At 50.8% G+C, this 57,671-nt stretch carries 57 protein-coding genes and 2 pseudogenes (1 of these 59 running past the window's edge); 15 read left to right on the forward strand and 44 right to left on the reverse strand.

Annotated features, from left to right (window positions below; translation table 11 throughout):
- A pseudogene (locus tag NR121_RS18635) lies at positions 1–299 on the forward strand (hypothetical protein); the annotation flags it as partial.
- 137 nt (positions 300–436) lie between these two features.
- Here the strand turns inward: NR121_RS18635 and sufB are convergent.
- From sufB to NR121_RS18665, 6 genes are all read right to left on the reverse strand, one after another.
- Positions 437–1,834 carry a Fe-S cluster assembly protein SufB gene (gene sufB / locus NR121_RS18640; RefSeq protein ID WP_062406913.1) on the reverse strand — a complete coding sequence of 466 codons (1,398 nt, stop codon included), beginning with the start codon at positions 1,832–1,834 and terminating at the stop codon, positions 437–439.
- A gap of 14 nt (positions 1,835–1,848) precedes the next feature.
- The gene (gene sufU, locus NR121_RS18645; protein WP_062406911.1) at positions 1,849–2,274 is read right to left on the reverse strand and encodes a Fe-S cluster assembly sulfur transfer protein SufU; all 426 of its coding nucleotides are present in this window, start codon (positions 2,272–2,274) and stop codon (positions 1,849–1,851) included.
- On the reverse strand, positions 2,261–3,487 hold the full coding sequence (locus tag NR121_RS18650; protein WP_062406909.1) for a cysteine desulfurase: 1,227 nt from the start codon (positions 3,485–3,487) through the stop codon (positions 2,261–2,263). The genes sufU and NR121_RS18650 overlap by 14 nt, the downstream gene beginning before the upstream one ends.
- Positions 3,484–4,797, reverse strand: coding sequence for a Fe-S cluster assembly protein SufD (gene sufD / locus NR121_RS18655; RefSeq protein WP_074727258.1), 1,314 nt, complete (start codon positions 4,795–4,797; stop codon positions 3,484–3,486). The genes NR121_RS18650 and sufD overlap by 4 nt, the downstream gene beginning before the upstream one ends.
- Positions 4,798–4,829: 32 nt before the next feature.
- Complete coding sequence (gene sufC, locus NR121_RS18660; protein WP_054817165.1) at positions 4,830–5,660, reverse strand: Fe-S cluster assembly ATPase SufC; 831 nt, start codon at positions 5,658–5,660, stop codon at positions 4,830–4,832.
- 114 nt (positions 5,661–5,774) lie between these two features.
- A complete protein-coding gene (locus tag NR121_RS18665) occupies positions 5,775–6,359 on the reverse strand; it encodes a DUF1802 family protein (RefSeq protein WP_256831727.1) in 585 nt (194 codons plus the stop codon).
- Between the two features lie 158 nt (positions 6,360–6,517).
- Between NR121_RS18665 and NR121_RS18670 the strand changes: the two genes are divergently transcribed.
- Positions 6,518–6,685 (forward strand): hypothetical protein, encoded by a 168-nt coding sequence (locus NR121_RS18670; RefSeq protein ID WP_054817164.1) that lies wholly within the window; start codon positions 6,518–6,520, stop codon positions 6,683–6,685.
- A 70-nt stretch (positions 6,686–6,755) separates the two neighbouring features.
- Here the strand turns inward: NR121_RS18670 and NR121_RS18675 are convergent, their stop codons facing one another.
- Positions 6,756–6,935 (reverse strand): hypothetical protein, encoded by a 180-nt coding sequence (locus tag NR121_RS18675; protein WP_054817163.1) that lies wholly within the window; start codon positions 6,933–6,935, stop codon positions 6,756–6,758.
- A gap of 208 nt (positions 6,936–7,143) precedes the next feature.
- Between NR121_RS18675 and mtnK the strand changes: the two genes are divergently transcribed.
- On the forward strand, positions 7,144–8,349 hold the full coding sequence (gene mtnK / locus NR121_RS18680; protein ID WP_054817162.1) for an S-methyl-5-thioribose kinase: 1,206 nt from the start codon (positions 7,144–7,146) through the stop codon (positions 8,347–8,349).
- Positions 8,350–8,374: 25 nt separating this feature from the next.
- On the forward strand, positions 8,375–9,466 hold the full coding sequence (mtnA, locus tag NR121_RS18685) for an S-methyl-5-thioribose-1-phosphate isomerase (RefSeq protein ID WP_373864963.1): 1,092 nt from the start codon (positions 8,375–8,377) through the stop codon (positions 9,464–9,466).
- Between the two features lie 156 nt (positions 9,467–9,622).
- Here mtnA and NR121_RS18690 read toward each other — a convergent pair whose 3' ends face one another.
- Positions 9,623–12,475, reverse strand: a complete 2,853-nt coding sequence (locus tag NR121_RS18690; protein WP_256831733.1) for a cadherin-like beta sandwich domain-containing protein — start codon at positions 12,473–12,475, stop codon at positions 9,623–9,625.
- Positions 12,476–12,710: 235 nt separating this feature from the next.
- Between NR121_RS18690 and nagB the strand changes: the two genes are divergently transcribed.
- Both nagB and nagA read left to right on the forward strand, forming a co-directional pair.
- A complete protein-coding gene (gene nagB, locus NR121_RS18695; protein WP_256831734.1) occupies positions 12,711–13,439 on the forward strand; it encodes a glucosamine-6-phosphate deaminase in 729 nt (242 codons plus the stop codon).
- Positions 13,436–14,620 carry an N-acetylglucosamine-6-phosphate deacetylase gene (nagA, locus tag NR121_RS18700; RefSeq protein WP_256831735.1) on the forward strand — a complete coding sequence of 395 codons (1,185 nt, stop codon included), beginning with the start codon at positions 13,436–13,438 and terminating at the stop codon, positions 14,618–14,620. The genes nagB and nagA overlap by 4 nt, the downstream gene beginning before the upstream one ends.
- Positions 14,621–14,971: 351 nt before the next feature.
- Here nagA and NR121_RS18705 read toward each other — a convergent pair whose 3' ends face one another.
- The 8 genes from NR121_RS18705 to NR121_RS18740 all read right to left on the reverse strand — a co-directional run bounded on the left by NR121_RS18705 (position 14,972) and on the right by NR121_RS18740 (position 22,025).
- The gene (locus NR121_RS18705; RefSeq protein ID WP_054817156.1) at positions 14,972–15,883 is read right to left on the reverse strand and encodes a fumarylacetoacetate hydrolase family protein; all 912 of its coding nucleotides are present in this window, start codon (positions 15,881–15,883) and stop codon (positions 14,972–14,974) included.
- Between the two features lie 32 nt (positions 15,884–15,915).
- The gene (locus NR121_RS18710) at positions 15,916–16,689 is read right to left on the reverse strand and encodes an SDR family NAD(P)-dependent oxidoreductase (RefSeq protein WP_074727265.1); all 774 of its coding nucleotides are present in this window, start codon (positions 16,687–16,689) and stop codon (positions 15,916–15,918) included.
- Between the two features lie 29 nt (positions 16,690–16,718).
- Positions 16,719–17,474: an IclR family transcriptional regulator gene (locus NR121_RS18715; protein WP_137669881.1), complete on the reverse strand. Its 756-nt coding sequence runs from the start codon at positions 17,472–17,474 to the stop codon at positions 16,719–16,721.
- Positions 17,475–17,673: 199 nt separating this feature from the next.
- Positions 17,674–18,459 (reverse strand): LutC/YkgG family protein, encoded by a 786-nt coding sequence (locus tag NR121_RS18720; RefSeq protein ID WP_054817155.1) that lies wholly within the window; start codon positions 18,457–18,459, stop codon positions 17,674–17,676.
- Positions 18,452–19,957 (reverse strand): LutB/LldF family L-lactate oxidation iron-sulfur protein, encoded by a 1,506-nt coding sequence (locus NR121_RS18725; protein ID WP_256831742.1) that lies wholly within the window; start codon positions 19,955–19,957, stop codon positions 18,452–18,454. Before NR121_RS18725 ends, NR121_RS18720 begins: the two co-directional genes overlap by 8 nt.
- On the reverse strand, positions 19,935–20,684 hold the full coding sequence (locus NR121_RS18730) for a (Fe-S)-binding protein (RefSeq protein WP_256831744.1): 750 nt from the start codon (positions 20,682–20,684) through the stop codon (positions 19,935–19,937). The genes NR121_RS18725 and NR121_RS18730 overlap by 23 nt, the downstream gene beginning before the upstream one ends.
- 123 nt (positions 20,685–20,807) lie before the next feature.
- Positions 20,808–21,521, reverse strand: coding sequence for a FadR/GntR family transcriptional regulator (locus NR121_RS18735; protein ID WP_054817154.1), 714 nt, complete (start codon positions 21,519–21,521; stop codon positions 20,808–20,810).
- A 201-nt stretch (positions 21,522–21,722) separates the two neighbouring features.
- The gene (locus NR121_RS18740) at positions 21,723–22,025 is read right to left on the reverse strand and encodes a YunC family protein (RefSeq protein ID WP_054817153.1); all 303 of its coding nucleotides are present in this window, start codon (positions 22,023–22,025) and stop codon (positions 21,723–21,725) included.
- Between the two features lie 156 nt (positions 22,026–22,181).
- Between NR121_RS18740 and NR121_RS18745 the strand changes: the two genes are divergently transcribed.
- Positions 22,182–22,682: a hypothetical protein gene (locus NR121_RS18745; RefSeq protein WP_137669878.1), complete on the forward strand. Its 501-nt coding sequence runs from the start codon at positions 22,182–22,184 to the stop codon at positions 22,680–22,682.
- 285 nt (positions 22,683–22,967) lie between these two features.
- On the opposite strand, the gene NR121_RS18750 is transcribed toward NR121_RS18745, so the two are convergent.
- Both NR121_RS18750 and NR121_RS18755 read right to left on the reverse strand, forming a co-directional pair.
- Entirely contained in the window at positions 22,968–23,351 is a 384-nt protein-coding gene (locus tag NR121_RS18750) for a DUF423 domain-containing protein (RefSeq protein ID WP_054817151.1), read from the reverse strand.
- Positions 23,352–23,383: 32 nt separating this feature from the next.
- Positions 23,384–23,686 (reverse strand): hypothetical protein, encoded by a 303-nt coding sequence (locus NR121_RS18755; RefSeq protein WP_054817150.1) that lies wholly within the window; start codon positions 23,684–23,686, stop codon positions 23,384–23,386.
- A gap of 220 nt (positions 23,687–23,906) precedes the next feature.
- Between NR121_RS18755 and NR121_RS18760 the strand changes: the two genes are divergently transcribed.
- The 3 genes from NR121_RS18760 to NR121_RS18770 all read left to right on the forward strand — a co-directional run bounded on the left by NR121_RS18760 (position 23,907) and on the right by NR121_RS18770 (position 25,840).
- Positions 23,907–24,122, forward strand: a complete 216-nt coding sequence (locus NR121_RS18760; protein WP_054817149.1) for a hypothetical protein — start codon at positions 23,907–23,909, stop codon at positions 24,120–24,122.
- Positions 24,123–24,290: 168 nt separating this feature from the next.
- On the forward strand, positions 24,291–25,001 hold the full coding sequence (locus NR121_RS18765; RefSeq protein ID WP_256831748.1) for a futalosine hydrolase: 711 nt from the start codon (positions 24,291–24,293) through the stop codon (positions 24,999–25,001).
- Positions 24,998–25,840, forward strand: coding sequence for a 1,4-dihydroxy-6-naphtoate synthase (locus tag NR121_RS18770; RefSeq protein WP_062406876.1), 843 nt, complete (start codon positions 24,998–25,000; stop codon positions 25,838–25,840). The genes NR121_RS18765 and NR121_RS18770 overlap by 4 nt, the downstream gene beginning before the upstream one ends.
- Before the next feature lie 108 nt (positions 25,841–25,948).
- On the opposite strand, the gene NR121_RS18775 is transcribed toward NR121_RS18770, so the two are convergent.
- From NR121_RS18775 to NR121_RS18795, 5 genes are all read right to left on the reverse strand, one after another.
- Complete coding sequence (locus tag NR121_RS18775) at positions 25,949–27,292, reverse strand: MmgE/PrpD family protein (protein ID WP_062406874.1); 1,344 nt, start codon at positions 27,290–27,292, stop codon at positions 25,949–25,951.
- A gap of 48 nt (positions 27,293–27,340) precedes the next feature.
- Positions 27,341–28,012: a GntR family transcriptional regulator gene (locus NR121_RS18780; RefSeq protein WP_062406872.1), complete on the reverse strand. Its 672-nt coding sequence runs from the start codon at positions 28,010–28,012 to the stop codon at positions 27,341–27,343.
- Between the two features lie 127 nt (positions 28,013–28,139).
- Positions 28,140–29,669: a tripartite tricarboxylate transporter permease gene (locus tag NR121_RS18785; RefSeq protein WP_062406870.1), complete on the reverse strand. Its 1,530-nt coding sequence runs from the start codon at positions 29,667–29,669 to the stop codon at positions 28,140–28,142.
- Between the two features lie 12 nt (positions 29,670–29,681).
- A complete protein-coding gene (locus NR121_RS18790) occupies positions 29,682–30,146 on the reverse strand; it encodes a tripartite tricarboxylate transporter TctB family protein (protein WP_054817145.1) in 465 nt (154 codons plus the stop codon).
- Positions 30,147–30,164: 18 nt separating this feature from the next.
- A complete protein-coding gene (locus NR121_RS18795; protein WP_074727274.1) occupies positions 30,165–31,190 on the reverse strand; it encodes a tripartite tricarboxylate transporter substrate binding protein in 1,026 nt (341 codons plus the stop codon).
- 485 nt (positions 31,191–31,675) lie between these two features.
- Here NR121_RS18795 and NR121_RS18800 point away from each other — a divergent pair, with 485 nt between their 5' ends.
- The 3 genes from NR121_RS18800 (at position 31,676) to NR121_RS18810 (ending at position 35,099) form a co-directional block, all read left to right on the forward strand.
- On the forward strand, positions 31,676–32,341 hold the full coding sequence (locus NR121_RS18800; protein ID WP_054817143.1) for a 3'-5' exonuclease: 666 nt from the start codon (positions 31,676–31,678) through the stop codon (positions 32,339–32,341).
- Between the two features lie 319 nt (positions 32,342–32,660).
- Positions 32,661–34,037 carry an MFS transporter gene (locus NR121_RS18805; protein WP_062406864.1) on the forward strand — a complete coding sequence of 459 codons (1,377 nt, stop codon included), beginning with the start codon at positions 32,661–32,663 and terminating at the stop codon, positions 34,035–34,037.
- 255 nt (positions 34,038–34,292) lie between these two features.
- A complete protein-coding gene (locus NR121_RS18810) occupies positions 34,293–35,099 on the forward strand; it encodes a DUF444 family protein (RefSeq protein ID WP_256380584.1) in 807 nt (268 codons plus the stop codon).
- Here NR121_RS18810 and NR121_RS18815 read toward each other — a convergent pair.
- The 14 genes from NR121_RS18815 to NR121_RS18880 all read right to left on the reverse strand — a co-directional run bounded on the left by NR121_RS18815 (position 35,021) and on the right by NR121_RS18880 (position 49,077).
- On the reverse strand, positions 35,021–36,766 hold the full coding sequence (locus NR121_RS18815) for a sensor histidine kinase (RefSeq protein WP_054817142.1): 1,746 nt from the start codon (positions 36,764–36,766) through the stop codon (positions 35,021–35,023). The genes NR121_RS18810 and NR121_RS18815 overlap by 79 nt on opposite strands.
- Positions 36,767–36,971: 205 nt before the next feature.
- On the reverse strand, positions 36,972–38,507 hold the full coding sequence (locus NR121_RS18820; RefSeq protein ID WP_256831751.1) for a recombinase family protein: 1,536 nt from the start codon (positions 38,505–38,507) through the stop codon (positions 36,972–36,974).
- Positions 38,489–38,695 (reverse strand): hypothetical protein, encoded by a 207-nt coding sequence (locus NR121_RS18825; protein WP_062406860.1) that lies wholly within the window; start codon positions 38,693–38,695, stop codon positions 38,489–38,491. The genes NR121_RS18820 and NR121_RS18825 overlap by 19 nt, the downstream gene beginning before the upstream one ends.
- Before the next feature lie 162 nt (positions 38,696–38,857).
- The gene (locus NR121_RS18830) at positions 38,858–39,619 is read right to left on the reverse strand and encodes an SDR family oxidoreductase (RefSeq protein ID WP_062406858.1); all 762 of its coding nucleotides are present in this window, start codon (positions 39,617–39,619) and stop codon (positions 38,858–38,860) included.
- Between the two features lie 19 nt (positions 39,620–39,638).
- Positions 39,639–40,649: a zinc-dependent alcohol dehydrogenase gene (locus NR121_RS18835; RefSeq protein ID WP_256831754.1), complete on the reverse strand. Its 1,011-nt coding sequence runs from the start codon at positions 40,647–40,649 to the stop codon at positions 39,639–39,641.
- Between the two features lie 48 nt (positions 40,650–40,697).
- Entirely contained in the window at positions 40,698–41,387 is a 690-nt protein-coding gene (locus NR121_RS18840) for a GntR family transcriptional regulator (protein WP_062406855.1), read from the reverse strand.
- A 147-nt stretch (positions 41,388–41,534) separates the two neighbouring features.
- On the reverse strand, positions 41,535–42,824 hold the full coding sequence (locus NR121_RS18845; RefSeq protein WP_145862486.1) for an MFS transporter: 1,290 nt from the start codon (positions 42,822–42,824) through the stop codon (positions 41,535–41,537).
- A gap of 100 nt (positions 42,825–42,924) precedes the next feature.
- Positions 42,925–43,704, reverse strand: coding sequence for a carbohydrate ABC transporter permease (locus NR121_RS18850; protein WP_306274524.1), 780 nt, complete (start codon positions 43,702–43,704; stop codon positions 42,925–42,927).
- 14 nt (positions 43,705–43,718) lie between these two features.
- Positions 43,719–44,615, reverse strand: coding sequence for a carbohydrate ABC transporter permease (locus NR121_RS18855; RefSeq protein ID WP_137669874.1), 897 nt, complete (start codon positions 44,613–44,615; stop codon positions 43,719–43,721).
- Between the two features lie 69 nt (positions 44,616–44,684).
- Entirely contained in the window at positions 44,685–45,992 is a 1,308-nt protein-coding gene (locus tag NR121_RS18860; RefSeq protein ID WP_054817136.1) for an ABC transporter substrate-binding protein, read from the reverse strand.
- 25 nt (positions 45,993–46,017) lie between these two features.
- A complete protein-coding gene (gene rbsK / locus NR121_RS18865) occupies positions 46,018–46,935 on the reverse strand; it encodes a ribokinase (RefSeq protein WP_256831758.1) in 918 nt (305 codons plus the stop codon).
- A 29-nt stretch (positions 46,936–46,964) separates the two neighbouring features.
- Positions 46,965–47,438 (reverse strand): RpiB/LacA/LacB family sugar-phosphate isomerase, encoded by a 474-nt coding sequence (locus NR121_RS18870; RefSeq protein WP_062406845.1) that lies wholly within the window; start codon positions 47,436–47,438, stop codon positions 46,965–46,967.
- Between the two features lie 164 nt (positions 47,439–47,602).
- Positions 47,603–48,664: a LacI family DNA-binding transcriptional regulator gene (locus tag NR121_RS18875; RefSeq protein WP_137669872.1), complete on the reverse strand. Its 1,062-nt coding sequence runs from the start codon at positions 48,662–48,664 to the stop codon at positions 47,603–47,605.
- A 125-nt stretch (positions 48,665–48,789) separates the two neighbouring features.
- Positions 48,790–49,077 (reverse strand): hypothetical protein, encoded by a 288-nt coding sequence (locus NR121_RS18880; protein WP_256831760.1) that lies wholly within the window; start codon positions 49,075–49,077, stop codon positions 48,790–48,792.
- A 106-nt stretch (positions 49,078–49,183) separates the two neighbouring features.
- Between NR121_RS18880 and NR121_RS18885 the strand changes: the two are divergent.
- Positions 49,184–49,687: pseudogene (locus NR121_RS18885) on the forward strand (DUF444 family protein); the annotation flags it as partial.
- The gene (locus NR121_RS18890) at positions 49,684–51,111 is read left to right on the forward strand and encodes a SpoVR family protein (protein WP_054817132.1); all 1,428 of its coding nucleotides are present in this window, start codon (positions 49,684–49,686) and stop codon (positions 51,109–51,111) included. The pseudogene NR121_RS18885 and the gene NR121_RS18890, both read left to right, overlap by 4 nt.
- Before the next feature lie 50 nt (positions 51,112–51,161).
- Here the strand turns inward: NR121_RS18890 and NR121_RS18895 are convergent, their stop codons facing one another.
- The 7 genes from NR121_RS18895 to NR121_RS18925 all read right to left on the reverse strand — a co-directional run.
- Positions 51,162–51,839, reverse strand: a complete 678-nt coding sequence (locus tag NR121_RS18895) for an RraA family protein (RefSeq protein WP_054817131.1) — start codon at positions 51,837–51,839, stop codon at positions 51,162–51,164.
- 79 nt (positions 51,840–51,918) lie between these two features.
- Positions 51,919–53,388: an aldehyde dehydrogenase family protein gene (locus NR121_RS18900; RefSeq protein ID WP_054817130.1), complete on the reverse strand. Its 1,470-nt coding sequence runs from the start codon at positions 53,386–53,388 to the stop codon at positions 51,919–51,921.
- Positions 53,389–53,410: 22 nt separating this feature from the next.
- On the reverse strand, positions 53,411–54,574 hold the full coding sequence (locus NR121_RS18905; protein ID WP_137669869.1) for an iron-containing alcohol dehydrogenase: 1,164 nt from the start codon (positions 54,572–54,574) through the stop codon (positions 53,411–53,413).
- A 5-nt stretch (positions 54,575–54,579) separates the two neighbouring features.
- Entirely contained in the window at positions 54,580–55,644 is a 1,065-nt protein-coding gene (locus NR121_RS18910; RefSeq protein WP_256831761.1) for an Ldh family oxidoreductase, read from the reverse strand.
- Positions 55,645–55,669: 25 nt separating this feature from the next.
- Positions 55,670–56,950, reverse strand: coding sequence for a TRAP transporter large permease subunit (locus tag NR121_RS18915; protein ID WP_062406835.1), 1,281 nt, complete (start codon positions 56,948–56,950; stop codon positions 55,670–55,672).
- Positions 56,951–57,508 carry a TRAP transporter small permease gene (locus NR121_RS18920; RefSeq protein ID WP_256831768.1) on the reverse strand — a complete coding sequence of 186 codons (558 nt, stop codon included), beginning with the start codon at positions 57,506–57,508 and terminating at the stop codon, positions 56,951–56,953.
- A 95-nt stretch (positions 57,509–57,603) separates the two neighbouring features.
- Positions 57,604–57,671, reverse strand: the 3' portion of a protein-coding gene (locus NR121_RS18925) for a TRAP transporter substrate-binding protein (protein WP_256831763.1). It continues 979 nt past the right edge of the window; the window shows 68 of its 1,047 coding nt (coding positions 980–1,047); the start codon falls outside the window, past its right edge — the gene reads right to left on this strand; its stop codon occupies positions 57,604–57,606.

Below are 57,671 nucleotides of genomic sequence, written 5' to 3' on the forward strand. Positions count from 1 at the left end.
TTTTTTTGCGCCTGCAGGTCACAAATTCTGGTTACACAAACTATTGTACATCATCCAGATATGACTGGTTAATCATGAAAAAGTATTCCAAGAAGTTCCCAAAATCAAAAAAATATAAACGAAAATTGTACAAACTAAAAAAATTATTCAAGAAAAATGGGGTCATTCCATATGAAATTATGAGACGCCGTACCGGTAAACCCAATTTTCAAAACTTACGGCTGAACAAAAAAGGAAAAATCATCGTTATTGATTATGGAAATTTTAAATTTATCCGTAATAACCGTTTATCAAGCTGAAGCATGAAACCACAAAAAGAGGAAGAACCCTCCCGGATCTCCGCTTCCTTGAACCGGCATAAAATAAAATACGTGTCCGAGCGACTGGCACGCAAGCGTGAAAGTCACAGCGGACACGTATTTGCTTCGAAAAGGAATTATCCTATACTTCCCTCCATCTCAAACTTGATCAAACGGTTCATTTCGACCGCATATTCCATCGGCAGCTCTTTGGTGAACGGCTCAATGAAGCCCATAACGATCATCTGGGTCGCTTCCGCTTCCGTCAATCCGCGGCTCATCAGATAGAAGAGCTGATCCTCGGATACTTTGGAGACCGTCGCTTCATGCTCCAGCGTGATGTTATCATTCATGATCTCGTTATACGGGATCGTATCGGACGTCGACTGATTATCCATAATCAGCGTATCGCATTTGATGTTGGCTTTCGAGCCCTGGGAGTTGCGCCCAAAGGAGGCCAGACCGCGATAAGTGACCTTACCGCCGTGCTTGCTGATCGATTTCGAGACAATCGTCGAAGTCGTATCCGGAGCCAGATGTATCATTTTGGCGCCTGCATCCTGATGCTGTCCTTTGCCGGCAACAGCGATAGACAATACCATGCCTTTAGCGCCGCGGCCTTTAAGAACAACGGCAGGATACTTCATGGTCAATTTCGAACCAATGTTGCCGTCGACCCATTCCATTGTAGCATTCTCTTCAGCTACGGCCCGTTTGGTAACGAGGTTGTAGATATTTGGAGCCCAGTTCTGGATCGTCGTATAACGTACGCGGGAGTCCTTCAAGCAAATAATTTCAACGACGGCGCTGTGCAGCGAGTTGGTGCTGTAAACCGGCGCCGTACAGCCTTCGACATAGTGCACGAAGCTGCCTTCATCGGCGATGATCAGCGTCCGCTCGAACTGCCCCATGTTCTCGGAGTTGATCCGGAAGTAAGCCTGCAGCGGTATTTCCACCTTTACGCCCTTCGGTACATAGATGAAGCTGCCGCCGGACCATACGGCGCTGTTCAGTGCAGCGAACTTGTTATCGCTGGGAGGAACAATCGTTCCGAAATATTTTTTGAAAATTTCCGGATGCTCTTTAAGAGCCGTGTCCGTATCCATAAACAGAACGCCCTGATCTTCCAGGTCCTTCTGCATGCTATGATAAACAACTTCCGATTCATATTGGGCAGAGACGCCGGCCAAAAACTTCTGTTCCGCTTCCGGAATTCCCAGCTTGTCGAACGTTTCTTTAATTTCGGTAGGAACTTCCTCCCAAGTTTTACCTTGTTTTTCGGAAGGTTTTACATAATATTGGATATCGTTAAAATCGAGATCATCCATATTTCCGCCCCAACGCGGCAATGGCATCTTCATAAACTGCTCCAGGGATTTCAAACGGAATTCCAGCATCCATTCCGGTTCGCCCTTCATTCTGGAAATTTCCGTTACGATTTCCGGGGTCAGCCCTTTACCGCTTTGAAATACGGCTTTGTGCTCGTCACGAAAACCATATTTATACTCTCCGAGTTCCGGCATTTTTTTTGCCATCGTTCTCAGCCTCCTTATTTCGCATTGGATTGTTCAATACCTTTTCGCAAGGCATTCCAAGCAAGTGTGGCGCATTTGATCCGGGCCGGAAATTTATTCACGCCGGACAATGCTTCCAAATCCTCATATTCGAATTCAACGTTTTCGCCCTTCATCAGCCCGGAAAATTTCTCAGCCATCTCAAGCGCTTCTTCCAGCGTTTTGCCCTTAACGGCATCTGTCATCATGGATGCGGAAGAGAGACTGATCGAGCATCCTTCGCCCAAAAACCTGGCTGCTTTGACCTTACCGTCTTCCACCTGCATTTGGAGCTGGATTTTATCTCCGCAGGTTGGATTGTTGAGATTGATGCTGACCGCTTCGCCTTCAAAGGTGCCGCGGTTACGCGGATTTTTATAATGATCCATAATGACTCTGCGGTACAAATCATCCAATTGCATGACCGAAATACTCCTTTGCTTTGATTAGAGAAGCGATCAAACGGTCTACATCGGTTTCGTTATTATAAAGATAAAAGCTTGCGCGCGCGGTAGCCGTTACATTAAGCCAACGCATCAGCGGCTGGCAGCAATGGTGTCCCGCACGGACGGCGACACCGTTAGCGTCAAGAACGGTTGCGACATCGTGAGGATGCACATCATCCAAGTTAAAGGTGATCAGCCCCGCCCGGTCTTTCTGCGGACCGTAGACGGTCAGCCCTTCAATTTCAAGCATCCGCTCTAGAGCGTATGCCGTAAGCTCCTTCTCATGCTTGTCGATAACATCCATTCCAATGCTCTCGAGAAAATCGATGGCTGCGCCGAGGCCGACAGCCCCTGCAATAATCGGCGTTCCCCCTTCGAACTTCCACGGCAGGTCCTTCCATGTAGATTCGAACAGTCCGACATGATCAATCATTTCGCCGCCGAACTCGATCGGTTCCATTTCCTGAAGAAGTTCCTTCTTGCCGTACAGCGCGCCAATTCCAGTGGGGCCGCACATTTTGTGACCGGACAAAGCGTAGAAATCGCAATCCAACGCCTGAACGTCAACCTTCAAATGGGGTGTGCTTTGCGCGCCGTCTACGACGATTTTGGCTCCGTTCCGATGGGCAATCTCGGCAATTTCCTTTACCGGATTCACTACTCCAAGCACGTTAGAAACATAAGTCACGGATACGATCTTGGTATTGCCGGTAATCGTTTTTTCTACATCCGCCAAGCTAATGGTCCCGTCTTTTTGGAGCGGAATATATTTTAAGACAGCTCCGGTCGCCTTGGCCACCTGCTGCCATGGTATGAGATTGCTGTGATGCTCCATCGGAGTAATCACGATCTCGTCTCCCTTTTGGCATACGGCTCTCGCATAGCTGGAAGCTACCAGATTGAGGGCTGTCGTCGTACCGCGGGTAAAAATAACTTCTTCCGTGAATTTTGCATTAATGAAGCGGCGCAGCTTTTCGCGCGCCCCTTCATAAGCATCCGTTGCCCTTGAACCAAGAGTATGCACACCGCGGTGCACATTAGAATTATCCCACTCATAATAATGTTTAACCGCCTCGATGACGGACACCGGTTTCTGGGATGTAGCCGCCGAGTCCAGATATACCAGAGGATGACCATTCACTTCCTGATGAAGAATGGGAAACAGCTCCCGGAGTTCTGCCGTATTCATTGTCCCAGCTTCCTTTCGACCAGCTGACGCAGCTGCGATCCGATTTGCTCTAATGGAATCTTGGATACCACCGGATCCAAAAACCCGTAGATGATCAAGCGCTCAGCCTCTTGTTTTGAAATACCCCTGGACATGAGATAATAAACTTGTTCCGGATTAACCTGGCCTACAGATGCGGCATGGCCCGCTTTCACATCGTCTTCGTCGATAAGCAGAATCGGGTTTGCATCGCCTCGCGCTTTCGGGCTCAGCATCAGTACCTTTTCGGTTTGCTCACCATTGGCTTTGGTCGCGCCTTTTTCAATTTTTGTCACACCGTTAAAAATCGCTGTCGCCGTATCGCGCATGACCGCACGGGTAATCATATTGCTCTCGGAATGCTTGCCAAAGTGTACCGCACGGGTCGTTACGTTCAGTTTTTGATCCTCGGTACCAACGCAAATGACTTTGGCATCCGAATTCGATCCTTTGCCCTTCAGGAGGGTCGTCGTATCGGACATCGCGTTGCCGTAATGCATCTCTCCGATAATCCATTCCACGCTGGCGTCGTTTTCTACCACGGCGCGGCGGTAAGTCAAATTTGTTACGCTCTCGTCCAGGTTATGAACGGAAGCGAAAGTAACCTTGGCTTCGGGTTTAACAACGACCTCTGCCACGCCGTTATAGACCAAACCGTTGAGCTTGCCTTGAGAGATGAAATTGTCAACGTAAGTAACCGAGGCATGCTGTTCGGCTACGATCAGAACATGCGGGGAGAAGACGGCTTCTCCGTCATCGGTTATGAACAACGCTTGGACAGGCACTTCCACCTGAACGTTCTTGGGCACGTACAAGAATACGCCGCCGCTCCATAATGCCGTGTGCAGCGCGGTCAAGCGGTTCTCGCTTTTGTCCACGACGCTCATGAAATACGGCTTCACCAGATCTCCGTGAAGGTTCAATGCTTCTTCCAGACTGGTAAAAATCACGCCTTGCCGCTTCAGCGATTCGGATATGCTGCTGTAGATCACGCCTGAATTATGCTGCACCAGCAAATTATCCGGCTGTCCCTGACCTTCGTTTTGAAGCAAGCTCTTGGCTTCGGCCGGCAGCTCGTCGAGAGAACGGGCGGCCTTTACCGGTTTATAGTTTCCGAAGGATTGAAGATTCCAACGGTCGATTCTTGTTTTTTCCAATTTGGGCAATTCCAGCGATCCTGCCAGCTCCAGCGCCTCTTCGCGCAACGCGGTCATCCATTCCGGCTCCCGTCTTGCTTTGGACTGCTCCACCAAGCTCGCACGATCGATGGGAAGAACGGTTTGTGTACTCATTGATAATTCCTCCTGTTTTCCTGATCGGTCGCTTAAAATTTAGGAGCCGTAGTATTCATGGGCATCTTGAATTCTTCTTCATCTTGCCCTACTCTTTCGTCAACGATGCCGAGCTCTTCCTTGATCCAGTCATACCCTTCGTTTTCCAGACGCTCGGCCAGCTCCGGTCCGCCCGACTTCACGATGCGGCCCTGCATCATCACGTGAACAAAGTCCGGTTTGATGTAGTTCAAAAGGCGTTGGTAGTGCGTGATGATCAGGAAGCCGCGATCTTCAGAGCGCATCGCATTGACGCCTTCCGCCACAATGCGCAGCGCGTCGATATCCAGACCCGAATCGATTTCGTCGAGGATGACGATTTTCGGTTCCAGCATCATCATTTGCAATATTTCGTTGCGCTTCTTTTCACCGCCGGAGAAGCCTTCGTTCAAATAACGGTGCATGAACTCAGGGTTCATCTCCAGATCTTTCATTTTGGCTTCCATTTGACGAATGAACTTGATCAGCGATAATTCGTTGCCTTCGCCGCGGCGGGCATTGATGGCGCTGCGCAGGAAGTCTGCGTTGGTGACGCCTGTAATTTCACTTGGATACTGCATGGCCAGGAACAGGCCGGCACGCGCTCTTTCGTCTGTCGCCATTTCCAGTACATCCTCGTCGTTAAGCGACACGGAACCGCCTGTGACTTCATACTTGGGATGTCCCATCAACGTGGAAGCCAACGTACTTTTGCCCGTTCCGTTCGGTCCCATGATGGCATGCACTTCGCCGCCATTGATGGACAAACTGAGTCCTTTCAAAATCTCTTTTCCTTCGACAGTTGCCTTCAAACCGTCTATAATCAATTGTGGTCTTTTCGTCATAACCATTGAGCCTCCAACTTTGAGTTATTCTTTATTAATAATTATTTTAAAGTGATTCTCACTGATTCTCAATTATATTATACCTTACATGTAAAAATCAATAAAGACCCGTTTTTAACCCAACGCGGCCTTTAATTCGGAAATTTGAGCGATCCATTCCTTATCCGCCAGAACCGGCCGGCGCGGAACTTTATTCAAAAGAGCCGGGGGCAGACTTATCCACGACTTGCACCCGTTATATTCGGAAAGCACCGGTATACGCACCGCCTGGTCCAGTTCATATACTCTGAGCAGCATGAGATGCAAGGGCTTGGTCCGTTTCCATTTGAGCCGCTCCTCGGCAAAAGAATCGGTCCAAATGTGAAATCGCGCGATACGGTCCAGTTCCTCTTGAGACGAGATGAGGATGTCCTCCGCAAGCTCTGCGCAGCAGTTGATGACCGCCTCCGTCTGCCTGCCGCTCCACCCGGCCTCTACTTCTTTCACTTCGCTTCGGTATTCGGGCTTGATCAATTCTTTTTTTTGATGCTCGTAGGTCGGATATAAATAAAAGCTCTCGCTTTCCACTTGAAAGTCCTTCGTTTCCTCCCGGATCCCGCCCTTTCGCATAATCAGAAGCTGACGGCCTGTCCGCAGCGCCTCAACCGCCACCGCCCACTCCTTCAAGCCGACAGCTTGTTCTTGCTCCAGTCCGCGCATGCTGTACCCCCCTTGTCCTATACTGCGCTAACCTTTTCCATTTACGATATTATAGTTCTTCATCCAAAACAATGCAATTCCGATGCGGCATAAAAACAATCGCTTATATCGATAATAAAAATGCTGCATCAAACCAAAAACGAGGAGGATGAAGAGCTATGCGCGAAGGACTGATTCCAACAGTTTTGGGGACAGCTGTCACTGCGTCCGGTGCCGCTCTGCGCAACAAATATCCGATGGCCGCCGCGGCGGTCGTGGGGTTTGGACTGGCACACGTCGTTTTGGGAGCTATCGATTTGGTGGAGCACCGCAACAAAATGTTTTAATCATCTTATTTTGCTGGGTGAACGAAAAAGGGAAGGCATCATAGCCTCCCTTTTTTCATATTATAAGATTTTATTTGCCGTCGTATACATACACAGCCGCTTCACGGATCCGTTCGAACTGCTCCCGGTTAACTTTCATAGGATTGGTCTGCAGGGCGCCGTCCGGATTTACCGCCGAAACCCATCCCAGGATAAGCAGCACTGCGACAGCGGCAGCGGTAAAAACGATGCGCTCGAAACCTTTCTTCATAAGTCAATCCCCTTCATCTTTTATGACCTCAGCCATCATTGTATAAGTCATATATGATGCAAATATAATCGGGATGTGAACTTTTTGTAAAAACCGCCGTCCCTGCAAGGCTTGAAAAGCCAAAAACTTTCAACTTCTATTCCCAACGCGGCGGTATTTGATTTATACTAGAGGTTACAAGTTATGTCATGTAGAAGGAGGATATTCCATGTCCGCATATCGCGCGCTTACGGAAGCCGAAGCGATTGATTACGCAAGACAAATACCCGACCTGTTTCAGAAGGACAGCGAGCTGACCAGCAGGGAAATCGGAGACGGCAACTTGAATCTGGTGTTTCACATTTCAGAACCTTCAACCGGCAAAAGCATTATTCTCAAACAGGCGCTCCCCTATGCGAAAGTCGTCGGGGAATCCTGGCCTTTGACGTTGGATCGCGCGCGCATCGAGAGCGAGGCCCTGATGATTCAGGAATCGCTGTGTCCTGACCTGGTGCCGCATGTCCATGCCTATGAACCGGAGCTTGCGCTGACCGTCATGCAGGATCTCAGCGACCATGTCATCATGCGGCGCGGCTTGATGGAACGGAATAAATACCCGCTGTTTGCAAGTCATATCGGAACGTTTCTGGCCCGGACCCTTTTTTACACTTCCGACCTGGGCATGAACCAGCAGGATAAAAAAGAACAGGTGAAGCGCTTCATCAATCCGGAGTTGTGCAAAATCACGGAGGATCTCATTTTTGACGACCCGTATACGGATTCGCCGAACAATAACGTCCCGCCCGCCATCCGCGATGCGGTGGAAGCGGTGTGGAAGGATACGGAGCTGCATCTGGAGGTCGCCATCCTCCGCGAAAAATTTCTGACGCAGGCGCAGGCACTGATTCACGGAGACCTGCATACCGGAAGTATTTTTATCAAGCCGGATTCGACCAAGGTCATCGATCCTGAGTTTGCTTATTACGGCCCTATGGGCTTTGACATCGGAGCTGTACTTGCTAACCTGCTGCTGAATTTTGCAGCTCAGGAAGGCTGGAGCCCGGACGCCGCATCCCGTCAGGATTACCGGAATTATCTTACCCAAACGATCCGGGATATTTGGAAGAAGTTTGACTCCGAGTTCAGGGCGCTCTGGGACGAACACGGTGTGGACCGGATGTCCAAGACCCCCGGATACCAGGATTTGTACATGAAACGGCTGCTGCAGGATACGTTCGGATATGCGGGCTGCAAAATCGTCCGCCGCGTCCATGGTCTCGCGCAGGTAGCCGATATCAATAAGCTGGAGGACGAAGCGGCCAAAGAACGCGCCCAACGGATTGCTTTGGCGATCGGCACAACGCTGATCAAGTCTCACCGCAAAGCGGAGTCGATTGAACAAATGATTGAGATTGCGGAGAAAAACGTCAGCTAAGGGTTGGAATCATACAAAAGGAGCAATGGCCGTCATGACGATAGAACAACAACATACGCAAGGTTGGCTGCAATCCGTCCGGTGGAACTCGCTGGAGGATCATCTGGACCTGCTCGATCAGCGGCGGCTGCCGGAAGACATCGTTTACCTTCAGCTGACCACCTCGGAGCAGGTATGGGACGCCATCAAGCAGCTTGCGGTCCGCGGCGCGCCGGCCATCGGCATCGCGGCGGCGTTCGGGGTATATCTTGGCGTACGGAAGTTCTCCGGCAGCCGTGAAGCGCTGCTGGCGGAAATAATCCGCCAATGCGATTACCTGGCGACGTCGCGTCCGACGGCGGTGAATTTGTTCTGGGCGCTCGACCGGATGAAAGCACGGGCGCAGGCGCTGCTTGGTGGAACTGCCGAGCCTGTCGGCGTGGATGCAGTGAAGCAGGCGCTTCTGGACGAAGCCCGCGCCATTCAGGCGGAAGACGAGGAAACTTGCCGCCTGATCGGCGAGCACGCCTTGTCTTTGTTTGAGGATGGCATGGGCGTCCTTACGCACTGCAATGCGGGCGGTCTCGCCACGGCCCGGTACGGCACGGCGACGGCGCCGATGTATCTGGCCAAGGAAAAAGGCATGTCGCTCAAGGTGTTTGCCGACGAGACCCGTCCTGTTCTGCAGGGAGCGCGGCTGACCGCATTCGAGCTTCAGCAGGCCGGGATCGACGTCACTTTGATTTGCGACAATATGGCAGGGGCCGTCATGTCCAAAGGCTGGATCCAAGCCGTAATCGTCGGTACGGACCGCGTAGCCGCCAACGGAGACGTAGCCAACAAAATCGGCACATACAGCGTGGCTGTCCTGGCCAAGGCCCACGGCATCCCGTTCTATGTGGCATGTCCGATGTCAACCATCGATCTGAATACGCCGACCGGCGCCGACATCCCGATTGAAGAACGGCACGAGGACGAAATTACACAGGGCTTCGGAAAGCGTACGGCGCCGCAAGGCGTAAAGGTGTATAATCCTGCCTTTGACGTCACGCCGAACGAATATGTCACAGCGATTATCACGGAAAAAGGCATTATCCGCGCACCCTACGCGGAAAATTTGAAAAAACTGTTTGCGTAGAAGCCGATGCTTCGGGGATATCCCCGCTTCAGCGTAACGGAAATCAGCGGCCTGTACTGCAGCCGATATTCCAGATACTGGACTTATTGGGCTCCGAATGCACAAGCGGCTTACTTAACCAAATGGACCCTGCTTCTGTAGCAGGGTCCATTTGATTTATCCGGCTGGAGGAGGAACAGGTACAACCTTTACGGGCTTAATCTTACTGAGCCAATATTCGACGTCCCTTGTGCCGAAGCCCCCGCCATAGACATCGGCACGATCATTGATTTTACTTAGTATATCGCTGATATCCCGCAAACCGGGATATTCAAGATCGGGTCCGGTGAGGACCAGCACAGGACTATTCCTCAGCCCCCATTTGACCCCGATCGCTTTTAAGGTTTGGCCTGGAAACAATCGCGGCTTATTCTCCGGATCATATAAAGCGCTTGACAACGTGGGATCGGTGCCGTCTACGGTATAATAAATGGCTGCGTCAGCCGGCAAGGTCGACAATGTGACTTCAAACCACATATTGCCGGCGGGTTGAAGAGAAGGCACAATGGCGCCGACCTCCCGTCTTTGGTCTCGGATCACATCAATCCCAAAGGTCTGTGTTATCCCGCTTTGCGCTTGTACAACGACGGTGACGGGATTCGATCCTTCTTGCAAAAAGGAAACCTCAATGGACTGAGTCGTCGGATCGAAACGGGCCCCGGTTACCTGAACAATAGACGCGTAATCGGAAATGATCGGATCAAGCGTCACATGGGACATCTCGTTGGGTACCGTCACGATAAAGCGATCCGGGGCCCGCTCTACTACAGCCGATGGCGATTGGGCGTAAAGATGTTTAAGCTCCGCATCGTTCGACGGCAGACCTATCCTAATGGTCCATCGGCTTGGAATGTGTTCGACAGAATGAACGGTTAACGCGAGTGAGTACTGTTGTCCGTAAGGCAAGGAATCGATATGGATACGATTCATGTCACGCGTTACGCCTTCAGACGGGAACAAGTCAAACGTCGCTGACGGATCGCTTAAAACCACGTCCAGATTGGCCTGGTATACGCTTGAGGTAACAGGCATATAGAATGTTTGCAGATGCTCGTAAGGAATGAGCGGAGTCCCGTTATATGTCACTCCGGTAACCGTTGCCTGATATGGAAGAGTTTTGATGATATCCAGCGTATACAGCTTCTTCGTAAGCTGGTCCGCCGCAGTCACTTCAATCTTCGCCGTATTGTTCACTTCGGGAAGAAAAATGTGAAACGGCTCATTTTCCGGAAGCAGTTTCCCGTTTACTCGAACCGTTTGGCCGGGTTTCCGATCTACCGTCCCTTGTATACGATTTACGTTCCCCGGTACGTTCCAGGTAAGATGAGTATCGTCCAGATATCCTTGGCCGGCGCCGCTTTCGTTAACTGCCACATAAGTCAGATCCGCGGGTTCAATACGGTTTAGCGCAGCCGGACCGAGCACTTTGGCTATATAACCTTTTCGGTGCAAATCTCCCCAGTTCTTAAAAAAACCTCCGGAAACCCAAATATCCCCGTTGACAAGCGGCAGAAGAGCCGATACGCCGATGATGTGCCCGGGGCCTCCCATCGTTTGTTTCCAATGCTCTTCAAGCGACGCTCCAAACTTGTATACGTATCCCTTGTGCACGTCAGGATTGCCTGACGATATCGCTATTCCCCCTACGACAAATCCGCCGTCCGGCGCGGCCGCCAAAGCTCCATTACCGTTTGGAACCCATAAATCCGGCAGCAGCCGGGCTTCATCCGCATAAGAACCGTCTTCTTTGACGACATGTAACTCGGCGTTACCGGCATGGGGGGGAAATGACTCCCGCGTCCCCAGAATGACATACCGGTCTTCACCTGCTTGCGCAGCCGACACATAGGCCATCGGAGCCAAACCGGATTTCACCAATCCGTCCGTTCCGAAATCGTTAACCGGAGAAAGCGTGTCCGCGTCGGCGTTATAATGAACTTTAGCCAGAAGACCGTGATTCGCTTGCGTTACCTGATCCCGGGCATAACCTACGACCAAATAATGATCCGAACCGCCGACTTTGACGATTTTGTTTGCAAAATAAGAATCCGCTCCTGAAATCGTAGTCTGAGACAGGATCTGCAAGACCGGATCCGCATTTATTTTTAAACGGAACAGTTGTATGGCCCAAGCGGAATTGATATTCCGGTTGACCGCAATGATATACTCATCTGCGGACTCCATACGTACGATGGAGACGGGATCTGATTTTTCATCGCCTAATCCCGGGGAAAGAGCGGTCAAAGGTTGAAAGAAACCTGCCGGCCCTGCTCCGGGTATGGCCTCATAAACAGCCACAAAGGGACGATGCGTCCCACCCGGCGTATCCGCACGCGTTCCAACGACCAGATACCGGTTCTTTTTGATCTCCAGCACGTCATTCAGCTTGATATTCAACAGCGTGCTCTTCGCCGTGACTTCACCCTGCCCGTTCATCTTGTATAACTGGCTTGTCCCATAACGGGTACCCAGAGCGATCAGTCCCCCGTCCTCCGTCGGTTTCACGGTGGATATGTTCTGTGACATTTCGAACTCGGCAAAATGCTCCTCCAAGTGAAGATCCGGAGATTTGGCGCCCCTGTGCACGGTTAAAGTGTAAGGAGTATCCCCTTCTCCCACCCCAATCGTAATCCGGTTCGAGCCCCACAGCAGCGGGACAGGGTTCGAGGGATAGATAGACACCGAATGCTCATTCTCCGCTTCGGCAGCAATGGTCAGACGAGTGACGCTGCCGGAAACATCGATATCATATGTCCTGGTATTTGGGGAGAATTGAAAATCCGGAATTGCGTTGCCGTTTTGATCTGCGAGCGTTAGGGTATGTAATTCATATTCGATCGGATGGGCCTGTGTACGGTTGGCATCCATTTGCAAGAACAAGAAGAATAGCAGACATATGGCGGCTGCAAACCGAACCCTCTTCCGCCCAAACAGGTGGAGGCCGCAATCCGCCTCCGGCTTGTGAATCATAAATTTAACTTCCTCTCTGTATAGATCTACCATCCCTATCATATCTTATTTTCGGCAGGAAACCGGATTTTTGATAGATTTTTAGAAAGAAAGAGATCATCCGAAGACAGATGGAAGCCAAAGCTATTTCTTTTTCATGCCAATCATTATGATAATATAATAAATAATAAGAAAATAACTGACATACTCTTGAATCAAAGGACGATTTCACGGCAAGAAAAAGGGAGATAACGCAATGAATATCCTTAAATTCCGCTCGCAAAAGGAATTGAACCAGGCCGGAGCCGGCATGATCATCGAAATACTGCAAACGAATCCGGGAGCCGTCCTCGGGCTTGCCACCGGAGGTACGCCGGTCGGCATCTATCAGGAACTGGCGGCAGCGCATCGTCAAGGGCTGGTCAGCTATGCGAAGGCCGCCGTATTTAATCTCGATGAATATGTGGGGCTTGAGCGCGGCCATCCTGAAAGCTATTACAGCTATATGCAGCGGCATTTACTGGGCAAAATAGACATTCCTCCGAAGCAGTGCCACATTCCCGACGGCATGGCGGCCGATTTGGAATCGGAGTGCAGGCGCTATGACCGCGTGCTGGAGGAAGCCGGGCCAATCGATCTGCAAATGCTTGGCATCGGTCACAACGGACATATCGGCTTTAACGAGCCGGATGAGGAACTGGAGCACGTAACGCACGTAGTCGAACTCCATGAGCAAACGCGCGAGGCGAATGCCCGTTTCTTCGGCATGCCCGAGAAAGTGCCTGCACAGGCGATCACGATGGGAGTCGGAACGATACTCAAGGCCAAAAGGATTCTTCTTGTCGTCCGCGGACCGGACAAAGCCGATATTGTAAAAAGGGCGCTGCAAGGGCCGGTCACGACGAAATGTCCGGCGTCTTTTCTGCAGACCCATCCAGATGTAACGGTGCTTTTGGATACGGATGCGGGGAGTGGGCTAGGATGAACTCAAGAATAAAAACAACGCTTATCCATCATGCGAACATCGTCACTTTAGACAGGGTCCTTGCACAAGGCTATGCTTTTCTGCAGGGGGACATCATTCAAGAGACGGGGCCTATGCAGGAGCTGGACCCGCAGCTCCTGCAGCTTGCAGAAGAAATCATCGATGCCGGCGGCTTCTGGCTGCTGCCCGGTTTTATCGATGTGCATGTGCACGGAGGGGACGGACATGACTTCATGGACGCGTCTGCCGAAGCGCTGGAAGGAATTACACGCTTCCATGGGAGCCACGGGACAACGACGATGCTGGCGACGACGACGACTGCTCCGCAAGAGGAGCTAGCAAAGGTACTGCAATCGGTTCATTCGTTCCGGAATAAACAAATGCCCTATGCACAGCTGGAAGGAGTACATTTGGAAGGACCGTTCATCAGTCCGGCATATCCCGGCGCCCAGAACCCCGCCTACATCGTTGCACCCCGGCAGCAATGGATAGACGATTGGACAAGGCAGTACCCGGGGCTGATCCGGTTGTTGACACTGGCTCCCGAAAGGGAGGGCGCGTTGCCTCTCATCGAGAAGCTGTCCGGTCAAGGGATCGTTGTCGCTTGCGGTCATACCGACGCTACTTACGCACAAATCAGAGAAGCCGTCCGGCACGGCCTGCGCCATGCGGTTCATACGTTTAATGCGATGAAAGGGCTGCATCACAGAGAGCCGGGCGTCGTCGGCGCCGTCTTGACCGAGGATGCCATCGGTGCGGAAATGATTGCAGACGGCCGCCATATCCACCCGGCATGCATCCGTCTTCTTATGCAGGTGAAACGCAGCGATAACCTGATGCTGGTTACGGACGCCATATCCGCCGCCGGGCTTGGCGACGGGGATTACCGGTTCGGCGGGCTCGAGGTGACAGTACGAAACGGAGCCGCCACATTAAAGGACGGCCGCACCTTGGCTGGCAGTACCCTGACGATGATCGATGCGTTTCGGTTCATGGTCAACACCATCGGCGCGTCAGTGCCCGAGGTCAGCAGGATGGCCAGCCATAACCCTGCCAAGGCTCTCGGCATTGCGGACAGGACCGGAAGTATTGCGCCCGGTAAACAGGCCGATCTGCTGCTGGTGTCTCCGGAGCTGTCGATCGACAAAGTATGGGTGAAGGGCAGCCTTGTTTTGTTCTAATATGGACAAACAAAATCCCGCCGATGTTCATTATAACGAATATCAGCGGGGAGCTTTGGAGCTTGATGAAGTCTGAGCCATGGATAGCAAATAAAAAAGCCTGTTTAGATGAACGGACTCAGGTCCGTTACTTTCCAAACAGGCTTGGTTGAATTGATGTTCCATATGAACGTCCGGCTGAGCCGCATGAACGGAGAAGCCTCGTCCAGCAGAGTCATTCCAACACTTCATGGGTATGCGATAATGCGCTGCCGCTGCAAGATCGCAAGCATCCGTCACAGGCGCATCAGCTTCCGCTGCAATATGTCCTGCCTCCATTATTTGGGTGACGGCCGTCCTCTTATGATGGCATTAAACCCGTTCATTCACCATACGGTTCGTCAACGAACCGAGCTTCTCGATCTCGATCGTCACGACATCGCCGTCTTTAAGGTAGACCTGCTTATCCTCCGGATATCCCATAACCACACCCTCCGGTGTTCCCGTTAGAATGATGTCCCCCGGTACCAGCGTCATATGTTGAGAAATGTAGCTAACAATTTCGTCGCAATGGAATATCATATCCGACGTATTGGAATTTTGCCGCACTTCACCGTTTACGATGCTGCGAATGCCGAGGTTGTTCGGGTTTCCGACTTCATCGGCCGTCACCAAGTACGGTCCAAGCGGACTGAAGCCATCGCAGGACTTACCGAGCAGCCACTGCTGCGTACGCATTTGCAGATCGCGGGCGGACAGATCGTTCACGTTGCAGTAGCCAAACACATAATCCAGCGCGTTTTCTTTCGCCACATATTTCGCCTGCTTGCCGATCACAATGCAGAGCTCGGCCTCATAGTCCACTTTGCTGCTGACGCTCACGGGCAGCGGCACATCATGTCCGTGGCCGGTTAACGTATTGTTGAACTTGTTAAACAATATCGGATATTTCGGAATCGGCGAATTCGTCTCCTCTGCATGCTTCCGGTAATTCAGTCCGACACAAATGATTTTGTTCGGATGGGTTACGCAAGGTCCAAAGGTCAGCTTGGATTCATCCAGCACATACGCTTCGCTGCCGCCCGCCGCCAAAGCCTGATCAACGAAATTCTGCAGCGCGCTGACCGCCGCCGGGCCGCCTTCGATCACTTCATGTACGGTTTGCGGAACCGTCTGTCCCGCATTTTGCAGCGTTTGAATCGCTTTTCCAATATGTATGACGCCCCGGTCTGTTTTCACGCCAAGCTGAGCGTTTCCATTCTCCAAAAATGTAAGCAGTTTCATAATTGCATATCCTCCTCAACAGTTTTGTTTTATCAGGCATTCTTCCCGAACGTGGCTCCGCCATCAATGTACAGCGGGGAGCCCATCATGAACCGGGATTCGTCCGATGCGAGGAACAATGCCGCATTCGCTACATCCTCCGGACGGCCTAGCTCGCCGCTCAGCTGACGCTTTTTGATCGACTCGATCGCTTCCTCCGGATTGTCGTAAGACTTTTTGAGGTAATCTTCGACAAACGGCGTAAAAATGGTCCCCGGCAGCAATGCATTGACGCGAATATTGTAAGACGCATAATCGACCTGCATTGATTTGGTCAAGGCCAGCACCGCTCCCTTGCTTGCGGAATAGGAAGCTCGCCGGGCGAGTCCGATTTCGGCAATGCACGAGGACATGTTGATGATCGAGCCTTCCCTGCGCTCCATCATATAGGGCAGCACGAATTTGCAAGGCAAATAAACGCCCCGGATATTGACGCTGATAACACGGTCCCAAGCCTCCGGCTCCACTTCGTGAATGGCGCCGACACCGCTGACGCCGGCATTGTTGAACAGAACGTCGATACGTCCGTACCGGCCAATCACGGTGTCTACCATCGCTTGCACCGATTCCGGGTTCGTCACATTCGCCTGCACGAATATGGCCTGGCCTCCGGCGGCTTGAATGTCCTCCACCGTTTCCTGCCCTTTGTCCTCATGCAGGTCGTTGACGATCACGGTCGCGCCTTCTCTTGCAAACAACAGCGCCGAGCTTCTGCCTATGCCCGATCCGGAACCGGTGATCAGCGTAATTTTGTTCTGCAATCTCACGGGAATCACATCCTTTGCTTTTTGCTCCGTTATTGCGGGTTTTGTGACAATCGTTTGGCCAAGGCGCAGATCTCCTCTTTGGCGAGTTCCCGCTTCTCCTCCCATTCGTGCTGGAACATGGAGCAGCTGATCGCCGCTATGACCTTGCCGTCCGCGTCTCGCACCGGCGCCGCCACACAGCTAAAGCCCATCACCGCCTCCTGCAAATCATATGCACACCCGTTTGCTCTGACCTCGGCTAACTGACGGTACAGCTCCTCGCGCGATTGAAGCGTATGAGGCGTAAGCCTCGGTTCCAGCTCCCCTGAAGTGTACAGAGCATCCAGCTCGGCCCGGTCTTGAAAAGCCAGCATCACTTTCCCCAGCGCCGTGGCATGGGCGGGAAACTTGATCCCGGGTTCCGAAGCAAGGCGTACGGGAGAGGGCATCTCTTCCTTGGCTAAATACAGCACCTCACGCCCCTCCAGCTTCGCCAGCTGGATCGTCTCCTTAATTATATGCTTCGTGATGGAAGCCTCCTTGCGGAAACGGTCGATCAAGCTGAACTGTTTGAAAAAAGCGTTTCCAATATAGCCTAGTCTGGAGCCCAGCGAATAGGTGCCGTCGCTCTCGCGCACAACCCATTCAAGCGCTTCCATCGTATTCAACAAGGAAAACATGGAGCTTTTATGGATGGCCAACCGCTTGGACAGATCGATCAGCTTCAGCCCGGATGGCTGCTGGGCGATCGCCTGCAGCACATCGTTCGCTTTTTCGAGTGCCGGTACCCAATACTTCTTTTCCATGCAACCTCCATGCTGTTACAACCTAGGTTTACTATAATAAACCGAGGTTTTGTATATTACATCTTCATAGTAGCACCCGGCTTCTTGATATGTCAATCGGAAATTATGCCGAATCGCGGCAGACTGCCCCCTTTCCCGTGAAATGACAAAACCCCGCATGCGCAGCCTTCTTGTGCGATCAGCGGGGAAAGTGAAAGGCTTATTTAATAATAACGGCATATACTTTGCCGGGGCCGTGAATTCCGATCGTCAGGTCGTTCTCGATATCCGCGCTTCGGCTCGGGCCGGTGATCAGATTGAGAGATGAAGCGTACTGCTCCGGCGACGATTTATCCCGGGTAATCCGCTCAAACGCTTCCCCCATCCGGTTCACCAGCTGGCCGGCGCGGAACACGGCAAACAAAATGTCCGTCAACAGGCTGACCGACCGGCCTCTCTGCGGAGAGCACTGAAGCACTAAGGTGCTTGTATTCGCTACGGCATAATCCGGCCATACGATCCCGAGCTGGCACCGCTCCGTACGCTTCAGCAGCTCGCTGCGCTTGGCCCAGTTAGATTCAGGCAGCTCCTCCACGCCCGCCTCAGGCTGAAATTCCAGCTCGCCCGGATTGACGGGCTCCACCCACGGTATAACCTCGATGCCTGCTTCCTTGAGCGCCTCATCCAATCCGAGCGCCTTCAGCTCCTCGTGTTCCCAACGGGAGACGTGCGTTACACCGAGCTCGGCAGCGATCTCCTTCAGCCATGCGCCGATCCGCTGCTTGGCCTCAGAAGCTTCCACAATGAGCACCTTGCCTGTCAAAGCCGTCCAATTCTCGGTAAACAGCGAGATTTTCTCTTCCACTGTGCGATCCAAGTCTTTATACCATTGCGGCGCGCCCCGAAAAGGATGAGCCGGAGCTGTACGAGGTACAGAGCTGCGTCCAAGCCGCGAAGACAAGCTGCCGATAAATGCATCTCTGCCTTGGATTGTACCCTTAGTCATAGCGCTGCTCCTCCCCGTTTCGATTTGTCAAAGCGCCTGCACGTCCGGCACTTTCCCGCTTTAGCTCCTGCTGCAGCTCCCGCCACCGCTCGCGGAACGACTGCTTCGGCTTCATTGGAAAATGGCGTGACTGCGTCCAGCCCGCTGCCGGTCCGGGCGCTTTTTTGATCACGCCTTTGCTCACAAACGGCTTCATCAGATAATAGGCGGACTTCGTCGCCATCCGATACAGCTTGACGCTGCCAAACGTTGTCTGGAACGTCTTGAAAGCCACGCGTTCGGCCAGCGGCGTCAACCCAAGCCGCACCTTACGCGCCCGAAGCTGCACAAGCATGTCATGCAGCGGTATCTTTACCGGACACGCTTCATAGCATGCCCCGCATAAGCTGGAGGCGTAGGCCAGCTGCCCCGCTTCCTTCATGTCCTGCTGCAGCAGCGGTGTCAGTACGGCTCCGATCGGGCCGCTGTATACGCTTCCGTAAGTGTGTCCGCCCACGTGACGGTACACAGGACAAACATTCAGACATGCCGCGCAGCGGATGCAGTGCAGCACCTCTTGAAATACCGGGTCTCCGAGCTGTGCCGACCGCCCGTTATCCAGTATGATCACATGAAGCTCCTCCGGTCCGTCGAGCTCCCCTTCGCGGCGCGGTCCCGTAATCATGGAGGTATACGTGGTCAGCTTCTGCCCCGTCGCACTCCTGGCAAGCAGGTTCAGCACGACCTCGAGGTCATCGTAGGTGGCCACCAGCCGCTCCATTCCCATGATTACGACATGGCATTCGGGGATCGTGCTCACCATCCGCCCGTTGCCTTCATTAGACACCAGCGTGATCGCACCCGATTCGGCTACGCCGAAATTGCAGCCGGTCAGTCCGATATCCGCTTGGAGGAAATAGTCGCGGAGCCGCTGTTTGGCATACCGGGCGAGCACCTTGGTTTCCGGCAGGAACGATTCCCCCGCCTCTGCCGAGAACAGGTCGGCGATTTGCTGCTTGTTTTTGTGAATGGCCGGGATGATCAGATGGGAAGGCGTTTCTTTGGCCAGCTGCAAAATATATTCACCCAGGTCCGTCTCAATGGCTTCTATGCCCCGTTCTTCGAGGTGACGATTCAGATGAATTTCCTCCGACACCATGGATTTGCCCTTGGCGACCAGCTTGGCGCAGCGCTTTTCGGCAATGCCCATGAACGTTTGGACCGCCTCATCCCCGGTGCGGCAGAAGTACACATGTCCGCCGGCCTTGGCAACATTGTCCGAGAATTGCGTCAGGTAGTAATCCAGGTTGTCCACAACGTGCTTTCGGATCTGCCGTCCGCGTTCCCGCCATTCCTCCCACTGGCCAAAATCATCCGTCGCCTTTTTCTTGCCGGTCTTCAGCTTATCGGTTGTAAACGCTACCGCTTTGCGAAGAAAATCATCCGCCAGCGCTTCCTCCGTCCGCTGCTTCAGCCCTGTCCCGATCAGTTCCTTTTCATTTGCGACCTGCCGACTCACCCCGCTTCACCCCTTCCTCCAGCAGCTGCGCCAAATGCATGACGCGTACCGGCTTATTTTCTTTATTTAAACGGCCGCCGATATTCATCAGACAGCCCATATCCGTACCGACAAGCACGCTGGCGTTGGTCGAGCAGACGTTGGCCGCTTTCTCGCACACCATGGCCTCCGACATGTTCGCCATTTTAACCGCGAACGTGCCGCCGAAGCCGCAGCAGTCCTCTTTATACGGTAGATCGATCAGCTCCAGCCCTTTCACATGGGCCAGCAGCGTGCCGGGCTCCTCCCTGACGCCAAGAAGACGCATGGCATGACAGGACGGATGATAAGTGACTTTTTCCGGAAACTCCGCAGCCAAATCCTTTATCCCCAGCACATTGACCATAAATTGGGAAAACTCGTACGTTTTTTCAATCAGCCGTTCCGCTTTTGCCTTCCATTCCGGTTCGTTCTCAAACAATGACGGATAGTAATGATGCACCATTCCCGTACAGGAGCCCGACGGCGATACCACATAATCGCTGTGCTCGAATGCGCGAATCCAATTGCGCGCCACTTCACGGGCTTCATCTTGATAGCCGCTGTTGTATGCAGGCTGACCGCAGCAGGTTTGCAGCTCCGGGAAATCCACCTCGCAGCCGTACCGGTGCAAAAGCCGGACGACGCTCTCGCCGACCTCCGGGTACAACTGATCGGCCAGGCAGGTAATAAATAAGGAAACTCTCATGGGAATCCATCCTTTTCATTATGAGTTCACTCACTTATCAGGTTATCAGATAAGTTACGTTTTGAAAAGGGGGTCGGGTCCATTTCGGGGCGTTCCTCCAATCTCGCTTCCATGCCGACGGCACTACTTTTTCAGAAATTTCAGCAGGATCTGCTCGACGTGGGCCAGATGGCGCCCCATTTGTTCTTGTGCCGCCGCCGCATTTTGGCCGCGAATGGCTTCATATACCGCTTGATGCTCCTGCCAAAGCCGTATGGATACCTGGCGGTTGGCGTACATCTCCAGCCTGCGGGTCTCACGGATCGCCGTCTGCATCTGGGACGAGATCGAATCGATCAGCCGGACCATGATTGAATTATGTGTGGCTTCGGACAAGATCAAGTGAAATTCGATGTCCGACCGTTCTCCTTCTTCCTCATCGCCGAGGTATGCCTCCATCCGCTTCAGCACCGCCTCAAATTTACGAAGATCCTCGTCCGTCCGCTTCTCGGCCGCCATACCTGCCCCGGCAATCTCCAGCGCCTTCCGCGCCTCGATCAGCTCCAGCACCGTCTCCTTGCTCATCAGCAGCGAATTGAACTCCGGCAGCCCCACATCCCGCGATTCGATACTTCGCACATAGCTGCCCTCGCCCTGATGAATCTCTACCAGCCCCATGGCCTTCAGGGCGCTGAGCGCTTCCCTGACAGTTGAGCGGCCTACCTGAAAGCGTTCGGACAGCTCTTTCGTTGAAGGGAGCTTCTCTCCGGGCTTCAATCCGCCAGACACAATCTGCTCCTTGATTTGCTCCGCTATGGCTTCATAGATTTTGTGCGTTCTGATCTTTTGGATTTCCAACCATGACTCCCCCTGTCTGTCGTTGCCTCCGATATTAACATTATACCCGGATTCTCAAGGAGCACAACCAGACGGGATCGCGTCCCCGGGCCTTCCCATACCCAAACCGTCCATTCAACGCCGCCCGGCGCCTTCCAAGCCCCCGGATTATCTATGTGCTAAAAATAAACCGCCGAACAACGCCCGGCGGCTTTCCTTTGGTTAAAACATCCGTGCAACCGCATCTTTTCCGATCATCCCCGGCACGATGCCGAGCTCCACCGCACCATAGGTTACAGATTCCAAGGGGGCTTCCAGCAGCTCCTCAATCGTCCTGACCCCCGTTGCCCGACCGGCGATAATCCCTCTTTCTTTCAGCCGCTCGTTCAATAGTCCGACGTCTAAGGCCCCGCACATGATATAGCCTCTATCCGTAGTCACGGCGAGCAGCGTTGTTTTGGGCAGCTTCACTTCGACCGCGAGAGCGATGCGTCCTCCCATATCAATCGGTTCCAATCGCATCATGATAAGCACTCCTCTTAATGACCTTGTGCTGTCAGTATATGTATGCTCTGCCCCATGCGTGCCATTGACGTTATGCATCTATAAGGTCCCTGCTGCTTTTCATGATAAAATAGTGGTATAGTATAATATACCTAATTCAATTAAGAGGAGACGCCTATGGAGAAAGTCAATCCGCGCAAGCGCAAATTTTTGTTCAACGTAGACATCATGATAGAGGATGAAACCAACGGGCGTGCCTTGGAAACACTGCTGCACTTGTTGAATACCAACGATGTCGAGGATTATCAAATCAAGCAAGGGGTGGAATTAGGTAAAAAAATCAAAAAGGCTCTGAATGAAACGGTGATCAAAAAAAGTACTGTGCGGGCAGAGTCGACGACATTTTCGCCCGAAGACAAGAGAGACGGCAAGGCCAATGAGCCTTCCCTTCAGGAGAACGATCCTCACAAGCTGATCTGGGAAAAAATGATGACGTTCCAGCAGAACAATACCCTGCTCCGGCTGTCCGTCGTCAAGGGCAAGGGCATCAAGCTCAGCATGCCCTGTCGGATCATCAGCGTAGACTCGGCAAGCGGGAACGTGACGGTCTATCATGTAGACGAGAAAAAAGTCTATCTGTTTAAAATCAACGAAATCGACGATTATGAAATTCACTAATGGGTAAGTACGAAGAGAAGAATAGCCTTGAACTTCATTGCACAGATGACTCCGCAGGAATTCAAGCTCTTCTTCCGTTTCACCCCTTTCGGCGCTCACACGCAGACTCCGATGTGCTGTCATCGGCATCATGGACGGCTGCAATGTTCGCATCGCCGCCATGGGTGACGCCCTTCCCCGATGAAGGAGATGCCGATCCTCAACTTATTCGGTCGGCAGCCATTACGGCTGCTCCGAAAGCATAAAAAAACGCCCGGTGCACCACCGGACGATCTCTGTGTTGAATTATGATTCGGACGGGCTTTTCCAAGCTGCAAGCGCCAGAAACAGCCACCCCAACAAAAAGGCAATGCCCCCGATCGGCGTAATCGCTCCGAGTGCCGTAATGCCCGTTATACTCAAAACATAAAGACTTCCCGAGAACAAGATGATGCCGATCAGCATAAACCACCCTGCACGGCGCAGATGTCCGCCGGCCGGAAGAATCGATGCGCACAGTCCTATGGCGATCAGCCCCAGCGAATGCATCATTTGGTACTGCACGCCGGTCTGGTAGTTTGCCAGCATGTTCGGCGTCAACACCTCTTTCAATCCATGCGCACCGAACGCGCCGAGCGCAACGGACAAAAGCGCGCAGATGCTGCCGATGGCGACAAACGTACTGTTCATTCTCTGCTCACCCCCCATCTCTTCGGACCCGCTTAAACCATCTGTCCGACATCATGCTGACCGATGATCAAAGTGACCGGTTCAAGAAAGACACGGGTAGACGTCGGTTGAGCGATCAAATCGAATTCGACATCAATCACCCTGAAGCGCTCCCGTCTGCCTTCTCTTTTATCATGCACCACTTCAAATTCTTTAAGTCCCAACGGATATGAAACCACGGTAGACCCTACGGACAGCATCGCCGCTTCATATTCTCCATGGTTGAACAAGACCTCAGACATGATCTCGTCATTCATATCTACAATTTTGACCATTTGGCAGATCATATACTTCATTGCCTTCCTCCTTCGGTTAAAGGGTACCGCCGTACGGCGGGCTTATGAATCCGTACCCCGAATACGTTTAGTGATTCAACACGGCATCCCTGCATTCCTCTTTTTTCAACAGGATTTGACATCATCATTTCGAGCTCAGCAAAAAAACGGTCTCCGGCTTTCCGCTCGGGTGGCAAAACGAAGCATTCCGTCATAATATGCAACATCCAAGCCTTAGGAGATGAAAACGGTGAGCAAAAACAAAAATTTCAAAAAGAAAACCCCCCCATCCTCCATTGATAAAAACCGGTTCAATATGAAGGTTGTCACCTCAGATGTCTGCGCACGCTGTCTCAAATGCGAAAGAGGACGGCGCTACCTGCAAAAAATGTCGCTGCCCGGTGCTGTGGGTAAAGGCGTACCCTGTATACTGACCAAAGGCAAAGCTTACGGCTGACTCTCCGTTAACCGGTGGGCAAGTATCCGGCATTTCAGAAGGTCATGGCTTGGCAGCATTTGTTCAAGTCCGGCTGAAGTACTATAATAATAATGTCTGATACGCGACCGGGAGTAAACTCCTTTACGCATTACGCTTTTTTGAAAGACGAAAAAGGGGATTATACCAATGGAAATCTATCACATCGAGGATGCGTCGCTTTTCCCTAACTCCGGGCCGGAGGAACGGAGAAAACGGATTCTTGTGATAACGGCCGTCGAAGCCGAGAAGGATGCAATATGCCGGGGGCTGAAGGGGGACGGCCGATTTGACGTCCTAGGAGCAGGCGTTGGTCCGATAGCCGCCGCAGTCGGCACTGCGGCGGTCCTGGCGTCGGCCAAGTCCGATTATGACCTGGTGATTAGCGCCGGAATCGGCGGCGGGTTCCCGGGACGGGCTCCCATCGGCTCTTTGGTTGTCGCCGAGGAGATGGTCGCCGCCGATCTGGGGGCCGAGACCCCCGAGGGCTTCGTCAGTCTGGACAAGCTGGGGTTCGGTACAGCCCGCGTACACGCCCACGGCAGTCTGGTTGAACGGGTGACGGAGGCACTCCGGAATGCCGGGCTGCCGGTACATACGGGTCCGGTCCTGACGGTGTCGACGGTAACGGGTACGGCCGCTACCGCTGCAGCACTGTCCGCCCGGATCCCGGGTGCCGCTGCAGAAGGAATGGAAGGTTATGGCGTGGCTGCGGCCGCCGTCAAATTTGGCATACCCGTTTTGGAAATCCGCGCGATTTCCAACCCGGTTGGCCCAAGGGACCGTGACGCGTGGCGAATCGGGGACGCCCTGAATGCGTTAGAAGCAGCAAGTACAATCCTGAGGGAGGTTCAACTATGAAAATCGCCTTTTCACCTTGTCCCAACGATACTTTTGTTTTTCATGCCTGGGTGCATGGGCTGCTGCCCGGTGCGCCGAAGCTGGACGTGCAGTATGCAGACATTGATATCACCAATAACCTGGCGGCCAATGGCAGCGGGCCGGAAGTGCTTAAAATCTCCTATGCGGCTCTACCTTGGGCGATGTCCGAATATGCCCTCTTACCGTGCGGCGGCGCGCTCGGCAGAGGCTGCGGGCCGCTGGTGCTGACGAAGGACGGCACGAATGACCCTTCGATATTGTCCGGCCGGCGGATTGCGGTGCCAAGCGAACGCTCGACCGCCTATCTGCTGTTTCGGCTGTGGGCGGCCCAGCAAGTACCGGGAGGCGTGGGCGAGATTGTGGTGATGCCATTTCACGAAATCATGCCGGCGGTACGAGACGGCTCGATCGACGCCGGATTGGTTATCCACGAAGCGCGCTTCACCTACCCGTCGTACGGGCTTTCTCTTCTGGTCGACCTGGGAAACTGGTGGGAGGGTGATACCGGCTTTCCCATTCCGCTGGGTGCGATCATAGCCCATCGTTCTCTGGACCTTGATGCCATTGCCCGGTGGACCCGTGCGTCTGTCGAATATGCCTGGGCTCATCCGGAAGCGTCACGGGATTACATCCTGAGTCACGCTCAGGAAATGGATCCCAAAGTCGCGCAAGCTCACATCGATTTATACGTTAACGAATTCACCGCGGACTTAGGCGAAGACGGATACGCCGCGGTTACGACTTTGCTCCGCAGGGCGTCTGAAGAAGGACTGATACCGGCGGTTGATTTTGCCGCTTTAAGAAACAAAAATCATTGAAACGTAAAAACCCTCCGGAACCATGCGATCTATGGTACAGAGGGTTTCTTTTGGTTGGGTTATAAGGGTTCTGTCCCCTTGAAGAAGGGGATTTAAAAGATCAAGTATTTACGCAGATACTTTGGATTGGGTGCAGTATGGAATAATCTCATTGATATCTTCTACCGAGTCCAGCTCATAGAGCTTCTGAATGATAGTCTCTGTATTCTCGCTGTCCAGGATTCCTTTCACCAAATTTCTGAATTTGCTGCAGAGCATCTCGTCTGTCATCGGATTTTCAATGCTGCCTGTAGCATGCTTCACCCGGTATTCAATCACATTCCCGTCTACTGTGGTGAGCTTCGCTGCACATTCGTCCTCTTCGAATGCTTCATTGACCACGGGTTTGATTTTATTTCTGAATTCGATCGTCCGCGGATCCAGCACTTTGGCATCCTGATACTGTTCTTCACTGGCATCGCCATCGAGAAAAGCAATAGCTCCTGTATGGTAGATACTGAATTTCCCTTCCAATCCGGTTTGCGGCTCAGGTTTTCCCGTCAACTCAAGCACGTATGGATTGACGGTAATTTCGATTTCTTTTACAAGAGCGGGATCGGCAACTTTTTTCCCCAAGGCAATGCACGCATCAATGGCCGGATGAAGAACGATACCGCAGGCATAAGGTTTAAATGCATTTTTAAGCGTTTCCCACTGGGTTCCCCAATTCACGTTGACCTTGTCGAGATCATGTTCCGGCGCCAATACATTGGCGAAGCCCCTTTTGGCTTCAAGAACTTGCTTGGAGCTGGTAAATCCTTTTTGTGCCAGCAATGCGGCAAGCAATCCGTTCTCGGCCGCTTTTCCGGGGTGGAAAGGCTTGGTCATCGTGCCGAACATTTCACGCAGCCCAAATGCTTGGGTTCCGGCTATACCTAAAGCATACAGCATTTGCTCTTCATTCAATTCCAGCAATATTCCTGCGGCAATGGCGGAGCCGAATACACCGGCCGTACTCGTAATATGCCATCCCAGATGATAATGACTTGGATAAACGGCATTGCTGATCCGCAGCTCCGCTTCTACTCCAAGAATAAAAGCACGCAGTACTTGTTTGCCGCTCAGGCCGTATTTTTCAGCAAGCGCAAAGCAAACAGGGGCCACGGGTCCGCTGGGATGATGGATCGTATCCAGATGGGTGTCATCATAATCGAAAATGTGAGAGCTCATGCCGTTAATCAAGCTGGAGAACAATATATCGGCCTTCTCTTTTCTCCCAAAAATAGACACCTGTTCGGTAGACTGTAGGTCTTCCTTCAAGCTCAACAGCATGTCTACCGAAGGATGATAAGCCGCACCGACGGCAACGCCCATCCAATTTAAAATACTTTTCTTTGCATGCTGAATGACTTCCTGCGGAATATCTTCCCACTTTGTATTTAGGCAATTGTGTACCAGCGTTTGTGTAATCATCTTGTTCTCTCCCTATTCATCCTATTTTTTATGAATTCCCCCTGCCAGTTAGGGGGCATCGTTATCTTCATTGCGGCGATCGAGTTGTTTTATGGCATTGGAATATGCATTCCGAATATGGAATTTGGCCGTCACCTCTGCCAATTCCGGGTCTCTGCTCTCAATGGCATTGAGTATCAGCCAATGCTCCTTCAGGTTTTCCACGGGTCTGCCGCTTTGCGAAAGAGACTTGGCCATAATAATGGTGATATGGGACTGCAGCGTTTGCAAGGCATGGATTAAATACACATTTTCGGAGCCTGATGCAATACCCATATGAAATTGGGCGTTAATTTTGGATAACAGGGCGATATTGCCTTGTTCCGCCGCCTGCTCGGCCTGCTCCAACAGCTTGTGAAGCCTTTGAATAGCGGATTGGTTGGGGTGCTGGGATAACAACCGGGCTCCCAAGCCTTCTAACATTTCCCTGACTTCATACAGGTGGCGTATTTTTTCATGAGAGAAAGAGATGACCCTGACGCCTTTATGAGGCTCGTACTGTACCAGTCCCTCTTTTTCCAGTTTACGAAAAGCTTCGCGAATGGGTGTTCGGCTAACGCCGAGCAAATTGCCTAATTCACGCTCCGAAAGAATCTTATCCGAATGAAAATCCCCCCTTTTGATCGCATCAAAAATATACTCATATACTCCGTCTACTTTGGTGTTGAATTCCTCCGCCAATTGTACATCCCCCACTCAAATGTGTTGTTTCATTATTTTCTCATGTTTTTTCCATTTTTCAACCTGCTTGACGTTCTCATGAGAGAGGGAAGCCCGGATCGGGTTAAATTGTCGATTTTTGCAACGCTTAAGCCGCCTCGTCATTCACAATCACTTTTTTCCCTTTCATTTTCAGCACGATGGGAATCAGGATCCACAATGCGGCGATGGATAATAAAATCAGGGAGCCCGGTCTTTCTACAAAAATCATATAATTTCCATTGGTCGTAATCAGTGCCCGGCGCAAATTATTTTCAATCATGGGCCCTAACACCAGGCCCAGCACAATGGGTGCCAACGGAAAATCGTGCTGAGTGAAGAAATAACCGACAAGGCCGCAGACGATCAACAGCATAAGATCAAAAACAGATACCTGCACGGCGTACACGCCGAAAATCGAGATGGCTATAATCATGGGTATCAAATATTTGGGCGGCGTTTCGATAATTTTGGCAAATATCTTCACAAGCGGCATATTCAGGATCAGCAGCATGACATTCCCGATAAACATACTGGCGATGAGTCCCCAGGCGATGGTCGGATGCTCCTCAAACAACAAAGGACCCGGCTGCACGTTGTACATAATCAAGGCGCCCATGAGAATAGCCGTCGTTCCCGAGCCGGGAATGCCAAGGGTAAGGAGCGGGATCATCGCTCCCCCCGACGCTGCGTTGTTGGCGGATTCAGGTGCGGCAACCCCTTCAATGGCCCCCTGCCCGAACTTGCCCGGCGTTTTACTCACCTTTTTCTCTACGGAATAGGCGAAAAAGGAAGCTAACGTTGCACCGGCTCCGGGCAGCACCCCAATAATAAACCCCAATAACGATCCGCGGATAATGGGCATGGTGCTGACTTTAATGTCCTGCTTCGTTGGCATCACTTTTTGGATTTTGGCGACGGTCCCGGTATTGAAATCACCTTCGAGAATGGTTTTAAACACTTCACCGAGCGCGAATAAACCGACAGCGACCGTTAAAAATTCAAGCCCTTGAAATAATGCGGGGTTATTAAAGGTAAAACGGGCAACGCCTGAAACGGTATCTAATCCAATCGTGCTCAGCAGCAGCCCGAAAACCGTCATCATCAACGCTTTGGTCATCGATTTTCCGGCCAGCCCGCTCACCGCGCATAAACCGAGGATCATCAAGGCGACATATTCTGCCGGACCGAAACGAATCGCCAGTTTGGATAGAGGAGCCGCCAGAAAGATCAACGCCACCAGGGCGACGATCCCGGCCACGAAGGATCCGATGGCCGAAATCGCCAAGGCCGCTCCTGCCCTCCCCTGCTTGGCCATTTGGTGCCCGTCTAACGTCGTAACGACAGAAGAGGATTCACCCGGCGTATTAAGCAGAATGGAAGTGGTAGACCCGCCGTACATCGCTCCGTAATAAACCCCTGCAAGCAAAATAATGGAGCTGGCGGCGGCCTCGTCCGGACCCAGTCCGCCTGTAACCGAAGCCGTCACCGGAATTAACAGGGCGATCCCGCTCATCGGACCGATTCCCGGCAGTACGCCTACCGCTGTGCCGATCAGCACCCCGAAAAAGGCGAAGAGCAAGTTATGCCATTGAAAGGCGATGCCGAAGCCTGTAAATAAAAACTGTAATGTGTCCATATTTTATCCCCTTTAAATTCCCATCCATGATGGTAATCCAGGTAAGGTACCTTCAAGAACTTCGACATACAGATAATACAATCCGAAGGAAAAGAAGACTGAAATCAGAACGGACCGGAACCACTTTCCTCTTTCCATCGTCTGGAAACCGATCAGAAGAAAAATAAATGTACAAATCACATAGCCGAGAACTTCAAGAAGCAGCACGTATAAGATGGTGGCGGCCAGGATGATGCCGAATCGTTTATAATCCAATGCGGCGGTCTTTTTCTTGCTCTCGCCCTTATATTGAAAGGTCTCATATAACAGCCGGAAACTTAACAGTACGAGAACAAATCCAAGCCCGAAGGGGAAAACGTTGGGCCCTACGCTTGTGTCAATCGAGCTTTGGGCCGCCAATTGACTGCTTTTGTACATGAAAACAGCTCCGATGGCCAGAAAAACCAGACTTGCATATCGATCCACTGTTTTATTCATGTTCGCTCTCCCTTTTAATCACTTGCTCAATTTTCCGAGCCATTCTTTCGTCAAGGCGTCTTGCTTTTTCACATACTCGGTAAATTGCTTGTGATCCATTGTTCCGTCCACCATTTGCGAGTTTTTCATATAGTTCTTAAATCCTTCCGTTTGCATCGCTTTCCCGAAAGCATCGTTCAGTTTTGCCAGGACTTCCTCCGGGATCCCGGCAGCCGCATAAATTCCTCTGAATTGTGCCCAAGAGGTATCTACTTCATATCCGGCTTCTTTATAGGTCGGAACATCGGGCCATTCTTCCAAACGCTTATCCGACATGACGCCCAGCACTCTTAAATGACCGCTCTTGACATATTGGGAAACTTGAGCGGGATTGGAATTGGCTACATCAATATTATTGCCCAAGAGAACTGTAACCGCTTCACCGGTGCTTTCATAAGGCACCCAGTTGGCTTCCACACCCGCTTTTTCGGCAAAAATGTTCCATGCTACATTGTGGCCCGAGCCGATTGCGCCATACCCGCCGACATTAAGGGTTTTGGGCTTTTCCTTCATGGCTTTTACCAGATCCTGCAGCGTTTTGTAAGGGCTGTCCGCGCGAACAGCAATCACATACGGGTCGATTTGCACCCCGGATACGTAAGTATAGCTGTCTACGTTAAACTGGTCTTTCAAATTGCTGTTCCACATTCCGATTTGAGAAGGGGTCAATGTTCCAAGCGTATACCCGTCCGGTTTGGCTTTAGCTAATTCCGCCATCTGGGAAGCTCCGCTTCCACCGGGTTGATTTTCAATGAGTATGGGTTTGCCCAAAAACGGCTCCGCTGCTTTGGCTAATTCGCGAGCCATCGTATCTGTGGGACCTCCCGCCTTCGTATGAACCACAATCGTAACGGATTTCGTCGGGAAGTCTAATGTTTTTTTCTCTGCCGCCGCAGGACTTGCCCCCTGACCCTGCCCTTCTGTGGCCATTGTTCCGCAACCTGTGAGCAGCTGCAGCCCGAGCACGGAAGCCAAAAGCAGTGATGCCGATGTTTTGTTCATCATTTTTAAAATCCTCCCTTTTTTTTAAAAAAAATCGCACAAACCGTCGAACCCCTCTTACCGGTATACCACTTTAGTTAAATGGTATACCAATTGATGCTAATTATTGCGCAAAAGCTCGTTTTTAGTCAAAATCAAAATATCCTTATTTTTTAAATAAAATACTTATTTATCTCCTATTATCTTTCATTTTCACTATTTAATATATATTCTTAAAACGCTTACATTTTAAATTAATGGTATACCGTTTAGTTGTGGTTTAATTGAACTGAAGCCAAACAAAATACAAGATCCCTGTGCATCTATGAACCATTTCGCCGCGCGGCTGCAGACGAACAGTATCACGCGATATGGTTTTTGTACTTTTATGCCCGGCCAAAATAGTCCGATCCTGTTCCCGTTTTGCCGTCCGCCTTTTAAAATTCTCCGCCCGCTCCGAAAATCTGTTACAATGAATGTATCATCTATTCGAAGGAGCGTTTATCACGATGATATATATCATTTACGATTTGGAATTTACAGTCGTGCGGAAGCAGCAGCATTTGGCGGAGATTATCGAGATCGGCGCCGTGAAAGTGGCCGAGGTAAACGGAAGCTTGCAGATTGCAGACAAATTTCAAACGTTCGTCAGGCCGTCCGGGAATCCGGTGCTAACCAGGCATACGACGGAGTTTACCGGCATCCGGCAGGAAGATATGGCGGGGGCGCCCGACTTTCGCGAAGCTGTCGAGCTGTGGACCCAATGGATCGGGAATGAAGACTACTATTTGTGTGCGTGGGGGTCCGATGATAAGTATCAATTGATCCGCCACTGCCGCGAAGTGAAGCTGGATCCGGACTGGATCAAAAACCACAACAATCTGCAGCGACAGTACTCCAAAAAAGCCGGCGGCGAGGTGTATCAGCAGATCGGCCTGAAGCGGGCCTTGGAAATGGAGGGGATCGCTTTCGAGGGCAGTCATCATCGGGCCCTGGACGATGCGTACAACACCGCCTTGGTATTCGTCAAACGTTTTGAAGATTTCGAGCTGCAGACCAACGCGCCTGAGGATGATTATACATACTCCAGCGAGGTGGTTTATTCTTCAGGCGAAGAAGAGGCCAGTTCTCCTTTTCAAGCGCTTGCCAAGCTGCTGCGGCCGGACGCTTCCTGACGGTGCAGATTCAATGATGACAGCCTGCAGCTCATCCGGGACCTTCATGAAGAAGGTCCCTTTCCTTCGCCGGCCGATCAGCCGAAAAAAACTTGTTCAAACAACCTTTTTATTCTATAGTATTTTTTGTATCTGTCTTAAGCCAACGGGAAAAGGAGGATGGCCAGACACAGAACCGGTTAGCCTGTTCTACGCAAAAAGATGAGCCCAGCATCTCCCGGTTAATCGATAACATGATCAAGAGAAACCTGGGAAACGGCTGCCCCATGGTACGGACAGGCGTACAAATCTGATCTATTTGTAGAAAGAAGGATATTTCATGAGCACCGCTTCACCCGCCAATCAAACGCAGGCCGGAGAAAAACTGCTTCGCGTTATGTTTTTTACGCTGATTCTATCCGTTATGAACGCAACAATGTTCAACGTCGCACTGCCTTCAATCAGCGAAGAATTTCATCTCTCGCCATCCCAGGTCAGCTGGATCGTAACGGGATATATCATCGTCTATGCCATCGGTTCGGTCACCTACGGCAAACTGGCCGATACGTACCGGCTGAAGGATCTGCTCACGTTCGGACTGTTCTTTTTCGCTCTGGGATCGATCGTTGGTCTGATGGCAACGGAGTTCTGGATGGTCATCACCGGGCGAATTCTGCAATCGATGGGGGCTTCCGTTATTCCGGCAACCGGAATGCTGATTCCCGTACGTTATTTCTCTCCCGAAAAGCGGGGGAGAGCGCTTGGAACCACCACGGCAGGTCTCGCGCTGGGTACGGCTATCGGTCCGATTGTCGCCGGCTTCGTGACCAGCTTGGCCAGCTGGCGCTTTCTCTTTTGCCTTTCCCTGCTCGTTTTGCTGACACTGCCGTTTTTCCGCAAATATTTGGACGACGCCAAAGGGCACGCTAAGAAAACCGATCTCCTCGGGGGAGGATTGATGGCCGGGACGATTGCCTTCTTGCTCCTGGCTGTGACCAACGGAACGTGGACGCCGATGTTCATTGGAGCGATCCTGCTGGTTCTGTTTATTTGGCGAATCCGAAGCGTCGATCATCCGTTCATCCAGCCCGCTTTGTTTCGTAACAAACAGTACACCTACGGCATTCTTATTGCTTTTCTCTCCACCGGACTCAGCTTCGGAATTCCGTTTATCACTCCTCTTATGCTGTCAAACCTGAATCATTTGGCGCCGGCAGTCATCGGATTCATCATGTTTCCCGGAGCTCTGACGGCATCGCTGCTCGGTAAAACGGGCGGAAAAATCGCAGACGGAAAAGGCAATGCCCAACTAATCTATACTGCGGTCATCCTGCTGTTTATTTCTTTCAGCTCGTTGTCTCTTGTCGCCGGACTATCTCCGTTGATTGTCATGATCTTCCTTGTATTCGGCAATGTGGGACAAACGTTCATGCAGATCGCCATGTCCAACCTGGTTTCCCGGACCCTGCCGAAAGAACAGGCCGGAGTAGGCATGGGCCTGCTTATGATGATGAATTTCATTTCCGGAGCCACAGCGACGACAATCATCAGTAAAATGCTGGACTTCGGCACTTCTTCACTGCAATTCAATCCGTTTCTTCTGTATAGACCGGCATTGATCTACAGCAACATATTTGCCGTTTTGGCATTCATGGTGATCGTCGTGTGTACCATCTTTTATTTCCGGCTGGGCCGTGGTGTCAAAAGAACGGTCTGAAGGCTTTTTCGTTCCATTTTTCAAACCATCATACAAAAAAGGGCTGCATCATTGTACCGTTTTTCATACAAAGATAACGCATTGGCCCGGATGGAATAAAAAAATACGCATCTGTCCGTCTCACATATCCCCCGGTCACTTGAATATATTTAGTAACAAGCACTTATTTTAAAGTCTTGATTCACTATCGTCTGGTACCGTTCGTGCTTTTGAATACGGATTTCCATTATAAAAAGCCTTCAGGAGGTGTTCCGTATGACTAAACCTTTATTTACCGTATCCCGTGAAGACTGGTCGCTGCACCGCAAAGGGTATCAAGACCAGACCCGACATCAAGAAAAAGTACGTGAAGCGATCAAGCAAAACCTGCCTGACCTGGTGACGGACGAAAGTATTGTGATGTCGGACGGCAAGCAGATTGTGAAGGTGCCTATACGAAGTCTGGATGAATACCGTTTTCGCTATAACTACAACAAGAGCAAGCATGTCGGTCAAGGGGACGGTGACAGTCAGGTTGGCGACGTGCTGGGGGTTGATCCCCAGCCTGCTTCAGGCTCGGGCAAAGGCGAGGGCGCCGGTGATCAACCCGGAGAAGATTATTACGATGCGGAGGTTCAAATGGAAGAGCTGCAGTCCATGCTGTTTGAAGAGCTGGAGCTTCCTAACCTGCAGCAGAAAGAAAAACATAATGTGACGACGAAAGAGATTATATTTAACGACATCCGCAAGAAGGGAATTATGTCCAACATCGATAAGAAGCGGACGATTCTGGAAAATCTGCGCCGAAACGCACGCGGGGGCGACCCGGGGATTCACCATATCAGTCCTGACGATCTTCGGTTCAAAACGTGGGAGGAAATCGTTACGCCGCACTCCAATGCGCTTATCCTGGCTATGATGGATACATCCGGATCCATGGGAGTGGCAAAACGAACCAAAGTCTGCTTAGGCCAAGGCCCAAGGCAGACTTTTTTTCATCGAAATTATAATACTCCCTTTAACGGAATGGAAATGGAAAATTCCGTTATGCCATTCTCGCTTTTCAGTTGTATGGACCCATGATAGCGTTCCACCAGCTGCCGCACGATATGAAGCCCCAGGCCGGAGTTTTTCCCATTCTGTTTTGACGTAAAGCCCGGCTGAAATATCTTTCCCTGAATATCCGGGGCGATCGGATTCCCCCTATTCATCACCTTGAGCTGCAGCTGATGGTGGACGACCTCGCCTTCCACCCGGATAAACCTGTTTTCCGGATTCAGCTCCATGGACGCGTCGAACGCATTATCGATTAAATTGCTTAACAGCCTGACAATATCCGTCGCCTTCACCGGGCTCAGCTTTACTTTTTCCATCTGGCTAAAGGCATACTCAAAACGAATTTGCTTGCTCTCGGCTTGCGTGAGTTTGGCCTGAAACAAGGCGATGAGCGGCGGGTTGTTGATATTCACCAGATCATTGACTACCCGTATTTCGTCTACCAGCGTCTTCGTATAGGAATGTAATTCCTCGTACTGCTTTAATGTCAGAAAAGCATTGATCGTTTGAATATGATTGATAAAATCGTGCCGCTGTTCCCTGATCGATTGAAACAAAGTTTCGATATCGCCGGCATAGGCGTCCTGTACATCCTGTACGGCAAGTTCTTTATTGCGGTTGTACAATATAAAAATGGAAGCAATAATAGCCAGAGAAATGCCGATGCAGATCAGCATAAATAACAAAGTGTTGCTGAATTGTTTCTGCAACAGCTGCTGAATCTCCGTATAGTCATACGAGATTTCAATTAAAGGGGGCGTCCCGGCAGCATTGTATTTTATATAATCCCCATGGATCGGAGTTAAGCTTTTGAACACCTGCTTCCCTTCGGATATCGTGGTATAAAACACGGTATTCTTGGTCTCAAGCGCCTTTTGGCCAAACTCCTTGTCATCGGGTGACTTGTACCGGTATTTTCCAAACAAAACAAGCCGTTCTGAATACCAATTGCTTGGAGTAGGGTTCAGACCGAGATGCTGGCGGTTCATCAATTTATCCGAATTCAGTACCGATATGTCCAGTCCGATATGTTCATTTTCTTTCGTCAGCCTGCGAATGGCATCTTCAATGCCGGTTAAGCTTTGATATGTGCGGAAGTCGGTATTATGTACAAAAGGATTAATGATATAATTCGTCGTTCCATCATAGTAATAGCCCCATTTGTTCACGCTCTCCGGGTTGGAGGTCGCCGTGTCGAAGGGAGAGCTCCAGTAATGAGGCAATGCCTGTCCCATGCCGACATCCACATCCTGAAGATCGAACAATTGATGGAATACTTTGTAGATCGTATCCCAGCCCTTGGAGCTTACATTCAAATCTTTAGGGTCTGAAGACCTCACACCTACGATATCGTCCGCTGTCCGTTGGAATAAGGTAATATGATTAACGCCAAGCTGCCGGCTCAGCTCAACAAGCTCTTGATTATCTATGTTGCCAATGTCGGGATCAAGCTTGAATTTGGCGGCTATCGCTGCAGTACGGAGGTTTTGCCCGATGAGATCCTCTACAAACTTCTCACCGGTCGCCGATTGTTCGAGGCTCATCCGAACGCTGTTGTAAAGCAGCAGCATTCGATCCATTTGATTTTGGATGATGATGTCTTTCATGTGCTGGTAATATATGAAACTCAATGTCATCAACACAAGGATAAAAACAAGGGACGTTTTGAGAGGTATTTTCTTTAATAATACCATGCGGCCACCTCTGTTCGATATGATAAACCATGTTCTAAATATAATTATAGCCGATGTTGTATGAATTTGTCGAAGCCGGACGATCAAGCGGATGGTTGCGGCCTGCCGCTTCGATTCCTCAGGGACTGTTTAAGACAAGCCATGAAAAAGGAGCTCTCCCAACAGCAGTATGATCTGTTTACGGGAGGGCTCCGAAGCCTTGCGCTTAACGTCCAAAATCAAAGTGATATTTAATATCCAGGTGCCTGTCGGTCAATATTATATTTTTGATCACCTCCTGCAGCAAAACCCGTGTCCGCTCCAAATCCTGAAGCTCCAGCTTTTTAAATTCATCCAGGTAACGATCAAGCGATGATGCTTCCGTTATTTGTTCGGCCAGCTCCCCGAGTTGTTTCTCCAAAAGGGCGGTTTCTTCGTCAAGCCGCTGGATCTGATTCTTCATCTCAAGCATCTGCCGTTGATAGGTTTTTGCATCGAAAAGTTCCCTTTGCTGAAAAAGATCGACCTGATTTTTCCTCCACTTTTCCCGCGTTTGCCGCTTTACCTTCATCTCCTGCCGCAGCCGCTCCATTTCTTTCTCTTTATTTACGGTAATCCTGAACCAGTCGTTAGGCAGCTTGTCCAGCCGGGTGCGTATAAGTCTAACGACGGCCCCCTCCAGCTCGTCGGCGTTTACATTCGCTTGCGGGCAAACCTCGCGGCCGAACTTGTGATACGTTTTGCAGATGTAGTACCGGTACTCCTTGCCGTTGTAGGATCGTTTTTGGCAAATCATCCCCTGATTGCACTTGCCGCAGATCAAGATACCGGTAAGCGGATGGTAGGCCCGCCTCGGTGCACGGTTATGACTTTTGGATGAAAGAATCCGCTGCGCCTCATAAAACGTTTCCTTATCGATTAACGCCTCATGCGCGTTCTCAACGATTTGCCATTCGGTCCTATCCATCCGCAGCTGTACCTTCTTCTTCGTCATTTTCCCGCTGTCGTCATATTCCCGCTGCAGCTGATTGCGCCTGGTGCCGTAAACCACATGGCCGATGTAGGCTTGATTGCGAAGCAGCTTGTTCACACTTTCACGGCTCCACAGGTTGCCGTTTTTGGTCCGGATGCCCTTTTGATTCAAATATTCGGCTACTTTAAAGGTGCCCATGCCCTTGTGCACATAGAGATCAAACACGAGGACGGGAATATCCTTCCGTTCGGGATCGATCTCAAGCTTCTTCGTTTCCTTGTTGACTTGATATCCAATGGGTGGCTCTCCTCCCCACTGTCCCCTGCGCGCCTTCTGCTTTCTGGCGCTGCTGACGCGCGCTGATATTTTTTTGCTCTCTTGTTCGGAGAGGACGGACAAAATATCAAACGTGATGTTATCTTTATTGAGCGAGTCATAATTATCATTAATGGCTACGACCCGTACGCCGTATTGTTCGAACATCCCGATGATCGCCGGATTCTCCTGCTTGTCACGGCCCACCCGGCTGACTTCCTTGAAAACCAGCAGCTGAAACCGATGATTTTTGGCATCCTGTATGGCCCGTTTCATTTCGGCGCGGTCAAACACACTGGTGTAGTAACCCGAAACCGCCTCATCCCGGTAAAGGATAATATCCGTATCATCGTACTGCCGGCCCAATCGGCTGATATATTCCTGGCATTGGCTGATTTGATTCTCAATCGAATCCCCTTGCTGATCCGTACTGACCCTCGCATAAATCGCACATTTTATTTTTTCCTGCTGCATGAGTGTTCCCCCTGGCTTGAGTTCATTGTAAAGGGATCATCAGAAGGTTCAAGCGCCGCATGAATCGGATCGTTCACGGATACTTGGACGTCCACCCCGTACTTGGTTCTGGCGAATTCCGCCACCCTGACTGCCATCCAATTGGATACAGGCTTATCTCCGTCCACCTCATTGAAGGTAAAGTTCATCTGACCGCCCTCCATCCATGTCATCCCTTACCTCAATGTATGTTGAAGAAAGCTTGTCTTATGTGCCGCTCTTTCCTGTGGACAAAAGATCCGGCAGCAAAAAGAAAACCTTTCGCAGAGCCTCGCTCTGTGAAAGGTTCGTTGCAGACTGTTGATGACCGGTTATCTTCCCATCCATCCGCCGTCAACCGTTAAAAGTTGTCCGTGAATATAATCGGAAGCGCCCGAGGCCAGGAAAACAATACTGCCCTTGAAATCGTCCGGCAAGCCCCATCGTCCGGCCGGAATGCGTTCCATAATTTGACGGCTTCTGGTTTCGTCCTGCATTAATGCCGTATTCATATCCGTGGCAACATATCCGGGGGCAATCGCGTTCACATTGACATGGTGCCGTGCCCATTCATTGGACAAAGCCTTCGTTAATTGGGCTACGCCGCCTTTGGCCGCAGCGTAGGCAGGTACGGTAAGCCCGCCCTGAAAGGACAGCAGAGAGGCAATATTGATGATTTTCCCTTTCTGCCGCGGAACCATATGGCGCCCGGCCTGCTGGCACAACATCCAAACCGCCTTGAGATTGACGTTGATGACATCGTCCCAATCGGATTCGGGAAAATCCACAGCCGGCGATCTGCGCTGGATTCCGGCGTTGTTCACCAGAATATCCATCTTCCCGAAAGCGGATACAACCGAAGGGACCGCATTCTTCACATCGTCCGGCCGATTCATGTCGCAAGGAATGATCGTGCATTTTCTGCCGAGCCGTTCGATTTCTTCTTTTAATTGCTTTTGTTCCGCAGAACGCTGCAGGAGAGCAATATCCGCCCCCGCCTCCGCCAAAGCTAAAGCCATGGCATAGCCGATTCCTCTGGTCGCACCGGTAACCGCCGCCACTTGGCCATCCAACCGAAATACATCAAGAATCATGATTAGTCCTCCAACGGGATTAAGGTCGAATAATAATTTTTAAGGCCTCTTCAGGATTTTCCATCAGCGCAAATCCTTCCGCAATCCGTTCGAGAGGCAGTTCATGCGAGATCAGACCGGAAAGATTCACTTGATCTCCAGCCATGAGGGCAATGGCCGTTTGAAAATCGGTTCTGCTGTAGCAGCGTGTCGTGGTCAAGGAAAGCTCCTTAAAATGCATGGCGGCCAAATCGACCGTCGGCGGCTGTTTAAATAAGCTGACTACGACGATTTGCCCCTGAATTTTGGCCACCTCCGTCATTTGTTTGGCAGTGACGGAAGTTCCGGCTGCTTCAAACACGACATCGGCACCTTTGCCGCCGGTTAAGCTTTTGATTTCTTGAGTGATATCCGTCTGCCTGGCATCAAGGACCGTCCACCCGAGTTCCTGAGCTTTCGCAATCCGGTAAGGGCTTACATCGACGGCAATAATCCGTCCCGCTCCGCTGCGCCTGGCGACCATGCCGACAAGCAAGCCGATCGGACCGCAGCCGATAATGACGACGTCGTCGCCGATTTTAACATGGGATCGGCGAACCGTATGGACGGCTACGGCTAACGGTTCCGTGAGAGCCGCCAAGCTGTCGGATAAATGCCCGGGATACCGGTGCAGACGGTGCACAGGCACCTTGGCATACTCGGCAAATCCGCCGTCCATATCGATTCCGATAAGACGAAGCGTTTTGCATACATGGGTCTGTCCGGCAAGGCAAGCTTCACATTCCCCGCAGCTCAGGGTAGGCTCTATAACAACGCGTTCCCCGGGTTGAAAGGAGCTGTCTCCGGCCACCTTTTCGATCACGCCGCAAAATTCATGCCCCAAGGCAAGGGACGCTTTGGCCCGGGGATGCTTTCCGGCATAAATCATCATATCCGTACCGCAAATGCCTCCCGCCAGGACGCGGATCAACGCTTCTCCATGGGTGGGTTCAGGTATCGGCAGCTGTCCTGGCACCACCTTTTTTTCTCCCAGATAAATACCGGCTCTCATCCCGTTCATCCTTCCGTCTTTGAATTACCATGCTTATGATGGCCGTCGTTATCGTTCAAAAAAGAACAAGCTTTGTGAGACGGTTTTAAAGGCTTCCGTATAATGATCTTTGGCCGCTTGCCGGATATGCTCCTGATCCCCTTCAGAAATCGCGTCCACGATGGAACGATGCTGATGGATCAGCTGCGGCACCCCTTCCACAGCCCGGGCAAACCGGTTTTTAGTGGCTACCAGCAGGGCGGCAAATATGATAGGCCGAATGCCGTTCCATAAGCGGAAAATCCTTTGATGGTTGCAGTAGCGTATCATCGTTTCATGAAATTCCATATCATATCGAGAGAAATCGACATCGTCGTTATGCTTTGCAGCCAATTCCATCTTGTCTATGATATGCAGCAGCGTATTTCTTCTGCTTTCATTGAAATCATGTGAGAGGCGCTCCATTATGAAGCCTTCGATCAGAATGCGAACATCATAAATTTCCTGCATATCTTCCGGGGTTAGGCCAAGAATCACAACCCCCATGCGTTCCAGGCGGATCAGCCCTTCATTTGAAAGGGTTTTCAACGCGTCCCGAACGGGGCCTCTGCTTGTGCCAAAGTCCGCGGCAATCTGATTCTCGGACAATACGGAGCCTTTCTCCAGTTTTCCGCCAATGATTTGAATTCTTAGTTCATTGGCTATTTTCTCGCCTAAAGGCAGCCCTTCCATTAAGGAGGCCGGAAATTCAGTATTCATCGGTGTCCCTTCATGATTAGATGATTTCGGTAAACTTGTTAACAAGTTTACAGTTATAATTTTACAAAGAAATTGAACATCAATCAATACGTTCAGGAAAAAAACATAGGATTTTATCTTAAATGAAATTCGCCTCGAATTTACTTTTTATGGACTTCTTTGAGGCGGCGTTGCAGCAAAGGCAAATACGGCCCCTGCCGCCCAGAAAAAAATCATCAGCCATAAAACAGGATTGTAATTTCCGAGGCGATCGTATGCGAATCCCAGCTGCATCGGACCTACAGCCGAACCGAACACCATGGCGAACGTCGTCATGCCGCTGATTTGAGCCAGGTGTCGGCGGCCATAATAATTGGCCCATATGACCCCCAGAGGCACATTGATCAGCCCTTGTCCTACTCCCCATGCGACAGCAAACAGGAAGATCATCATCTCCGATTGTGCTGCAATGAGAAGTATCGGGGCCAACAGGTTGATGACAAAGGTTAAACCAAGCATCGCGTGGACCTTGACCCGCTCGACAATGAATCCGGCGATCAACGAACATGCGAAGCTGATCAAAGGAATAAAACTCAAGATCCAGGCGATCGTCGTTCGATCGATCCCATGCTCGTTCAAGATCGAGAAGATATGAATCGTGATTCCGCCATATATCATTGGCGGCACAGCCGTGCAGCCCATAATCAACCAGAAGGATTTGGTTCTCATGGCCTCGCGAAGCGTCCAGGCATCTTCGGCAGCCGGAGCTTGCGAAGATGCCTGATCCGAGCCCGGCAGCATATGATCCGGTAACAACCCGACATCTTCCGGTTTATTTCGCACAAGAAAAAAAGCTGCAGGAGCGAAGCAGCATAAGATCGCTGCACCTAACACCCTCCATGCCGCAGGCCAGCTAAAGGTTTGAATCAACCAGTTATTCAACGGGGGAAAGATCGCCGCTCCGAGCAATCCTCCCAGGCCGGCATAACTTAATGCCCGGCCTCTCTGTTTGACAAACCACTGGGAAACCAGGGTGTTCGGAATAAGAAACATCGAGCCCTGTCCTAACAAACGGATCATAAAAAAACCGATAAACAGAGTCAAGGTCCCCGCCACAAAGCTGTTCCACCAGCATGCCAATCCCAATAACACAGCGGTCCACGTCATCATGACCCGATGCCCGAAACGGCCAGTCAATTTCCCCACGGCAAACAATAAGAATCCGGCAGTCAAAGTAGCCAATGAATACAGGCTTGAAACCGTTGTTCGATCCATATGAAAGTCTCTCATATAGAATTCAATAAAGACCGAGTTCGAATAAGCTTGGCCCGGCCCGGAAAAAAAGATGCCCAGACCGCTTATAAAAACGATACACCAACCGTAATAAAATGAGGTTTGAATGGGAACAGATTGCGTGTAGGAACGATTTGAAGCCATGTCGTCGTTTGAATATGACACGAAATTCCTCCTACCTGTGGAGTATCTGTTTTTAAAATGTTTTACTTAATGCCGGAGGTTGCAATGCCCTCTACGATATACCGTTGGAAAAATAAAAACATTAAGAATACCGGTACGATGGATAGCACCGACATGGCAAACAGTGAACCGAGCGCTGCCTCCCTCCCGCATCGGTAAACATTCGAAGTGCCAGCGTAACCGTATATTTCTTCACGCTGCTGAGATACAAAAGCTGGCTAAAGAAGTCGTTCCATGTCCAAATGAATGTAAAAATCGTTGTCGTCACGATGGCCGGAGTCGTCAGCGGCAGAATGATCCGTGTATAAATGCCGATGGGACCGCATCCGTCTACGGTTGCTGCTTTATCCAGCTCCCGCGGCAGGGAACGAATAAATTGCACGGTGAGAAAAACAAAAAATCCTTCAACGGCAAAAAACTTCGGTACGACAATGGGAAGTATGGTATTGACCCACTCCAATTTATTGAAAATAATATATTGCGGAACAATCAGAACATGCAAAGGAATCATCATGGTCATCAGCATCAGAGCAAACATCACTTTTTTCCCCTTGAATTCCAGGCGCGCAAAAGCATACGCCGCAAGCGAGCACGATATGATATTCCCGATCACGGCTAGTCCGGCCATAAGCAGCGAATTAAGGTAAAAGGTCGTAAATGTCGTCCCCGATGTCCCCTTCCAGCCTTTGATGTAGTTTGAAAGCGTAAGGTTTCTCGGCCAAAGACTGTTGTCTGTCAGGATGGTTTCCGTAGGTTTAAATGAACTGATGAGCATCCATAGTACCGGGTACAGCATAATGATGAACCCTGCGATGATAAGTGTGTGAAGCAGCACCTTTTGTATTCGAACATTGTTTGCCATTTGATCCGCCACCCCTAATCCGCGTAATGAACCCACTTTTTCGTCGTCAAAAAGATCAGCCCGGTGAAGCATGCGATGATGATAAGCAGTGCCCATGCCATGGCGGAAGCGTAACCCATCTGGAAGTTGCCGAAACCGTTCTGATACAAATAAAGCGTATAGAATAACGTCGAATTGACGGGTCCGCCCGTTCCGTTACTGATAATGTAGGCCGGCGTAAAGGCTTGAAACGAACTGATAATCTGCATGATCGCATTAAACAATACAATAGGGGACAGAATGGGCAGAGTAATATGGAAAAATTGACTCCACTTGCCCGCACCGTCCAGGGATGACGCTTCATAATAATCCGGGGGAATTTGTTTAAGTCCAGCCAGAAAGATCACCATCGGAGAGCCAAACTGCCACACCTTCAGAAATATAATGGACCAGATGGCATAATCGGGCGTCCCCACCCAGCTTGGCATATCGATCCCGATCAAGCCCAACATTTGATTGACCATTCCGTGATCACCGAACACCTGCTGCCAAAGAATGGCAATCGCCACACTTCCTCCGATGAGAGAAGGGATGTAATAGACTGCACGATAAAAACCAAGCCCCCGTATGCCCCTGTTTAAGAGCAGCGCCAAAAAAAGAGCAAAGGCTAATTCTAACGGCACCGCAACCAGCACATAAATCAACGTGACCTTTAGCGCTTGCCAGTACTGCGGATCCGAGGTGAACATCGTTATATAGTTTTTTAGTCCGATCCAATCAGGAGAGGATACGAAATTATAGTTCGTAAACGATAGATACAACGAGCTGAGGATCGGGATGGCGCTGAACACCAGAATTCCGATCAACCAAGGTCCGAGAAAGAGATATGGAATGATCCATAACCATCGCTTGCGGTTAAATAATATCGACATAGCATGAGATCTCCTCTGTATAACAGGAGCTCAAGCGTTAGCCTTTGAGCTCCTGCCCTATGATTTGACTTATCGATTCAAAATCTGATTCGCCTGGGCAAAGAAATCGTCTACCGCTTGTGGAATGGTTTTCTTGCCGAAAGCGATAGCTTCGTTATTGGAAAGCAGCAGTTTTTGAACCGATGTGCTGCCGCCCGGCATCGTTGGATAAGGCTTCGTAGACGGCATCATTTCATTAACGAAAGCGTACTCCTTCTCCTCCGGCTTGCCAAGCAGCGGCTTGATCACTTCCTGCATGGCTTTGGAAGCCTGCGGACCATGCTCACCTTTAAAGATTTTAGCCGCATCCGGATCGTTCACGACGAAGTCAATCAGCATGGCCGCTTCCTTAGGATACTTCGTTTTTGCGGAAATTCCCAGCGAAGCCACGATCAGAGGAACCTTCTTTTCGCCGTTCGGGTCCATAGGATAGCTGACGATACCGAGTTCATCTTTCGTGCTGCCTTGATAGATTTTTAACTGGTTGGAGCTTTTGCTGATCATCGCCACCTTGCCTCTTGCCAGCATCGACTGTTCCTGTGTTTTATCCCCTTGCTCGGATTGAATGGCCGCAGGAGGGGTCAGGCCTTCTTTTCGCATTTGATCCCAGAACGTAAACCAGTCGGTTAGATCCTTCTTATCGATGCCCAGCCCGTTCTCTGTAAACACCGACTTGCCCCTTTGCTGGGCGTACAGCTCCAGCACCCTGTACACGCCGCCTTCATCCTCCGTTGCCCAAGCATCATTACCCAACGATTTTTGAAGAGCCCTCGCCGTCGCAACATAGTCATCCCAGGTCCAGTTGTTTTTAGGCATGTCCAAACCTGCATTTTTAAACATAACCGTATTGTAAATAACCCCTGTAATATTGTGTCCAAGGCTGATCGCATACAGCTTGTCATTCACTTTGCCTCCGCCAACGTCAACCGGATCGAAGTCCTTCACATTCAAATCGCCCGATGCGACTAACGGATCCAGGTCAAGCATCATATTTCGCTTTACAAAGTCAAATTGAAAGAAGCTGCTCGTTTGCATCACATCCGGCGCGTTGCCTCCGGCTGCTTGCGTCGTGAATTTTTCCGCATATTGGTTCTCGGTCGTGAATTCACGCGAAACTTTAATGTTTGGATGCTTCTGCTCAAACAAATCGAAAAGCTGATTCATTTTATCATGGCGTGCTTGTCCGCCCCACCAGGCCACACGCAGTTCCACTTTCTCCCCGCCGTCGGACTTGTCCGCATTAGCGTTCGCGCCAGTAGTCTCTTCGCCTCCGCAACCGGCTAACCCTGCAACCAACGCGGCAGTCATTATCGGAAATAACACTTTTTTAGGATTCATGGATTTCCCCTCCGTAGAATTGATGTTATTGAAACCCCTCTACTTCCGTTCTGCTTGGAAACGATGCTTGTGCGCCAAAGCCGGTTACCGACAGCGCAGCCACTTTTTGAGCAAATCGAACGGCCTCCTCTAACGAACCGCCTTCGGCTAAATAAACGCCCAGTCCCGCATTAAAGGAATCGCCGGCCCCTGTCGTGTCCATAACATCGATTGTATACGCTTTCAAACGTTGTACAGCCTCTCCCGCAGAATAAGCGACTCCTTCACCGCCAAGTGTCATGACCACTTGCCGGACACCCTTGCTTTTGAGATCATGTATGATTTCTTCTACATCGATATCGCCTTCGGCCCGCCCGGTCACAATGAGCTTGCCTTCCGTTTCATTGGGTGTAAGGATATCGATTTGCTTCAGAAGAGCCTCCGGCAAAGATCTGGCCGGGGCGGGATTTAAGATCACCGGAACCTGATGGCGGTTGGCGATGACGACGGCTTCTTCCACCGTCTCCATCGGAATTTCCAATTGGATCAACACCACATCCGCTTCACGAATGATCGACTCCGCTTGACGAACATATTCGGGTGCCATTCGGTCGTTGGCTCCGGGTGCAATGACGATGCTGTTCTCGCCGGATTCACTTACCGTAATCATGGCCACTCCGCTGGAACTGCCGGAAACCGTCGTCACATAATCCGTATTCACATTTGCTTTATGTAAGTTATCAAGCAGCTCTCGCCCAAACCCGTCATCGCCGACACAGCCTACCATATGTACATGCGCCCCCAGCCGGCTTGCAGCCACCGCTTGATTGGCGCCTTTACCGCCAGGCATGGTAGAGAATGTGCCGCCTTTAATCGTCTCTCCTTCTAAAGCAATTCTCGGCGCCTTGACGACAAGATCCATATTTAAACTTCCGACAACTACAATTCGCGCCGGTTGTGTCACATTAACCCTCCCACATGAAATCTGATTTCTTACTCGTTTATCTTCATATCCTGCGCAGCGTAATGCCGTTCCATCTCGTACAGTTTCTCCACTCTACGCCGGAATTCTTCTTCCGTGCTGAATTCCGCTTTCAAAAAACTTTCGAGCAGCTCGACCACAATCACAGGGCCGATAATTTGGGCGCCTACGCACATCACATTAACATCATCGTGCTCAACACACTGATGCGCGGAGTAAATGTCGTGGCAGACGGATGCCCGAATGCCCGGAATTTTATTAGCCGCGATACACGCCCCGACACCTGTTCCGCATACCATAACGGCCCGCTCCACTTCGCCCGACAGGACTGCCTCACATACCGTTCGCGTGATATCCGGAAAATCAACAGGATTACTATCGTACGATCCGAAATCCTTCACCTCGTGTCCCATTTCTTGCAAGGCGGATATTACTGTTCCTTTTAACGGAAAACCCGCATGATCTCCTCCGACTGCTATTCTCATTTTCTTTTTCCTCCAAATGATGTTTACGTATATTCTATTTGCCCTTCAACTGCTGGTTAAAAATTTTTCTTATCCGCCTAAATTCGGATTATTTTTTGGTTAATCGATTAAATTAAGCTGCATAAAAAACGAGAGAATCGTTCGTACCTGACTGTCCGCTGATATCATAAGCCCGATAGGACGTCTCTCGGTCGATCGAAAACGCCGTTGAACGAATTTCCGCCCGAGCAGCCGCAGGAATGCCGGATGATCAACGCCGGATCCATGTACATAATTTCTCTCTTCACTTGCTTGTCTTTAATTCTCGCCAGTATTAAGTTTGCCGCATGCACACCTTGATGGTAAGCGGGTTGCCTTACCGTAGTAATCGGCGGATCTACGATCTCCGCCCAGTCGGAGTCATCGTAACCCAAAACTGCAATCTGATCGGGAATGCGGAGTCCCGATTCCTTCAAATATTTGTATGCCCCGAGTGTCATGGAGTTGTTGGAAATAAAGACGGCGTCCGGTTTCGTGTCCTGTTCCATCAGTTCTTTCATTTTGTCGTAGCCGCTCTGGATGTCGAAAAGCCCTTCCTTTACCAGTTGATCCGATTCCGTTATGCCGTAATCCTCAAGCGCTCTCCTATATCCGGTCAATCGATCTTTACCCGTACTAACGGAAGAAGGCCCGGCAATAATTGCAATTTTACCGTATCCATGCCGGATCAGATGTTCAGTAGCGATATATGCCCCTTGTATATTATTCGTCATAATCACATCGGAATTCATGAATTCCGGGCACCGGTTCAGGAATACGATCGGTACCCCCGTTTTCTCCAGTGAACGAAAATAATCGCCCGTATTCCCGGCGGATGAGACGATCAGACCGTCTACCCTTTGACCTATTAACACGTCGAGGTACTTTCGTTCTTTCTCCAGTGAAGAATCCGTATTGCACAGCAGAATGCTGTAGTTGCTTTTGGCAAGCTCTTCTTCTATTCCTCGGACTACAATGGAGAAGAACGGGTTGGCGATATCGGAGATCAGCAGCCCTATAATTCGGGATTCCTGTACACGCAAGCTCTTGGCTACGCTGTTGGGCTGATAGTTAAGCGCTCTGATCGCAGAAAAAATTTTGTTCTTCACTTCTTCGCTGACATATTTCGTTTCGTTTAAAGCATTGGATACCGTAGCCGTGGAAACTCCAGCCATTTTGGCTACCTCTTTGAGAGTCGCCCTCTTCAATTAGCGGTTTCACCTCCTTTTTAATCGTTTAACCAGAGTATAAACCTGAGCGATCCTACTTGTCAATACAAATGTAATCGCTCTCTCCATCATTTCCATGTGACTTTGATCACAGATAAAGCCATTCAAATCACATATAATGCAGACGTAAAGAAACCAACAGCGGCATGCCATACAATCTCAAATGGGAGCTGAAGCTTATGAAAATCGTAAAAATCAATAAAAATAACCATCGTTTTAACGGCCTTATTCCAGTTATCCTTATCTTGACTGTGGTCATTTGTTCTCCGTTTCTTTATTTCCTGATTCAACTTATGCTTGGAAATGAAGCTGAATTTATTTATCACCCGTTTGAATATAAATAAAAGCCCAAAACCTGGCCCGGCTTCAGCAGCAGTCGGGCTATCTTTCATTACCTCCCGCACAGCGCCCCTTTTTGGCTTCTCCATCGGATACTTACAGATTACTCAGCCTTGCGGAATACTCGCAATGAACCAGTCTACTTATGCCATCCCCAAATCCATGGGCTCCTTTGAAAAATATATCGCCCGCAGCTTCTTTTTCTGGATGACACGCTTTCTGCGCACAAAATACGAACATGTGGAAATCATATTTATTGCTCACCATACGGAAGCGAAGGTAGTTACGGAGGAAGAGTTCTTCACCAAGGGCGAGAGCGGCGGAACCATATGTTCCTCGGCCTACCAGCTCGCGGTGGATTTGATCGACCGTTCATACCCGTCATCGCGCTTCAACATTTATCCGTTCCATTTCTCTGACGGCGACAACCTGACCTCAGACAATGAGCGGTGCGTAAGGCTGATCAACGAACTGATTCAACGCTGCAACCTGTTCGGCTACGGCGAAGTGAACCAATACAACCGCAGCAGCACCCTGATGTCGGCTTACCGCAACCTGCACGATCCGAAATTTGTTCATTATGTGATTCGCGAGAAGGGAGAAGTATATAAAGCGCTCAAGACCTTTTTCCCCAAGGGAATCGAAGGGAAGGTGGCAAGATGAACGCCGACGATATGAAGCAGCTTGAATACGCCATAGCGGAAATTACGGAGATCGCCGAAGGCTTTGGCCTGGATTTTTATCCGATGCGTTACGAGATCTGCCCGGCGGATATTATTTATACCTTTGGGGCTTACGGGATGCCTACCCGCTTTAGCCACTGGAGCTTTGGTAAAACCTTCCACAAAATGAAGATGCAGTACGATTTCGGGCTCAGCAAAATCTATGAGCTCGTCATCAATTCCGATCCATGTTACGCGTTTCTGCTTGACGGCAACTCGTTGATTCAAAACAAGCTGATTGTGGCGCACGTGCTGGCGCACTGCGACTTTTTCAAGAACAACGTTCGCTTCTCCAAAACCAACCGCAACATGGTCGAGAGTATGTCCGCAACGGCGGAGCGTATCCGTCAATACGAGATCGAGTATGGTATAGATGAGGTCGAGAAGTTCATTGATGCCGTATTGGCCATTCAGGAGCACGTCGATCCGCTTCTTATCAAGCCGTATCACCGGCAGCGCGAGGAACGTGACGCCAATCTTATCACCATGAAAGAACCCAAAGAACGCACGTTTGGTTATGAAGATCTGTGGGATTTGGATGATCGCGGCCAAACTGAGGATAAAAAGCCTGAAGCCAAAACGAAATTTCCTCCGGTCCGGCAAAAGGACGTCATGCTGTTCATCGAAGAACACGCGCCGTATATGAAGGATTGGCAGCGCGACATTATGACGATGCTGCGCGACGAAATGCTCTATTTCTGGCCGCAGCTCGAAACGAAAATCATGAACGAAGGCTGGGCCTCTTACTGGCATCAACGCATCCTGCGCGAGCTGGACCTGACGGATGACGAGACGATCGAGTACGCCAAGCTCAATTCCTCGGTCGTGATCCCTTCGCGGCACAGCCTGAATCCTTATTATCTCGGGCTGAAAATTTATGAAGACATCGAGAAGCGATGGGATAACCCTTCCGAAGAAGAGCGAAAGCGCTTTGGCCGGAAGGGCGGCGAAGGAAGGCAAAAAATATTCGAGGTACGGGAGTGCGATTCCGACATCTCGTTCATCCGCAATTATATGACGAGGAAGCTGTGCGACGAGCTGGACCTCTATGTGTTTGAGAAAAAAGGGCCGGAGTGGAAAATCACCGACAAGTCATGGGAGAACGTTCGCGATCAGCTGGTCTATTCCCGCGTCAACGGGGGCTTCCCTTACATTGCCGTGGAGAACGGCGATTACGAACGGAAGGGAGAACTCTATCTGATGCACATGTATGAAGGGATGGAGCTGGACTTGAAGTATGTAGAGCGCACCATGCCTTACATTTATCGTCTCTGGGGCAAAACCGTCCATCTGGAAAGCGTGATCGAATCGAAGCCGGTGCTTTTCACCTATGACGGCAGGAAGCATAACCGGAAGTTTCTTTAAATGCTCAAGCCGCGGCAGCTCACTGTGCCGCGGCTTGATCGACTTTATACTTATACGCCTTCGCAGCCTTTCTTCCGCAGGACCTCATCCACCCAGCTTCGGTCAATCGTCCCTTGCTCAATATCAGCCATGATCTTGCGTTCGGCAGCCATCGTTTGGCGGACCTTCCCGATGAGCGCTTCCGCATGTTCATACGGTACAACCACAACACCATCCATGTCGGCCAGAATCACATCGCCGGGACGGACAATGACTCCTCCCAACTGGATCGGAACATTAATTTCGCCGGGGCCGTCCTTATATGGACCGCGATGCGTTACACCCTTGGCATACAAAGGGTAATTCATATCGCGAATCGGTTCCATATCGCGGATTGCTCCGTCAATGATAAAGCCTTCAATTCCGTTTTTCTTTGCTATGTTAACCATGATCTCGCCCATGATGGCGTTGGTCAGGTCGCCGCCTGCATCGACCACAATGACATCCCCCGGACCTGCCATATCGATGGCTTTATGAACCATCAAATTATCGCCCGGCCTGGTCTTTACGGTAAAGGCGGAACCGACCAGGGTTCCACGGGTGTGAATCGGACGGATCGACGCATCAACCGCGTTCAGACGGTTCATGTTATCCGACAGATGAGGAGTGACGAACCCGCGGTATGTGTCCAGTACCTCATCCGATACGTTCCTTACTTTCGGCAGTATGCGAAAACCGATATTGGTCATTAGAAAGCTACCTCCAGACGGGCATTTCTAAAACCGATTTCTAAAACCGGTTTTAGAAATGCCGAAATAAAATCGGGACTTACTTGTATTGCGTATAAACCACTTTTAATTCCGTATAAAAATCTTTATTCGTCTGACCGATGGAATATGCGCCATGACCCGAATGCTTCACGCCCCCGAACGGCATATGGCCTTCGCTGATCGTACCGTTATTGATGTGGATCATTCCGGATTCGACGTCTTCCGTAAAATCATAGGCCCACTCCAATTGATCCGTAAAGATGGAGGCGGTCAACCCATATTCCGTATCGTTGGCTACGCGAACCGCTTCTTCAAACGATGCCACGCGGATGATCACAAGAACCGGCCCAAAAATTTCTTCTTTCGCCACCTTCATATCAGGCGTGACCCGAGTAATCACGGTGGGCTCGAAATAAAACCCCTTATCATAGATGCCGCCCGTCAATCTGCTGCCTCCGAGAACAATGGACGCCCCTTGCTCTTGCGCGGATTTCATATATTCCTGAATCGTATTTACTGCGTCTTCGCTCACAACCGGACCGATTTGGATCCCCGGGTCCATTCCGTTGCCGACCCGATACTGCTTCACTTTTTCAACGATCAGCTTTTCAAGCGATTCTGCATGCCGTTCCAGAACGATGACCCGGCTGATGGCGGTGCATCTTTGGCCGGCATTCGTGTAAGCGGAATTCACAATTTCAGTGGCGGCTCTTTCCAAATTCGCATAATCGGCAACGACAGCCGGATTTTTACCGCCCAACTCCAATTGGACCTTGGTAAAGTTTTCAGCAGCCAGTTTATTGATGTTTCTGCCGACATGGGTAGACCCTGTAAAAGAGACCCCTCTTACCAGCGGATGGCTTACCAATGCGTCACCCACTTTGCGCCCGCTTCCCGTAACCAGATTGACCGTACCAGCCGGAAGTCCTGCTTGTTCGAACAGTTCCGTTAAAATGACCGCTGTGAGAGGCGTCTGGCTCGCCGGTTTCAACACAACCGTGCAGCCGGCGATGAGAGCGGGAACGATTTTTCGCAATGGGGTGAGAATAGGAAAATTCCATGGTGTAATGGCAGCTACCACGCCAATCGGAACGCGCACGACAGTGTTCGTTACACCTGTACGGTCGCTAGGCAGAGTGATTCCCTCCAGACGGGCGGCTTCCCCGGCCACATACCGCATTTCCTTCACGCCCCGGGCCGCTTCGGTAAATGCCTCTTTGTAAGGCTTTCCCTGCTCCCGGCACAGCGCTTCAGCCAACCGTTCTTTGTTCTCATCCAATAAGGCGATGAAACGGTAAATATATTCAGCCCGTACGGATGCGGGCACCTTTCTCCAGCTTTGGAACGCTTGATGCGCAGAGACGACCGCCCGATCCATATCTTCTGCCGTAGACAGCGGGAAGCTTCCCACCACATCATCCGTATTGCCCGGATTGACGATTTGATAAAACTCTCCGGTGCTGCCGTTTACCCATGCTCCATTAATATAATTTTGGTACACTTTCGTTTCGGTTTGCCTCGCGCTCATGATTGCATCCTCCTGTACATGGTTAAATGGATTGTCTGACGATTTCTTTCAAATCTTCCAACGTCGGTTTGCGGGGGTTGACCCATACATTGCCGCTTTCCATGCCTTCCTTGGCAATATAATCCAGATCCTCCTCCGTTACGCCGTATTCTCTGAGACCCGCAGGAATCCCGATGTCCTGATTTAATTTTTTAATGGCTTTGACGGACAGCTCGGCCGCTTCCCTTAACGGCAGTCCTGCCGTGTTTTCCCCGAAAATCTCGGCGATTTCCTTGAATTTTTCCAAATTGCCGACAAGATTAAATTGCATCACCTGCGGAAGAAGAATGGCATTGGCAGTACCATGCGGAACTTTAAACTTCCCGCCTAACGGCATACATAAAGCATGCGCCAGGCCTAACCGCGTAGGGTTAAAAGCCATCGCCGCAATCGTGCTCGCCAGCAGCATATCATAACGCGCTTCCAGGTTATCTCCCTGCACGACGGCTTTGCGCAAGCTTTTTGCAATCAAGCGCATGCTTTCGCGGGATAAGGCTTCAGAAATCGGCTGCGTCGCCTTGTTCACGAACGATTCAAGAGCGTGCGTCAAGGCGTCCATTCCGGTTGCTGCCGTCATCGGGCCCGGGAGCGATAAGGTGAGAGCCGGATCGCAGAGCGCCAGCGTTGGTGCCAGATATTTACCGCCTATGCCGAATTTGCGATGGTAATCTTTCTCCGAAATGACCGTCCAAATCGTCACCTCGCTGCCCGTTCCCGCCGTCGTCGGGATACAAATGATCGGCAAGCCAGGATTGGGAATATGATTCAAACCGGCATATTGTGTGATTTTCCCTTCGTTATTCACCATCACCGCCACGGCTTTGGCAGCGTCCTGCGCACTGCCGCCTCCAACTCCGATCACAAGATCGGCACCGAAAGCTTTCGCCTCCGCCGTCGCGATTTCAATCGTTTTGACATCAGGCTCCCGTTCCACTTCGGTGAAGGTATGAAATGTGATATGAGCCTCTGCAAGCGGCGAAGTCACTTTGTCCAGAATCCCTGCTTGCGCAACCCCGGGATCGGAAACGATGAAAACCTTTGATCCTTTCAAGCTGTCGATCCACTTGGGAAGCTCATTTACGGCATGGACGCCAAAGGCGATCTCCGTCGGCAGTTCGTACGTAAAAACCCGGCTTAATAAGTTCATGTCTACTACGCTCCTATCGATTTATCTTGAAAATCTTCTATATGGACGCCGCAGGCTTCCCCTACTTGTTTAATATCCTCGTACACTTCCCTGGTCAGGGGAATGCCTTCGGCCAGCCTTTTGCGCTCGATGTTATATTCGATTTCTCCAGGCACGAAGATTTCGTTCACGCCTGCGGCTTTCGGAGAAGATTTGATTTCTTCGATCATCTGGTCAACCCGCTGCTTAAATAGGTCTACCGGCATAAAACGCGAAATATCGATCAATTGGAAGAAGTGGCCTACATTTTGCGGCTTGTCGTAATCGTCGTAGATGTTGTTGATGTGCGGTCCGAATCCCGCTCCGGTCAACACACCGCTCATGATATCGATCATCAATGATATGGCATATCCTTTGGGTCCTCCAAAAGGAAGTACGGAACCCTCCAGGGCAGACTGTGCGTCCGTGGTGGGTCTTCCCTCCTTGTCGATGGCCCACCCTTCGGGAATCGGCTTGCCCTCTTGAGCCGCCGTAATGATTTTTCCTCTGGCGACTACGCTGGTGGCCATGTCCAGAATAATCGGGTTGTATTTGCCGGCGGGAATGCCGAACGCATAAGGATTCGTGCCGATATAAGGCTGAATCCCGCCCCAGGGCGCCATCGTCGAGGGAGCGTTGGACATCGCATACGTAATCAGGTTTTCCTTCACACCCTGCTGAACAAAATAGGCCCCCGTGCCAAAATGGGTGGATTTTTTTACTCCAATATAGACGGCACCGTTCCGGCGGGCTTTCTCCATGCCTAATTCCATCGCTCTCTTCCCGACGACTTGCCCCATGCCGTCATCGCCGTCGATCAATAACGTGGCGTCGCTTTCCGCGACTACGCGAATATTCGGTTTCGGATTGACGACACCCAGTTTCAAGCGCTTGACGTAAATGGACAATCGGGTAACCCCATGGGAATCCACGCCGCGCAGGTTGGCTCCTACCAGGCTGTCGGCCACTGTGCCGCCATCGGTCTCCGACAGCCCCGCATTTTGCAAAATGCGCCGGAGGTATTCCTTCAAATGCTCTGCTTTAAAGATCATTTTCTCCACCCCTATAGCCTATTTATTATTTGATTAACCATTGCAGCGGAACCGTTACGATGGCAGGGAAGAACAACAGCAGCAGCAGAACCAGAGTATGGACCAGCAAGAAAGGCCATATGCCCTTCATGATTTCTTCCATACTGATTTTCCCAACCCCGCAGGCCACATTCAGCACGGTGCCCACCGGAGGAGTAAGCAATCCGATACAATTGTTCAAAACAAACAAAACGCCAAAGTAAACCGGGTCAATGCCTGCTTCTTTCACGATCGGCATCAGGACAGGCGTTAAGATCAGGATCGTAGGCGTTAAATCCATCGCCGTACCAATGATCATGACCAGAACGGTGATAACGATCATCAGCATTAGCGGATGTTCAACAAATGGCCCCAGCAAATCGGATAATTGGGCCGGAATATTCGCAAAAGCGATTAGCCAGGCGGACACCATAGCCGCAGCCGCCAGGAACATCACTACGCTTGTCGTTTTGGAGGCGGCCACCAGTACACTGAAAAATTGGCTGATTTTCAGCTCCCGATAGATGACTACACCGACGAATAACGCGTAAAATGCCGCAACCACCGCCGCTTCCGTCGGAGTAAATATGCCGCCGCGCAGCCCGCCGATAATAATAAGCGGCAGCAGCAGCGCCCAGAAAGCTTGTTTGGTCGCATTCCACATTTCCCTTGCCGAGTTGCGCGGAAAAACCTCTACTTCGCTTTTACGGGAAATGATCGCCCACGCTATGGTTAAACCTACGCCCATGAGAATCCCCGGCACAATGCCAGCCATAAAAAGCTGTGTAATGGATACCCCGCCCGTCACGCCAAACATAATCATCGGAATGCTGGGAGGCAGGACAGGCGCGATGATGCCGCCGGCTGCAATCAACCCCGTTGACCGATTGCGGTCATATCCGGCTTTCACCATCATGGGGATCAAAATAGCCCCAAGCGCTGCGGTGTCCGCAACAGCGGATCCCGACAACCCCGCAAAGATCAGACTGGCGATAATCGCCACATAACCAAGTCCCCCCCGAATATGTCCTACAAACGCTAGGGCAAAAGTAATGATCCGTTTGGAAATGCCGCCTTGATTCATCAGTTCCCCCGCAAGAATGAAGAAGGGGATGGCCATTAACGGGAAGTTATCCGCCCCGTTGATCAGATTTTGCGCAACGATCTGGGTATCGAACATGTCCAAAAAGAACATTAAAGCCACGCCGCTGGCCAGCAGGGCAAAAGCGATCGGCATTCCAAGCGCCATGGCGCCGAGCAATGAAGTGACAAAAATGCCTAGGGCCATTTATCTCACCCCCTTTTCCAAGAACTCGGCACTTGAGGATGAATTTGGCACCGACATGATTTCTTCTTCAGATTCACGGGTTTGATCCAGCTCAGAAACCGGGATATGTTGAAAAAAGGCTTTAAAAAGCTTGATGCCAATAATCGCTGCCATACCGATGGCCATCACCATTCCGGCTCCGAAAACAACGGACATCGAAATTCCGATAGCCGGAGATTTAGTATTCCAATTCAGAAGAACCATCGTCCAGCTTCCATCAAGCACTAATCCCAAAATACACAGCATAATGACATTGCTGATCAAAAAGACGAGCTTTCGAAGGGCTGGAGAAAGCTTTTTTAGCACGAGATCGACGCCCAAATGCTGATTCTCGTTTAAAGCGCCGACGGCCCCCAAAAAGGTAAGCCAAACGAACAGAAACCTTGCCGCTTCTTCGGACCAGGTAATTCCTGTGTTAAACAAATACCGAAGCACGACATTGCCAAACACCAGAATGGCCATTAACAAAAGAGCCCCTGCCATTGAAACGTTAACGATGCGTGTAAACGTCCTGGACATCTTTTTCAAGAGATACCATCTCCTACGGTTGAATGAGGATTATGCATGCCGGACGGAGGTAGGATGCGGAGACAGTGCCTCCGCACCCGGCAATCTTATTGCTTTGTTGCTTCCGTTATTTTTTTGTACAAATCCGCGCCGTACTCTGCATCGAATTCGTTGT

The sequence above is a fragment of the Paenibacillus sp. Pae15 genome (genome assembly GCF_024519685.1).
Lineage (GTDB): Bacteria > Bacillota > Bacilli > Paenibacillales > NBRC-103111 > Paenibacillus_G > Paenibacillus_G naphthalenovorans.

Coding starts and splice junctions, on each gene's coding strand:
- NR121_RS18830 (WP_062406858.1), bottom strand. CDS start 39,619: ATGATTCTTGATGTATTTCGGTTGGATGGCCAAGTGGCGGCGGTTACC.
- NR121_RS18915 (WP_062406835.1), bottom strand. CDS start 56,950: ATGGCCCTAGGCATTTTTGTCACTTCATTGCTCGGCGCCATGGCGCTT.
- NR121_RS18880 (WP_256831760.1), bottom strand. CDS start 49,077: ATGAAAGATAGCCCGACTGCTGCTGAAGCCGGGCCAGGTTTTGGGCTT.
- NR121_RS18665 (WP_256831727.1), bottom strand. CDS start 6,359: ATGCGCGGACTGGAGCAAGAACAAGCTGTCGGCTTGAAGGAGTGGGCG.
- mtnA (WP_373864963.1), top strand. CDS start 8,375: ATGGCCGTCATGACGATAGAACAACAACATACGCAAGGTTGGCTGCAA.
- NR121_RS18900 (WP_054817130.1), bottom strand. CDS start 53,388: ATGAGCGCGAGGCAAACCGAAACGAAAGTGTACCAAAATTATATTAAT.
- nagA (WP_256831735.1), top strand. CDS start 13,436: ATGAACTCAAGAATAAAAACAACGCTTATCCATCATGCGAACATCGTC.
- NR121_RS18675 (WP_054817163.1), bottom strand. CDS start 6,935: ATGAAGAAAGGTTTCGAGCGCATCGTTTTTACCGCTGCCGCTGTCGCA.
- NR121_RS18855 (WP_137669874.1), bottom strand. CDS start 44,615: ATGTCGATATTATTTAACCGCAAGCGATGGTTATGGATCATTCCATAT.
- NR121_RS18650 (WP_062406909.1), bottom strand. CDS start 3,487: ATGAATACGGCAGAACTCCGGGAGCTGTTTCCCATTCTTCATCAGGAA.
- NR121_RS18870 (WP_062406845.1), bottom strand. CDS start 47,438: ATGAGAATAGCAGTCGGAGGAGATCATGCGGGTTTTCCGTTAAAAGGA.
- NR121_RS18730 (WP_256831744.1), bottom strand. CDS start 20,684: ATGAGAGTTTCCTTATTTATTACCTGCCTGGCCGATCAGTTGTACCCG.
- NR121_RS18715 (WP_137669881.1), bottom strand. CDS start 17,474: ATGGAAAAGAAGTATTGGGTACCGGCACTCGAAAAAGCGAACGATGTG.
- NR121_RS18720 (WP_054817155.1), bottom strand. CDS start 18,459: ATGACTAAGGGTACAATCCAAGGCAGAGATGCATTTATCGGCAGCTTG.
- NR121_RS18795 (WP_074727274.1), bottom strand. CDS start 31,190: ATGATGAACAAAACATCGGCATCACTGCTTTTGGCTTCCGTGCTCGGG.
- NR121_RS18810 (WP_256380584.1), top strand. CDS start 34,293: ATGACTAAACCTTTATTTACCGTATCCCGTGAAGACTGGTCGCTGCAC.
- NR121_RS18750 (WP_054817151.1), bottom strand. CDS start 23,351: ATGAACAGTACGTTTGTCGCCATCGGCAGCATCTGCGCGCTTTTGTCC.
- NR121_RS18860 (WP_054817136.1), bottom strand. CDS start 45,992: ATGAATCCTAAAAAAGTGTTATTTCCGATAATGACTGCCGCGTTGGTT.
- sufB (WP_062406913.1), bottom strand. CDS start 1,834: ATGGCAAAAAAAATGCCGGAACTCGGAGAGTATAAATATGGTTTTCGT.
- NR121_RS18890 (WP_054817132.1), top strand. CDS start 49,684: ATGAACGCCGACGATATGAAGCAGCTTGAATACGCCATAGCGGAAATT.
- nagB (WP_256831734.1), top strand. CDS start 12,711: ATGAATATCCTTAAATTCCGCTCGCAAAAGGAATTGAACCAGGCCGGA.
- NR121_RS18765 (WP_256831748.1), top strand. CDS start 24,291: ATGGAAATCTATCACATCGAGGATGCGTCGCTTTTCCCTAACTCCGGG.
- NR121_RS18815 (WP_054817142.1), bottom strand. CDS start 36,766: ATGGTATTATTAAAGAAAATACCTCTCAAAACGTCCCTTGTTTTTATC.
- NR121_RS18850 (WP_306274524.1), bottom strand. CDS start 43,704: ATGGCAAACAATGTTCGAATACAAAAGGTGCTGCTTCACACACTTATC.
- NR121_RS18790 (WP_054817145.1), bottom strand. CDS start 30,146: ATGAATAAAACAGTGGATCGATATGCAAGTCTGGTTTTTCTGGCCATC.
- sufC (WP_054817165.1), bottom strand. CDS start 5,660: ATGACGAAAAGACCACAATTGATTATAGACGGTTTGAAGGCAACTGTC.
- NR121_RS18820 (WP_256831751.1), bottom strand. CDS start 38,507: ATGCAGCAGGAAAAAATAAAATGTGCGATTTATGCGAGGGTCAGTACG.
- sufU (WP_062406911.1), bottom strand. CDS start 2,274: ATGCAATTGGATGATTTGTACCGCAGAGTCATTATGGATCATTATAAA.
- NR121_RS18740 (WP_054817153.1), bottom strand. CDS start 22,025: ATGATGCGATTGGAACCGATTGATATGGGAGGACGCATCGCTCTCGCG.
- NR121_RS18840 (WP_062406855.1), bottom strand. CDS start 41,387: ATGAATACTGAATTTCCGGCCTCCTTAATGGAAGGGCTGCCTTTAGGC.
- NR121_RS18800 (WP_054817143.1), top strand. CDS start 31,676: ATGATATATATCATTTACGATTTGGAATTTACAGTCGTGCGGAAGCAG.
- NR121_RS18895 (WP_054817131.1), bottom strand. CDS start 51,839: ATGACCAATATCGGTTTTCGCATACTGCCGAAAGTAAGGAACGTATCG.
- NR121_RS18805 (WP_062406864.1), top strand. CDS start 32,661: ATGAGCACCGCTTCACCCGCCAATCAAACGCAGGCCGGAGAAAAACTG.
- NR121_RS18705 (WP_054817156.1), bottom strand. CDS start 15,883: ATGAAACTGCTTACATTTTTGGAGAATGGAAACGCTCAGCTTGGCGTG.
- NR121_RS18775 (WP_062406874.1), bottom strand. CDS start 27,292: ATGATTACACAAACGCTGGTACACAATTGCCTAAATACAAAGTGGGAA.
- sufD (WP_074727258.1), bottom strand. CDS start 4,797: ATGAGTACACAAACCGTTCTTCCCATCGATCGTGCGAGCTTGGTGGAG.
- NR121_RS18770 (WP_062406876.1), top strand. CDS start 24,998: ATGAAAATCGCCTTTTCACCTTGTCCCAACGATACTTTTGTTTTTCAT.
- NR121_RS18670 (WP_054817164.1), top strand. CDS start 6,518: ATGCGCGAAGGACTGATTCCAACAGTTTTGGGGACAGCTGTCACTGCG.
- NR121_RS18825 (WP_062406860.1), bottom strand. CDS start 38,695: ATGAACTTTACCTTCAATGAGGTGGACGGAGATAAGCCTGTATCCAAT.
- mtnK (WP_054817162.1), top strand. CDS start 7,144: ATGTCCGCATATCGCGCGCTTACGGAAGCCGAAGCGATTGATTACGCA.
- NR121_RS18760 (WP_054817149.1), top strand. CDS start 23,907: ATGAAAACGGTGAGCAAAAACAAAAATTTCAAAAAGAAAACCCCCCCA.
- NR121_RS18745 (WP_137669878.1), top strand. CDS start 22,182: ATGGAGAAAGTCAATCCGCGCAAGCGCAAATTTTTGTTCAACGTAGAC.
- NR121_RS18690 (WP_256831733.1), bottom strand. CDS start 12,475: ATGATTCACAAGCCGGAGGCGGATTGCGGCCTCCACCTGTTTGGGCGG.
- NR121_RS18785 (WP_062406870.1), bottom strand. CDS start 29,669: ATGGACACATTACAGTTTTTATTTACAGGCTTCGGCATCGCCTTTCAA.
- NR121_RS18920 (WP_256831768.1), bottom strand. CDS start 57,508: ATGTCCAGGACGTTTACACGCATCGTTAACGTTTCAATGGCAGGGGCT.
- NR121_RS18905 (WP_137669869.1), bottom strand. CDS start 54,574: ATGAACTTATTAAGCCGGGTTTTTACGTACGAACTGCCGACGGAGATC.
- NR121_RS18755 (WP_054817150.1), bottom strand. CDS start 23,686: ATGAAGTATATGATCTGCCAAATGGTCAAAATTGTAGATATGAATGAC.
- NR121_RS18910 (WP_256831761.1), bottom strand. CDS start 55,644: ATGATCTTTAAAGCAGAGCATTTGAAGGAATACCTCCGGCGCATTTTG.
- NR121_RS18835 (WP_256831754.1), bottom strand. CDS start 40,649: ATGAGAGCCGGTATTTATCTGGGAGAAAAAAAGGTGGTGCCAGGACAG.